Here is a 56,335-nt window from a genome sequence, read left to right as displayed (position 1 = left end):
AAATTTGATCGCAAGGTTGCGGGAAATGGGGGGAAGGTCAATTGGGTTGCGATGTAAAGAATCTTTGACGCCAAGTATGGCATGATTTACCCAATGTCATACAAACCGAACATGAGGGTGATCATGAGCTTTGAAGAACGCAATGCGGCGGTGGGGATTGTGATCAGCCTGATTGCATGGGGGCTGATGATCAGCGTGCTGTCGCAGCGGCAGGCGGCGGGAGTCTTCGATGGGGCCGATGGGCCAATGCTTTGGGCGCGGACGGTGTGCTGGCTGATTGCGGCCTGTATCGCCATCGGCATTGCGCTGACGGTTCTGGCGACGGTGCTGTATGCGGCGGTGACGGGCGAAAGAAGCCCGAGTTTTGAAAAGGACGAACGCGACAATCAGATCGGCCTGCGCGGTTTGCAGGTGACGCTGGTCGTCATGTCGATGGGCATCGTGGGTTCCATCGGGGCGCTGGCTTGGGGGGTGACGGTGGTAATGGCATTGAACCTGATCCTTGCGTCCTGCGCCTTGGGCGATATGGCGGGGACGCTGGTGAAACTGTTCCTGTATCGGCGGGGCATGGCATGGTGATGCGGCCCAAGATCACCAACCAGATCCGCCGCCTGCGGTTTGAGGCGGGCGAGATGACGCAAAAGGATTTGGCCGAAAAGGTGGGTGTGACGCGCCAGACGATCATGGCGATTGAGGGGGCGAAATACTTCCCCTCGCTGGAACTCGCCTTTCTGATCGCGCGGGCCTTTGGGCAGCCCTTGGATGCAGTGTTTCAATGTGAGGAGGGGACATGAAAGCGGCTGTAACGCGGGCCTATGGGCCGCCTTCGGTGATTGAATTGGTTGATGTGCCAGAGCCGGAGTTGTTGGCGGATGATCTTTTGGTGCGGGTGACGGCGAGTCCGGTGACGGCGGGCGACAGCCGGATGCGGGCGCTGAATGTGCCGCGCGGCTTTGGTCTGATCCTGCGGCTGATCCTGGGCTGGCGGCGGCCGCGCCGTGCGGTGATGGGGATGGAGTTTGCCGGTGTGGTCGAGGCGGCGGGGCCGGGCTTTGCGGTCGGGCAGCGGGTCTTTGGCATCACCGGGCTAAAGGGCGGATGCCATGCCGAAAAGTTGGCGATTGCGGCGAGCGGGCGGGTGCGGGCGATCCCTGAGGGGTTAAGCGACGCCGAGGCCGCGGGGTTTTTCTTTGGCGGGCTGACGGCCTTGGATTTTCTGACGCGGCAGGCCGGGTTGGAGGCAGGGCAGCGGCTGCTGATCAACGGGGCGACGGGGGCGGTGGGATCGGCCGCGGTGCAGATCGGGCGGCATCTGGGGGCCGAGGTGACGGCGCTGTGCGGGCCTGCGAATGTAGCATTGGCCTTGGAATTGGGCGCGCATCACGCGCAAGGCTATGACGCGCCACTGCCTGCGGGGCCGTTCGATGTGACCATGGATTGCGCGGGCACCCTGCCCTATGCGCGGGCCATGCCGCATCTGGCGGCGGGCGGGCAGTTGCTGGTGGTTGTGGTGGCCAGTCTGGCGCAGCAGTTGGGGCACAGCCTGCGGCCCCGGCGGAATGGGCATCGGTTGCATGTGCAGACGGCGGTGGACAGCGGGCCTGCGATGGATCGGCTGATCAAGCTTTATCGCGCGGGGGGCTATCGACCCTTGGTGGGGGCCGAATTTGCCTTTGCCGAGATCCGCGCGGCCCACGCCTTGGCGGACACGCGGCACAAGCGGGGGGCTGTGGTGGTGAAGATGTGACCCCCTCCCCCGCTGGGGAGAGGGGGTTTGCACCTAGAACCGCTGAGGTTCGGCGGGTTTGTTGCCCATGACGGATTCGATGGCGGCCAGCAGGTCGGGGGTCATCTTGGCGCGGTGATCCAAGGCGGCCAGATTGTCCTGCAACTGTTCCAGCCGCGACGCGCCCAGAATGACGGTCGAGACATGCGGCGTATTCAGGCACCAAAGAAGCGCCATGTGATGCAGCGGCAGGCCTGCTTCGGTGGCGAGCTTGCCTAGGGCTTGGGCCTTGGCGACCTTGGCCTGACCTTCGGCGGAATTGAACATGTCGCGCAGCCATTCGTAGCCTGCCAGATTCGCGCGGGCGTCGTTCGGGATGCCGTTGTTGTATTTGCCGGTCAGCAGGCCGCTGGCCAAGGGCGACCAGATCGTGGTGCCGAGCCCCCAGGTTTCATAGATCGGCAGATACTCGGATTCGACCTTCTGGCGTTCAAAGAGGTTGTACTGCGGCTGTTCCATCGTGGGTGGGGTCAGATGGTCGCGGGCGGCGATGGCGTGGGCGGTGGCAATCTGCGCCGCCGACCATTCGGACGTGCCCCAATAAACGACCTTGCCCTGCCGGACGAGCGTATCCATCGCGCGAACGGTTTCCTCGATCGGGGTGTCGATGTCGGGACGGTGGCAGAAGTAAAGATCAAGGTAATCGACCTGCAAACGGCGCAGGGCGGCATCACAGGCATCGCGGACGTGTTTCGCCGAAAGGCCACGCTGGGTGGGCTTTTCGCCGCCCCAGAAGACCTTGGAGGAGACGGCATAGCTGTCGCGGGTCCAACCGAGGGCTTTCAGGGCATGGCCCATGACGACCTCGGAATTGCCCTGCTCATACCCCTCGGCATTGTCAAAGAAGTTGACGCCGGCGTCATAGGCGGTGCCCAGCATGCGTTCGGCAAGGCCGGTGTCCACCTGTTTGCCAAAGGTCACCCAAGACCCGAAAGAGAATTCACTGACCTTCAGCCCGGCCCGGCCCAAACGGCGATATTGCATCGCACCCTCCTTGTATGAACGTTACACCATGTGGGGCGGCGCGGGGGAATGTCCAGAGGTGGAAACCGAAGCGCGGGGGCATCGAGCCCCCTTGCTTCGGCGGGGGCTGTCCGCCCCCACGGGCACGGGGTGCCCTCCCCCGAGGATATTTTTCAAGAGTAGATTTAGAGGCTGTTAAGCTTTCAGCGGTAAATTGCAGGGGCGGTACAGGCAGGGATGCCGATGACCGTAAGAGAAGATGGCCCCGTTCAGCATGGCTGAACGGGGTTCTTTTGTTGGCTCTCATCTTTTCTTCAAAAATATCCCGGGGGGAGGCGAAGCCCGGGGGGCAGATGCCCCCCTTCTTCCCGCAAACCCTAGCGACGCTTGCAGCGGCGCGGGCGGAACGGTGACGGCGGCGCGCGGGTTGTCGCGCCGCTTTGGCTTAACGTCCGGCGTAGATCTGGGCCACGCGGTCCACGGCCGCCTCGGGCGACATTTCTTCCGACTCGCCGGTGCGGCGCGAGGTGAGTTCGACGACGCCATTTGCCAGCCCGCGCGGGCCGACCGTGATGCGCCAGGGCAGGCCGATCAGGTCCATCGTGGCGAATTTGGCCCCTGCCCTTTCGTCGCGGTCGTCATACAACGCCTCAAGCCCTTTGGCGGCCAAAGCTTTGTAAAGCCCTTCGCAGGCGGCGTCGGCGGCGCTGTCGCCCCGTTTCAGGTTGACGATGCCCACCGGGAAGGGGGTGACGCCTTCGGGCCAGATAATCCCCTTTTCGTCATGCGACGCCTCGATGATGGCACCCAGCAGACGGCTGACGCCGATGCCGTGCGAGCCCATTTCGACGGGAACTTTCGAGCCGTCGGCGGTGACGACAGAGGCGCCCATGGCGTCGGAATATTTTGTGCCGAAATAGAAGATCTGGCCAACCTCGATCCCCCGCGCCGATTTGCGGTGGGCTTCGGGGATCTGGTCAAAGACCGCCTGATCATGGGTTTCATCGGTGCGCGCATAAAGCGTGGTGAATTCCTTGCAGACTTCGGCCACTTGCGCGCGGTTGTCATAGTCGATGTCGCGTTGGCCCAGACGGAGGGAGGTCACGCGGTCATCATAGAAGACTTCGGATTCGCCGGTGGAGGCGAGGACGAGGAATTCATGCGTATCTTCGCCGCCGATGGGGCCAGAATCGGCGCGCATCGGGATGGCGGTCAGGCCCATGCGTTCATAGGTGCGCAGGTAGCTGACCATATGGCGGTTGTAGGCGTGGATGGCGGCGTCGCGGTCGACGTCAAAGTTATAGCCATCCTTCATCAGGAATTCGCGGCCGCGCATGACGCCAAAGCGGGGACGCATCTCGTCGCGGAATTTCCACTGGATGTGGTAAAGGGTCAGGGGCAGGTCTTTGTAGCTGCTGACATGGGCGCGGAAAATGTCGGTGATCATTTCCTCGTTCGTCGGCCCAAACAGCATTTCGCGGTCGTGCCGGTCCTTGAAGCGGAGCATTTCCGGGCCATAGGCGTCGTAGCGCCCACTTTCGCGCCAGAGGTCCGCCGATTGCAGAGTGGGCATGAGGAGCGGGATATGGCCCGCGCGGATCTGTTCCTGATGGACGATCTCTTCAATCCGCTTCAGGACACGGTAGCCCAGGGGCAGCCAGGAATAGATGCCAGCGGCCTGTTGTTTGATCATGCCGGCGCGCAGCATGTAGCGGTGCGAGACGATCTGCGCCTCGGCGGGGTTTTCTTTGAGGACAGGCAGGAAATAGCGCGACAGACGCATGGGATGACCTTTGGATCAGGGTTTGAAGGTTCCTAACGCGCAAGGAATGGCCGGGCAAGTGCCGCGGGGCTTGCCGGGGGCGATTTGGCGGGCAATGGTGGGGCGGGATGGGGTATGGGGACGGTTCATGGGTGATCTGTTGATCTATGGGGGTCTGCTGGCCCTTGTCGGGGTCTTGGGCTGGTTTTTCTTTGGCCGGGGCAAACCGGGTGGGGGGGCAAGGACTGGCGAGGACGCGGCGCTGGAAACCCTGGTGGAAAAGGCCCGGGCGCAGGCGTTGCGGGGGGCTATTCTGGCGGTGACGGATCAGGATGCGGTGGATGGTTTGGACCTGACGCCCTTGGGGGAGGTCTGGGTGACGCGGGACGCCGGTTTTGATGCGACGAATGCTTTGGCCCGGGCGGCGGCGGCAAAGCATCGGGAGGCGCGGGTGGTGACGGGCGTGCGGCAGACAATGACGGCCAAGGGCATGGAGTGGCGAGGCTTGGCGCAGGCCGCTCGGCCGCGCGACTATCGGCTGATGCCGGCCAAGGCCCAAGGCGTTCTGCCCGTTCTGGTGGATGGATCCAACGTGGTGAATTGGGAACGAAATGCGGGATTGTCTGAGGTGGCGAACCTGAACATCCTGAAAGCGGTGGTGAATATCCTGCGGGGCGAAAGGCGCGAGGTTCAGGTGATCTGTGATGCCTCGATCGGCCATGTTTTGGCGGGACGTTTCATGAATTCTGGAATGCTTTGGGAGGCCCTGGGCAAGCCGAAAGGCGTGCAGGTGACCGTGATCGAGAAGGGGCAGATTGCGGATCAAGCCCTGATCGACAAGGCGCTGAAGACGGGGGCAGAGATCGTGACGAACGACCTTTACCGCGACCATCCGGCGGCGGCCTTTCTGCACTATCGGCGGGGTTGGTCGGGCTATGGTCGGGTGGGTTTGCTGGATCTGCGCAAGGGGGATTGACGATACTAGGACGTTCGCCCTAATTATAGGTCAAACGTCCTAGCGAGCCCTCTGATGCCTGTTGCCACCCCAGAAAAGATCGCCGAACTGGCCGACCGTCTGTTTTATGAACGGGGTTTCGCGACCACGTCTTTCGCGGATATTGCGGGGGCATTGGGGATTTCGCGGGGAAATTTCTATCATCATTTCAAGACGAAGGATGCGATCCTTGACGCGGTGATGGCGCGGCGGCTGGAACAGCGAAAACTGTGGCTGGCGGAATGGGCGGCCCTGGGGCCAAGGGCGGCGCTGCATCGTTTCATCGACATTCTGACGGTGAATGAGGCGAAGATCATGGCACATGGCTGCCCGGTGGGGGGCTTATGTCAGGAATTGGCGCGGCTGAACCATGCGGCGCAGCCGGGGGCGCAGGCGATTGCGGGGCTGTTCATCGACTGGCTGGCAGCACAACTGGTCTTGGCCGGGGGGCGTGAAGAACTGGCACGGCATCTGTTCGGGCGGGCGCAGGGGGTGGCGGCCTTGGCCAATATCACCGGCGATAAGGCCCTGATGCAGGCGGAAGTGAAGGCCTTGCACCTGTGGCTGGACGAGGTTTTGAATGGAGAATGAAATGCATCTGATCACCCTGCGCTTTGGCGCAGAGAAGGCGCGTGCCGCGGAATTCATGGCGGGGCACAATGCTTGGCTGCAACGGGGTTTTGACGAGGGGGCGTTTCTGGCCAGTGGCAGTTTGCCCGGCGGTGCGGGCGGGTTTGTTCTGGCGCGGGGCGCGGGGGTGGAGGCGCGTGTTGAGGCCGATCCCTTCGTGGCCGAAGGGATCGTCATCGCCGAAATTCAGGCCCTGCCCGCCACACGGATGGTGCCGGGGCTGGCGGCCTTGGTCGCCTAGGCGCGGCCAACGCCGTGACGGAGGACGGTGAGCCCAAAGACGAGCATCCCGCCCAACACGAGCAGGGAGCCAATGGCAACGACAGCCTCTTGCCCCTTGAGGATGGCCAAAGCGATGCCGATGGGCATGACGATTGCGCCCAGAACGGACAACAGCAGATGAATACGGGCCAAGCCGCCGACAGCCTGCGGCGTCAAGGCATAGTAAAAGCCGAAAAGCGCCAAGGAGACCCAGCCCACAAGATTGAGATGGGCATGGACGCCGCCAAGGGTATGGTCCTGCGAGGCGGCCATGAAAATACCAAGGCCCAGGCCGCAGAGCGCGGAAAGAACAGCGGCGAGAAGGAAGGATTTTGCAATAGGGGTCATTGAGGTGCCTTTTCGGTGCCAAAGGAATTGCGTGCCGAAAACTCTAGCGAAGCGTCGATGCCGCAAAAACCCCCGTTTCGGGAACATAAGCCAAGGGTTTATGACAGGTTGGCGACAATAACCGTTTGACCCAAGCCGCTTGAAACCGGGGCGGCTGTGGTCCATGTCAGGGGGGACACAAATTTGGGGTGCGGGAATGGTCTTGCCGGTTCGGACACAGGCAAAATACTGGGGCATTTCGACCCTGATTTTTCTAGCAGCGATGTGGCTGCTGGGCGATGTGCTGCTGCCCTTTATCGTGGCGGGGGGGATTGCCTATCTGCTGGACCCGATTGCCGACCGGCTGGAGCGGATGGGTTTCAGCCGGGTAATGGCCACCGTGACAATTTCGGTCGCGGCGCTGTTGGTGTTCACGCTGCTGGTGCTGGCGGTGATTCCGGTTCTGGTGCAGCAGTTGATCGCGCTGGTGAATGCGGCCCCGGAAATTGCGAAACAGTTGCAGGGCTTTCTGATGGCCCATTTCCCGTCGATCACAGACGAAACCTCGACCATCCGGCAGACTTTGGCGGATATTGGGGCGGCGGTGCAGGCGCATGGGGCGGAACTGGCAAATACGCTGATCGGGTCGGTGTTTGGCGTGATCAATGCGGTGGTGTTTCTGGTGGTGGTGCCGGTGGTGGCCTTCTACCTGCTGCTGGACTGGGACAAGATGGTGGCGCGGATTGATGCTTTGCTGCCCAGGGACCACGCCCCTGTGATCCGGCAGTTGGCCGGCGAGGCGAACCGGGTCATGGCGGCCTTTGTGCGGGGACAGTTGTCGGTCTGTTTGGTGCTGGGGGGCTATTATGCGATTGCGCTGGTGCTGGCGGGGCTGCAATTCGGGCTGATCGTGGGGGCGATTGCGGGGGCGATCACCTTCATTCCCTATATCGGGGCGCTGATCGGAGGGGCCTTGGCGATTGGTCTGGCCTTTTATCAGTTCTGGGGGGAATGGTTCAGCATCGGGATTGTGGTGGGGATCTTTGCCTTGGGGCAGTTTCTGGAAGGCAACATCATCACGCCGCGTCTGGTGGGCAATTCGGTGGGGCTGCATCCGGTGTGGCTGTTGTTCGCGCTGTCAGCCTTTGGGGCGGTCTTTGGTTTTGTCGGGCTGCTGGTGGCGGTGCCGGTGGCGGCGGTGGTGGGTGTGATCATCCGCTTTCTGATCGGGCAATATCAGGCCAGCCGTTTGTATACGGGCTATGCGGGAACGCAACCTGTGCCCGAGGGGATGATGGATGAAGGAAAGGACCGGGCGTGACAGCGCGGCAACTGACCTTTGATCTGGGGCACGATCCGGCGCTGGGGCGCGGGGCGTTCTTTGTCGGGCCGTCGAATGCGGTGGCCGTGGCGGCTCTGGACGGTTGGGAAGGCTGGCCGAACCGGCGAATGCTGTTGGTGGGGCCTGCGGGCAGTGGCAAGACGCATCTGGCGGCGATCTGGGCGGGGGATGTGGGGGCGCGGCGGATCGAGGGGTTCACGCTGCCGGTACAGGGCGATCTGACGGGGTTGGCGAGCGGGCCGGTGGTGGTGGAAAACGCCGAAGATCTGGCGGGCGAGCGGGGACGGGAATCGGGGCTGTTCCATCTGTGGAACCTGATGGGCGAAACGGGTCAGCCGCTGTTGATCACTGCCGCCCTGCCGCCACGGGATTGGGGGCTTGTGCTGCCCGATCTGGCAAGCCGGTTACTTTCGGCGCCGGTGACGCGGCTGGAGCCGCCGGATGACGGGCTTTTGTCGGCGGTGCTGGTGAAACTGTTCGCGGACCGGCAGTTGGCGGTGGACCCGACAGTGGTGGCCTGGCTGCTGCCCCGAATGGACCGTTCGATTGCGGCGGCGCGGGACATCGTGGGGCGGCTGGATCAGTTGTCCTTGCAGCGCCGGGCGCCGGTCAGCCGGGGAATGGCGGCCGAAATTCTGGACTTTTCTTCAGCACAAGCGGATTAATGTCACATGCCCGTTGCAAATTGCCTGCACACCGCCGCCATGACCCAGTCCGATTTCCTGCGCGCCACCTTCGCCCCGCCCGCCGACCTGCCTGAAAGCGATTTCACCGGGCCGAAACGCTTTTTCAACCGCGAGCTTTCGTGGCTGGCCTTCAACTGGCGGGTTTTGGATGAGGCGGGCAATCCGGCGGTGCCTTTGCTGGAGCGGCTGCGGTTCCTGTCGATTTCGGCGGCTAACCTGGATGAATTCTATATGGTGCGGGTGGCGGGGCTGCGGGCGCTGATCCGGGCGAACAATCCGATGCCTTCGGAAGACGGTCTGACGCCGGTCGAACAGTTGCGGTTAATCAACGAAGATGCGCGGCGGCTGATGCAGACGCAGCAGAATGTGTTCAACAAGCTGCGGCGGGAGATGGAAGAACAGGGGATCGTGGTTCTGACGCGGTCCAAGCTGACGGCGCGGGATCTGAAATTTCTGGAAGAGCATTTCCTGAACAAGGTTTTCCCGATCCTATCGCCGCTGGCCATCGACCCTGCCCACCCCTTCCCGTTCATTCCGAACACGGGGTTCTGTCTGGCCTTGCAGTTGGAACGGGCCAGCGACCATCGGCCCTTGCAGGCGCTGCTGCCCATTCCGCAGCAGATTGCGCGTTTCGTGCCGCTGCCGGGCAAGGCGGGGGAAAACCGGTTCCTGCCGTTGGAAGAGCTGCTGCTTTTGCATCTGAACATGCTGTTCCCCGGCTATACCGACCGGGGGCATTGCGCGTTCCGGGTGCTGCGGGACAGCGACCTGGAGGTGGAGGACGAGGCCGAAGATCTGGTGCGGGAATTTGAAACCGCGCTGAAACGGCGGCGTCGGGGCGAGGTGATCCGGCTGAAGATCAGCGCGGGCGCGCCCGAGGATTTGCAGGCGCTGATCATGGATGAATTGGCCGTGACAGCGGATGAGGTGGTGGAGGCGCGGGGGCTGCTGGGTGTGGCGGACCTGAAGGAACTGGTGCTTTCGACGCGGCCCGATCTGCTTTGGCCGAAATTCGCGCCGCGGGTGCCGGAACGGGTGGAGGATCACGACGGCGATATGTTCGCGGCGATCCGGCAAAAGGACATGCTGCTGCATCATCCGTACGAAACTTTTGACATGGTGATCCGCTTTATCGAACAGGCGGCACGCGATCCGAACGTCTTGGCAATCAAGCAGACGCTGTACCGGACAAGCTGGGACAGCCCGATTGTCAGCGCTTTGTGCGAGGCGGCGGAGGCGGGCAAGTCGGTGACGGCGTTGGTCGAACTGAAAGCGCGCTTTGACGAGGCTGCGAACATCCGTCAGTCGCGGCGGTTGGAACGGGCCGGGGCGCATGTCGTCTATGGTTTCATGCAGTATAAGACCCATGCCAAGATCAGCACCGTTGTTCGGCGTGAGGGCGACAATCTGGTGACCTATACGCATTACGGGACGGGCAACTATCACCCGATCACGGCGCGGATTTATACCGACCTTTCGTTCTTTACCTGCGATCCGGCGCTTGGGCGGGATGCGACCAAGGTGTTCAACTATCTGTCGGGCTATGTGCAGCCCGAGGGTCTGGAAAATCTGGCGATTTCGCCGATTACGCTGAAACCGCGTTTGCTGGAGCTGATCGCGGCGGAGGCGGAGCATGCCCGCGCCGGGCGTCCGGCAGAGATTTGGGCCAAGATGAACAGTCTGGTCGAAACCGATGTGATCGACGCGCTTTACGCGGCGTCACAGGCGGGCGTGAAGATCAATCTGGTGATGCGGGGGATTTGCGCCCTCCGGCCAGGGATCAAGGGGCTGTCGGACAACATCCGGGTGAAATCCATCGTCGGGCGTTTTCTGGAACACAGCCGGATCGTCTGTTTCGGCAATGGCGCGGGCCTGCCGTCAAAAAAGGCGCGGGTGTTCATGTCTTCGGCCGATTGGATGGGGCGGAACCTGACGCGGCGGGTGGAAACGCTGGTCGAACTGCATACGCCGACGGTGCGCAATCAGGTGATGAACCAGATCATGTCGGCCAATATGGCCGATACCGAACAAAGCTGGGTGCTGTTCCCGGATGGGCATTATCAGCGCGATCCGGTGCCGGAAGGGGTGGAGGGCTTTAACTGCCACCGCTTTTTCATGGAGAACCCGTCGCTTTCGGGGCGTGGCACGGCGGGGGCCAAGGATGTGCCAAGGCTGGTGCAACCCAAGGACGCGACACCGCCGCAAGCGGCAGAATAGGCTTGCGGGCGCCCCGGATCCTGTCCGGGGCGCCGTTTTTCAGAACACCTTTTGCTTGGCGCGGGACAGGGTAAAGCCGTGGCCCTCGGCGTTTTTGCAGGTGACGCCAGTCTTTTCCGCCGAACAGGTGACTTTGCCCAGTTTCACCGACTGGCCGTAGTCCAGCACCGGGGCGCGGGGGTTCATCACGGTATCACCCGCGCAAGCGGGATAGGCCGGGCCAGTGGCCCCGATCCAGAAGAAAGAACCATAGTCGAGGTCGCAATCGGCGGGAGGTGTCTTAAAACTGGGTGTCAGTTCGCGCATGTCGCAGCGCGCGCCACCATCCGGCCCTGCGATCATCAGGCAGAAGATGTTGCCCGAAGGGGCCTGAAAATCCAGCATATCCTGCGCGGCAGCCGGGGCCGCCAAAAGCCCCAAGGCCAGACATAACCATTTCGTCATTTCAATATCCTTTCACGGCAAGGGTTGCGCCCGTTCGACCAGCCGGGCCAGAAAACTTGCGCCGACGGGGGCGGCCTCATCATTGAAATCAAAGGCCGCATGGTGCAGCCCTGCCCCCGGCCCCGTGCCTAGGAACAGATAGGAACCGGGCCGAGCCTCAAGCATATAGCTGAAATCCTCGGCCCCCATTTCGCGGGGGGAATCGGTGTTCACCGCCCCTTCGCCAACGATATCGGCGGCAACCGAGGCCGCGAACAGGGTTTCGGCGGCATGGTTGATGGTGGGCGGATAGCCCCAGTCATAGTCAATCTCGGCCTCGACATTGAAGGCCGCGGCATGGCCCTGCACGATTTCGATGAAGCGCTTTTTCAGCAGATCGCGCACTTCGGGTTTGAAGGCTCGGATCGTGGCGCAGAACCAGCCATCGCCGGGAATAATGTTGCTGGCGGTGCCGGTGTGGATTTGAGTGATCGAAACGACCGCCTCTTCAATCGGGTTCATGTTGCGCGACAGGATGGTTTGCATGGCCTGCACCATCGCCACGATGGCCACCACGGGATCGGTGGTTTCATGCGGCGTGGCCCCGTGGCCGCCTTTGCCGGTGACCTTGACCGTCGCGGTATCGACCGAGGCCATGATGGCACCGGGATTGGTGTGGAACGTGCCAAAAGGCAGGTTCGGGACGTTGTGGATGGCATAGGCTTGGGTGATGTTAAAACGTTCCATCACCCCTTCTTTGACCATCACCTCGCCCCCGCCGCCGTCCTCTTCTGCCGGTTGGAAGATCAGCGCGACGCGGCCGGTAAAGCGCCGGGTTTCGGCCAGATATTGCGCGGCCCCCAGCAGCATGGCGGTATGGCCGTCATGGCCGCAGGCGTGCATCTTGCCCGCGTTCAGACTGGCATACTCTGCGCCGGTGATTTCGTCGATGGGCAGGGCATCAAAATCGGCGCGCAGGCCAATCGTTGGGCCGTCGCCCTGACCGTTGATGATGGCGACAATGCCCGTCTGGGCGATGCCTTCGTGAATTTCATCGACGCCCATCTCGCGCAGGCGCGCGGCGATGAAGGCGGCCGTTTCGGGGCAGTCAAAGGATAGTTCGGGATGCTGGTGCAGATAGCGCCGCCATGCCTTCATCTGGTCCGAAAGATCGGCGATGCGGTTCAGAACGGGCATGGTGGACTCCTTTGGTGCCGGATAAGGTTTGATCAAACCGCAAATAGAGGCCGCCCGCAATGCCCGAACGCCCCCTTCCCCGCCCTGAAAGCGACGCCTTGGTGCATGACCCCGAGGCAGGCATTGAGCGTTTGCTGGAAATCATGGCCCGGCTGCGGGCGCCGGATGGCTGCCCTTGGGACCGGGAGCAGGATTTTGGGACGATCGCGCCCTATACGATTGAAGAGGCCTATGAGGTGGCCGATGCGATTGAACAGGGGGATATGGCGGGGCTGAAGGGCGAGTTGGGGGATTTGCTGTTCCAATCGGTCTATCACGCGCAAATGGCGGCCGAGGCGGGGCATTTCGGCTTTGGCGATGTGGTGCGGGTGGTGTCCGACAAGATGGTCGTTCGGCATCCGCATGTTTTTGGCGAGGAAAGCGGGGATAAGACCGCCGAACAGCAGACCCGCGATTGGGAGGCGCAGAAGGCGCGGGAACGGGGGCGCGTGGGGGTTCTGGACGGGGTGGCGATGGGGCTGCCGGGGCTGACAAGGGCAGTGAAATTGCAGAATCGCGCGGCGCGGGTGGGGTTTGACTGGCCTTCGACCGATCAGGTGCTGGACAAGCTGGTAGAGGAGGCGGGGGAGCTGGTCGAGGCGCGGGATAAGTTGGGGCCGGAGGAATTGTTCGCGGAAATGGGCGATCTGTTGTTCGTGATGGCCAATCTGGCGCGGCATCTGAAGATTGATCCGGAAGCGGCCCTGCGCGCGACGAATGCGAAATTCACCCGGCGTTTTGAAAGGATCGAGGCTTTGCTGGTGGAACAGGGCAAGACCCCGGCGGAAAGCGATCTGGTGGAAATGGATGCGCTGTGGAACCGGGCCAAGGCCGAGGAAAAATCCGGCTGAATTATTCCGACACCTTTTGTCAGGCATTGACGGGATGGGCCGAATCCTGTCTATGCGGGCTCAACCGACAAAAGGAGTCAACAAATGAACCTTCGTCTTTCTGCACTGGCCTTGCTGTCCACCGCCCTGCCCGCCTTGGCGCAAGAGGTGAACATCTACAGCCACCGCCAGCCCGAATTGATCCAGCCGCTGCTGGACGCCTTTACCGCCGAAACCGGCATCAAGACGAATGTCGCCTTTGTGGACAAGGGCATGGCCGAGCGTCTGCAAGCCGAGGGCGACCGTTCGCCCGCCGATCTGGTGCTGACCGTGGACATTGCGCGGCTGACCCAAGTGGTTGAGGCGGGCGTGATCCAGCCGGTGCAATCCGATGTCTTGGAAGCGAATATTCCGGAAACCCTGCGCGATGCGGGCGACCAGTGGTTCGGGCTGACGGCCCGTGCGCGGATCGTCTATGCCAGCAAAGAGCGCGTCGCCGATGGCGAAGTGACGACCTATGAGGATCTGGCCGATCCGAAATGGAAGGGCCGCATTTGCGCCCGTTCGGGTCTGAACGATTACAACATCGCGCTGCTTTCGGCGATCATCGCGCATCACGGCGAAGAAGAGGCCAAGGCTTGGGCCGAGGGCGTGAAGGCCAATCTGGCGCGCAAGCCGGATGGCGGCGACCGGGATCAGATCAAGGCGATTGCGGCGGGGGAGTGTGATATCTCCATCGGCAACACCTATTATCTGGGCCAAATGCTGAACAACCCGGAAGAGGTTGAGGCGGCAGGCACGGTGCGTCCGGTGTTCCCGGTGTTCACCGATGGCGGCACGCACCTGAACATCTCGGGCGTGGCGATGACGAAATCGGCGCCGAACAAGGAATCGGCGCTGAAGCTGATGGAATGGCTGTCGTCGGATGCGGCGCAAAAAATCTATGCCGAGACGAACCACGAATATCCGGTGAAACCGGGTGTGGAACGTTCGGCCTTGGTGGCGGGCTGGGGTGAGTTCACGGCGGATGCCTTGGCCCTGACCGAAGTGGCCGGCCACCGGGCGGCGGCGCTGAAGATCATGGAAGAGATCAACTTCGACGGTTGATTTTGGCGAATGCGGTAGAAAGCCGGGCCTTTGTGCCCGGCTTTTTGCTGTGTGGACTTTCCCTGCCCTATCCGATTGCATGGCCCCAAAAGGAGAATCCCATGACCGCGCATCACAAGATCATCATCGACACCGACCCCGGCCAGGATGACGCCGTGGCGATCCTGCTGGCTTTGGCCAGCCCCGAAGAGATTGAGGTGCTGGGGGTGACGGTGGTGGCGGGCAATGTGCCCTTGGCGCTGACCGAAAAGAATGCACGGATCGTTTGCGAATTGGCGGGCAAGCCCGAGACCAAGGTTTTCGCAGGCTGTGGCAAGCCGATGGGGCGGCCTTTGGTGACGGCGGAATATGTGCATGGTGAGACGGGGCTGAACGGGCCGCAGTTGCAAGACCCGGTGATGGCTTTGCAGGAACAGCATGGCGTTGATTTCATCATCGAGACGTTGCGGCGGGAACCGGCGCATACAGTGACCCTGTGCCCCCTTGGGCCTTTGACGAACATCGCGACGGCCTTTGAAAAGGCGCCGGATGTGGTGGCACGGGTGCGGCAGATTGTGCTGATGGGTGGGGCCTATTTCGAGGTGGGCAATGTGACGCCCGCGGCCGAGTTCAACATCTATGTCGATCCGCAGGCGGCGGATATCGTGTTCAAATCGGGCGCGCCCTTGGTGGTGATGCCCTTGGACGTGACGCATAAGGCACTGACGACAAGGGCGCGGATCGAGGCGTTCCGGGGCATGGGGACAGAGCCGGGGCGGATGGTGGCGGAATGGACCGATTTCTTTGAACGGTTTGATATGCAGAAATATGGCAGCGAAGGCGCGCCTTTGCATGACCCCTGCGTGATCGCCTATCTGCTGCGGCCGGACCTGTTCAAGGGGCGGCATATCAATGTGGAGATTGAGACGCAGTCGGAACTGACGATGGGGATGACGGTGGCCGATTGGTGGGGCGTGACGGATCGTGCGCCCAATGCGTTGTTCATCGGGTCGCTGGATGCGGATGGGTTTTATGATCTGCTGGTGGAGCGGATCGGGCGGTTGTAGGGTCGTTGCCCCCTCCCCCTGTCAGGGGGGAGGGTCAGGGAGGGCGGTTCTAGGCTGCCCCGACCGCGCGCTTGGTCATGACTTTGACCATCTGCGCCCGGTATTCCGGCGTGCCGTGCAGATCGCCGATCATGCGTTGTTTGGGCGGGGCTAGGTCTTCGATGGCGGCCATGTGGAAACCCGCCGACAGCGCGGCCTCGGCTTCTTTCCAGCGGAAAACGCCCTCCTCGCCCGCACCCGTCACAGCCACCCGCACGCCGCCCGCGAATTTGGCGACGAAAACCCCGACAAGGGCAAAGCGGCTGGCCGGCTGGTCGAATTTCACATAGGCGGCGCGTTCAGGGATCGGAAAGCGGATTTCGGTGATGATCTCGCCCAACTGCAACGCGGTCGAGAACAGGCCCTGAAAATAATCATCCGCCGCAATCTGCCGCTTGTTGGTCACGACAACAGCATCCGAGGCCAGCACGGCACTGGGATAGCAGGCCGACGGGTCGTTGTTGGCCAGTGATCCGCCGATGGTGCCACGCGAACGCACCGCCGGATCGCCGATATGGCCCGCCAGATGTGCCAGCGCGGGGTAATAGGCTGCGGCCTCACGTGCCACGACGGCATGGGGGGTGGCGGCGCCAATATGAAGGCCGCCGTCGCCCTTGCAGACACCTTTCATCGCGTCGATGCCGGTCAGGCTGACCAGCACCTCGGGCGCGGCCAGCCTTTGCTTCATCGTGGGGATCAGGGTCTGGCCACCGGAAAGGGCCTGCGCGCCGTCATGTTCCAAGGCCGCCACGGCATCGGCGACTGTGGTGGGTTTCACGAATTGAAAGTTGTGCATCTTGGCCCCCTTCAGTTCAGCGCCGACCAGACGCGCGCGGGCGTCAGGGGCATGTTGATATGGGTCACATCCGTTCGGCCCGCGCCGTGGATGGCGTCGATCACCGCATTGACCAAGGCCGGGGGCGATCCGATGGCCCCCGCCTCGCCACAGCCTTTGACGCCCAAGGGGTTGTGGGTGCAGGGGGTGACGCAGGAATGATCGACCTTGAACATCGGCAGATCATCGGCGCGGGGCATGGCGTAGTCCATGAAGGACGCGCTGAGCAATTGACCTTCCGCATCATAGGCACAGTTTTCCAAGAGGGCCTGCCCGATGCCTTGGGCCAGCCCGCCATGAACCTGGCCTTCGACGATCATCGGGTTCACGACATTGCCGAAATCATCGGCGGCGGTGAAAGCCAGAACCGTGACCTTGCCGGTTTCGGGGTCAACCTCCACCTCGCAACCATAGGCCCCGGCGGGATAGGTAAAGTTCGAGGGGTCGTAGAAGGCGGTTTCTTCGAGGCCCGGTTCAAGGCTGTCCAAGGGATAGTTGTGCGGCACATAGGCGGCCAAGGTCACGCCGGACCAATCGACCGATTTGTCGGTGCCCGCGACGGTGAATTTTCCGTCTTTCAGAACGATGTCCTCGTCTGACGCTTCCAGCAGATGCCCCGCGATCTTTTTCGCCTTGTTGATCACCTTGTTCAGCGCCTTGACCATAGCCGAGCCGCCAACCGCCAGCGAACGGCTACCATAGGTGCCCATGCCCATCGGTGTGTTCGATGTATCGCCGTGGACGATTTCCACCTGCCCCGCGTCAATCCCGATCATCTCGGACACGACTTGGGCAAAGGTGGTCTCATGCCCCTGCCCGTGGCTGTGGCTGCCGGTGAAGATGGTGATCGACCCCGTCGCATTCACCCGCACCGTGGCGCTTTCGTAAAGCCCAGCGCGAGCGCCCAACTGGCCCACGAGGTTTGAGGGGGCAATCCCGCAAGCCTCAATATAACTCGCCACGCCAAAGCCGCGCCATTTGCCGCGGGCGGCACTTTCGGCACGGCGGGCGGCAAAGCCTGCGTGATCGGACAATTCCAGCAGCTTGTCCATCGTGGCATCGTAATTGCCGGTGTCGTAGACCACGGCGACGGGCGTCTGATAGGGGAATTGGTCGGGCTTGATAAAGTTCTTGCGCCGCAATTCCACCGGGCTGACGCCCAGTTGCCGCGCCGCCTTGTCCACCAGACGTTCCAGTTGGAACGTGGCCTCGGGCCGCCCTGCCCCGCGATAGGCATCGACCGGAACGGTGTTGGTAAAGACCGCTTTGACGTTCACATAGATCAGCGGGGTTTTGTAGTTTCCGGCCATCAGCGTGCCGTGCAGCCAGGTGGGAATGCATGGGGCAAAGGTGGAAAGATAGGCCCCCATGTTGGCATAGGTGTCGGTGCGCAGCGCCGTAAAATTGTGGTCAGCGTCGAGCGCCAGTTCGATTTTCGTCACATGGTCGCGGCCGTGGGCATCGGACATGAAGGCCTCGGATCGGGTGGATGTCCATTTCACCGGGCGTTTCAGCTGTTTGGCCGCAAAGGTGACAAAGGCCTCTTCGGCGTAGTGATAGATTTTCGATCCGAAACCGCCGCCCACATCGGGGGCCACTACCCGCAGTTTGGATTCCGGGATGCCAAGGACGAAGGCCCCCATCAAAAGGCGGATGACATGAGGGTTCTGGCTGGTGGTGTAAAGCGTGGAATTGCCCGAGTGATCCTCAAAATCCCCGACCGCCACACGGGGTTCCATCGGATTGGCGACAAGGCGGTTGTTGACCAGATCAAGGCTGACCACATGGGCCGCGCTGGCAAAGGCCGCGTCGACCGCCGCCTTGTTTTCCTCGACAAAGCCCCAATCATAGCAAAGGTTCGAGGTCAGATCGTCATGCACCTTGGGCGCGCCTTCGGCCAAGGCCGCCCGCATGTCGACCACGGCGGGCAGTTCGGTGATGTCGATGTCCAGCATTTCAGCGGCATCGCGGGCCTGATCCAGCGTTTCGGCCACCACGACAGCAATCGGATCACCCACATGCCGCACCTTGCCTTCGGCCAGAACCGGATGTTTCGGTTCCTGCATCGGCTTGCCATGCCGGTCGGTCACCTGCCAGCCGGTGGGAATGCCACCGACCCCCGCCAGATCGGCGGCGGTAAAGACCTTGATCACACCGGGCATCGCCTCGGCCGCCGCCGTATCGATGCTGTTCAGAATTCCATGCGCCATGTCGGACCGCACGAAATGCGCATAGGCCTGACCGCGAATGTTGATGTCATCGGTATAGCGGCCCTTGCCTGTCAGGAACCGCACATCCTCGCGCCGCTTGGTGCTGGCGCCGATACCACCGTCTTTTGGCATGATCCCCTCCCTATTCCGCTGCCACGGCGGCGGATGCCTGGCCCGAGGCCTGCATCACCGCGCGGACGATGTTGTGATAACCGGTGCAGCGGCAGATGTTGCCCTCCAGCCCGGCGCGGATTTCTGCTTCGGTCGGCGTGGGGTTGACCGCCAGCAGGGCGGCCGCGCTCATCACCATGCCCGGTGTGCAGAAACCGCATTGCAAGCCATGACAGTCCTGAAAGGCCTGTTGCAAACGACCCATGGTGCCATCGGCATTGGCCATGCCTTCGATGGTGGTCACATGCCCGCCCGCCACATCGGCGGCAAAGACGGTGCAGGATTTCACCGGAACACCATCAACATGCACGACGCAGGCCCCGCATTGCGAGGTGTCGCAGCCAACATGGGTGCCGGTCAGCCCCATGCCGTCGCGCAGGAACTGCACCAGCAGCGTGCGGCCTTCGGTTTCGCGCGAAACCGCCTTGCCGTTCACTGTCATCGAGACCTTGGTCATTCCATTCCTCCCTTGGAATTGCCTGGGCCGTCATCGCCGCCTTAGGAAATCAGTCGGCGGAACCAACCCTTCTTTGGCTTGTCTTGATTTTCATTATCCGCACCCGATGCCTGAGGCTCCTCTTCCTCGGCATCAGGGCCTTCTACAGCGTCTTGAAAACGCTGGAAGAATTCGTCGGCCAGTTTGCGGGCAAAGCTGTCGATGATCCGGCTGCCCAGTTGGGCGATCTTGCCCCCCACTTTGGCCTCGGCGGCATAGGTCAGCTTTGTGCCCTCGCCTTCGGGCACAAAGGACACGCTGGCCCCGCCCTTTGCAAAGCCCGCCACGCCGCCCTTGCCCTCGCCGCTGATGGTCAGCGAATGCGGGGCCAAAACGTCGGACAATGTGACAAGCCCGGTGAAGCGGGCCGAGACCGGGCCGACCTTTTGGGACACGACCGCCTCGAACCCCTCTGCCACACTGCCTGTCAGGCTTTCACAGCCCGGAATGCAGGCTTGCAGCACAGCGGGGTCGAGGATGGCTGCCCAGACGGTCGCCGGATCAGCCTTGATGATCCGTTCGTCATTCAGTTGCATGGGTTCCTCTCCCTGTCTGCAACTATGAACCTTCCGCGCGGTTTGGCTATGTGACCTTGGTATTACGACCTTCGGCCAAGGCGAGAAGCACCGAAAAACAAGTGCCCTGCCCCGGTGCCGATTGCAGTTCCAAGGGGTGGCCTAGGGCGGCGCAGGCGCGTTCGACGATAGCAAGGCCCAACCCCATGCCTTCGGCAGCCGAGGCGGGGGCATGCAAGCGGTGGAATTCCTTAAAGATGTTGTCCTGTTCGCTTTCGGGGATGCCGGGGCCGGTATCACGCACCTCGATCCGCAGCATACCGCCGCGCCTGCGGGCGCTGACCATGACACTGCCCTGATCGGTGTAGCGGATGGCATTGCCAATGAGGTTTTGCAGGATACGGCGCAGATAACCGGCATCGGAAAGCACAACCGCGGTGCTGTCGCCCAGCACGAATCGCAGGCCTTTGGCAGCAGCAAAGGCGGCAAATTCATCGCGCAGCGGGTCGATCACCCGGTTCAGGCGCACAGGGCCAACATTCACCGCCAAAGGCCCCGCCTCAAGCCGTGAGATGTCGAGCAGCGCGCCAAGCAGGCCATCGACCGATTCCAGCGCGTTCTGCGCCTTGTTCAGGGCCATGCGGGCAGGCGCGTCCAAGGGGCCGTCCATGGCGCTGGCCAGAAACAGCTTGGCGGCGGACAGGGGTTGCAGCAGGTCATGGCTGGCGGCGGCGACAAAGCGGGATCGGCTGGCATTGGCGCGTTCGGCGTGGGAAAGGGCATCCTCCAGCTCCAGCGTTCGCTCTGTCACCCGCGCCTCAAGCGTTTCATTGGCACGGGCCAAGGCGTCCTTGGCGGCGCGTTCGGCGCTGACGTCAGTGAAGGACAAGACGAAACCGCCATCCGGCATTTCCTGGCCAAATCCGGACAGGATGATCCCCTCACCGCGCCGCACCTCAAACTCCAGCGCGGGGCGGCCTTGGGGTTGGGCGGCCCATCCGCGCAAGGTGCCGCCGGGGAGGTTCACAGCAAAGCGTCCATCCTCGCGCAAGCGGGCCAGAAGGTTCGCAAATTCCAAGCCCAGCCGCAGCCAATGGGCCGGAACGCCCAACAATTCGCCCAACCTTGCGTTCCAGCCGATCAGACGGCCTGATCCATCAAAGATGCAGACACCTTGGGACAGATGTTCCAAGGTGGCACGGATCATGCCGGCCTGACTGTCAAGCAGACGTGTTCTTTCCTGCCGTTCCAGCCGGATCAGGTCGGTCACATCGGTTTGCAGGATGACCGTGCCACCGTCCGGCGTGCGGTGTTCGCTGATCTGCACCCAACGGTCGCCCGACATCTGCACATTAAAGATCACATGCCGGTCCTGATGCCTTTGCCGCCGCCGCACCGCCCAGCCTTGCGGCGTTTCGCCCTCGGGCAGAACCAGCGATGGGGAATGGCTGACCAGATCGACATAATCGTCAAAACGCAGCCCCGGCACCAAGGCTGGGCGCAGATCGGCCAGCGTGGCCCCGAAACGGCTGTTGCACATCACCAGCACTTCGTCCGGATCGAACAGGGCGAAACCCTCGGCCACGGCCTCAATCGCGTTGGCCAGATTGCGGCGGGCGCCTTCCGCCTCATCCATGGCTTGGGCCAGACGGGAGTTCGTCCGGTTCAGCATGGACATGGCCTGTTCCAGTTCCTGCGTGCGGCGGCTGACCTGATCTTCCAGCATGGCAGCACGTTGGAACTGGGCATAGGCGACGCCGCCATCATCGGTGACCTGCTCCACCCGGCGCATGAGCGCGCCGATGATGGTCAAAAGTTTGGCCGTTGTCCGTTCGGCACTGTCAGCAGGGTTGATCAAACCATCGGTGATGATCATCCTGCGGCCCCTTCGGGTGGGTAAAGGGCGACGCCAGTCATGGTCTGGTTCACATGCATGGCGTTCAATTGTTCGCCATAGGTGGAAAAGCCGCGCACGCCATGCTGGCGCAGGATATTGGATATGGCCCCGGTCATCTGCTTTTCCTGCGCCTCCATCCGCCGCAGGATGCAATCGGCGGCGAGGATCGCCCCCGGCGGGCCGTCGGTGCAAAGATCGGATAGGCCTTGGGCCAGATGGGTGACCATATTGTCGGGCTCGGCAAGGGTGAGGACCAACCCTTCGTCAATCGCGGAATAAAAGATGAGATCGCCATTGGGGGCAACCTGCTGGATGGCGCGCACATGATGCGCACCGCCGATGCGGACGACCAAGGGATGGGCGGCAAAGGTAAAAGGGGTCAGCTGGGCGGGATCCTTGCCCAGAAGGCGGGCATATTCCAAGGCGGCGGGTTCGGCATTCAATTGATGCACGCGGCGGGTGGCGGGGTCGGCGCCGGTGACGACCATGCGCCGTTCGGTGGGGCGCAGGTGATCAAGGCTGAATACGCGGGTGCGGCAGGCGGTGCGGACGAGGACAAGAACGGCGGCATCCTGATGCGCCTGACCGGCATGAAAGACAAAGGTCTGGCCAAAGCGGGTGCCATCGCCTGCCGAACCGCCAAACAGGGGCACGGGGCCAAGGCCCATTGCCAAAGCGGCGGCCAATTCGTCCTCACGCGTGGAAAGGCCGTCAACCATAAGAAAGGCGAATTCATTGGGGAAGTCGGGATAGGCGATTTGCAGGCCCTGACGGCCGCGGATAGTCTGGGCAATTAGCGACTGGCGGTCGATGTGATGCAGGTTTTCGATCAGCTGCACGCCCGCCGCGAAATGGCGTGCCGGCAGGCCGATGGCGACAATCCGGCCTTCGGCATAGCCTTGTGCCGCGATTTCCCCGGCTGTTGTGCAGCCGATGACGGGGTTGTTGGGGAAGGCATGCGAGAGTTGCGGCAAAAGGGTCGCCCAATCGGCCTCGGGCGAGACAAAGCAGAGGATGGCGGCAAAGGGGCCATGGCCAAGGCCATTCACTAGGCCGGAAAGCGCCGCCGGATCATCGGCAGCGACATCGACCTGCACCAAAAGCTGTGGATCGGGAAAGCCCCCGCTGGCATCCATCGCTGATCCTCCCCTTGAGGATGCAGCCTATGCGACAGCGGTGGGAAGGGGCAACCGCCTTAGCGGTTTTCCGGCATCAGATTGGCAAAGCTGGCCTCATTCGCGACCAGCACCGCCTGTGTCCGGCTTTGCACGCCGAGTTTGCGCATGATGGCCGTGACATGCGCCTTGACGGTGGTTTCGGCGATGGCGAGTTCATGGGCGATTTGCTTGTTCAAAAGCCCGGCGCAGATCAGTTCGAGGATCTTGGCCTGTTGGCGCGTCAGCAGGCCCAGCCGTTCCAGCGCCAGATCGCGGGGGCTGTTGCCGCTGGTGCCTTCGGCTTGTGGAACAAAGCCTTCGGGCAGGTAAACCCGCCCTTCGCGCAGGGCATCAAAGGCAGCGCGGAAGGCATCGCGTTTGGCGTGTTTCGGGACAAAGCCGGAAGCCCCGGCCTGCAAGACCGCCCCCACCACCCGATCATCGGTGAGGGAGGAGACGACGATCACCGGCACGCCCAGCGCACGGATGCGGATCAGACCTTCCAACCCCTGCACATCGGGCAGGTTCAGATCCAGCACCACCACATCGGGCAGGGCTTGATCCAGCCGTTCGAGGGCTTGTTCCAAGCGGTCGGCGGTGTCGATCTTTTGCAGACCGGCCACGGCGCGCAGGGTGAGCGCCAGCGCATCGCAGAACAGCGGATGGTCATCGACGATCAGGGCGGATTGCAGGTTCACAGGCATAGGGACGGTTTACACCGCCCAAACCGCCCCTGCAATCGGACCATGGTCGCGTCAGGTGATGACATCGGGCGTGGTGCGCCCGGTGAATTCGGCAATGCGGGCCAGACCATGCACGGCCCGGATGATCGGGCCAAGGGCGACCTGCGGATCCTGACCAAACTGGCGGGGGTCGCTTTCATAGCGTTCCAGATAGACGCGGAGCGTGGCCCCTTCGGTGCCGGTGCCCGACAGGCGCAGAACGATGCGGCTGCCATCCTTGAACAGGATGCGGACACCTTGGTTCTTTGAGACAGAGCCATCGACCGGGTCGGTGTAGGCGAAATCATCCGCAGCGCCGATCTCCATCCCCTCAACGCTTTGCCCCGGCAGGCTGGGCAGCAGGGCGCGCAGGGCGGCCATCATGGCATCGGCCTTGTCGGTGGCAATCGCCTCAAAATCATGGCGGCTGTAGAAGTTGCGGCCAAAGGCAGACCAATGGCTTTGCAGGATTTGGGCGACACTCTCCTTTCGCACGGCCAGAACGTTCAGCCACAGAAGGATGGCCCAAAGCCCGTCTTTCTCGCGAACGTGATCCGAGCCTGTGCCAAAGCTTTCTTCGCCGCAGATGGTGGCGCGGCCAGCGTCCAGCAAGTTGCCAAAGAATTTCCACCCCGTCGGCGTTTCATAAGAGCCGATTTTCAGCGCCGCCGCGACGCGATCCGACGCGCCAGAGGTGGGCATCGACCGGGCGATGCCCTTCAGCCCGGCCTTATAGCCGGGGGCGAGATGGGCGTTTGCGGCCAAGACGGCCAGACTGTCCGAGGGCGAGACATAGACGCCGCGCCCCACGACCATATTGCGGTCGCCATCGCCGTCGCTGGCAGCGCCAAAATCGGGGGCGTTTTCGCCCATCATGACCGACATCAGGTCATGCGCCCAAGTGGGGTTCGGGTCGGGGTGCATCCCGCCGAAATCGGGCAAGGGGGTGGCATTGACGACCGAACCCTTGGCCGCACCCAAGCGGTTTTCCAGAATTTCAACGGCATAGGGGCCAGTGACGGCGCACATGCTGTCCATCCGCATACGGAAACCGCCGACGAACATCGCCTTGATCGCCGGGAAATCGAACAGGGTTTCCATCAGTGCGGCATAGTCGCTGACGGGATCGACAACATCGACGGTCATGCCATCCAAGGTCACGCGCCCGATGCGGCCCAGATCAATATCGGCGGCATCGGAAATGCGGTATTCGGTGATTTTGGTCGTTGCCTGATACATCGCCTCGGTCGCGCCTTCGGGCGCGGGGCCGCCGTTCGACATGTTGAATTTGACGCCGAAATCTTCCTCGGGCCCGCCGGGGTTGTGGCTGGCCGACATGATGATGCCGCCATCGGTCTTGTTCAGACGGATCAGGTGGCTGGCGGCCGGCGTCGACAGGATGGCCCCCTGCCCCACGATCACCCGCGCCGCCCCATTCGCCGCCGCCATTTTCAGGATGATCTGCGCCGCACGGTCGTTGAAATAGCGCCCGTCGCCGCCCAGAACAAAGGTCTTGCCCTTGGCCCCCACCACATCGAAAATCGACTGGACAAAATTTTCCAGATAATGCGCACCCATAAAGACGGGCGTTTTCTTGCGCAGGCCCGAGGTGCCCGGCTTTTGCCCCGCGATGGGTTGTGTTGCGATGGTCTGATGGGTCATGACGCCTCTCCCGTAACGTCTGGCATGGGTGCCGGAGCAAAGATCAAAACGCAATGCGCCGGAATGATTGTGCCGCTGACAAAGGCGGCGGCTTGGGCGGATTCTGGCCGGGTTGTATCGAGCAGGATCTGCCAGCCCTGCACGGAAGGCGGCAGGGTCAGGGCCAAGGCTGGCCCCTGATTGAAGACCAGATGCAGGGCATCGGCACCGTTGCCGCCCTCGGCGGCCATGCGCAGCGTCAGTTGCAGGCAGCGAAAGGCGGGATCATGCCATTCATGCGGGGCAGGCAACTGCCCGTCGGCCCGCGCCCATTGCACATCCCTTTGCGCGTCGCTGTCGCGCACCAGCCCATGCAGAAAGCGCTTTTGCCGCAGCACCGGATGGGCGGCCCGCAAAGCAGCGAGGCGCGCAACAAAGCCGGTCTGCGCGGGATCACCCGCCCAATCGAGCCAGCCAACGGCATTGTCCTGTGCATAGGCGTTGTTGTTGCCGCCTTGGCTATTGCCCGCCTCATCCCCTGCCAGCAGCATGGGCGTGCCCTGCGAGACCATCAGCGTGGTCAAGAGGTTCCGCTTGCGCAGGGCGCGGGCGGCGCGGATGGCGGGGTCTTTTGACGGGCCTTCGACGCCCAGATTATCCGAATGGTTTTCGTTATGCCCATCGCGGTTGTTTTCGCCATTGTCCCAGTTGCGCTTGACGGAATAGCTGACCAGATCCTCCAGCGTGAAACCATCATGCGAGGTGATGAAATTGACCGAGGAATGCGCCCCACGGCCATAATGGTCAAAGCGTTCGGCAGAGCCGAGCAGGCGCTTCGCCAGATCGGGCATCATTCCGGGATCACCCTTCCAAAAGCGGCGCACGCCATCGCGGTAGCGGTCGTTCCATTCGGCGAAGGGATGGGGGAAGGCCCCCAGTTGATAACCGCCGGGGCCGATGTCCCAAGGTTCGGCGATCAGCTTGACGCCCGCCAGAACGGGGTCTTGGCGGATCGCATCGAAAAAGCCGCCTTGGGGATCAAATCCGTGCATTTCGCGGCCCAAAACACTGGCCAGATCGAAACGGAAACCATCGACATGGAAGGTTTCGACCCAATAGCGCAGGCTGTCCATCACCAGACGCAGCACGGCGGGATGGGTGAGGTTCAGCGTGTTGCCCGTCCCCGCATCATTCGCATAATGCCGCCCGCCCCCCACCAGTCGGTAATAGCTGGCATTGTCCAAGCCCCGGAAGGAAAGCGTCGGGCCGAATTCGTCGCCCTCGCCGGTGTGGTTGTAGACGACATCCAAAATGACCTCGATCCCCGCGCCATGCAGGCGGCGGACCATGGTCTGAAACTCCCACAGGGCACCTTTGGTCAGGTAGCGGGGTTCAGGGGCGAAAAAGCCGATGGTCTGATAGCCCCAATAATTGCGCAGATTTTTGGCAATCAGGAAGCGGTCATCGACAAAGGCCTGGACGGGCAAAAGTTCGACCGCCGTCACACCCAGCTTTACCAGATGGTCCAGCACCGCATCGCTGGCCATGCCAAGGAACGTGCCCCTTTGATCAGGCTCCACCCCGGGATGATGGGCGGTCATGCCTTTGACATGGGTTTCATAAATCAGCGTATCCGACCAAGCCCGGCGCGGCGGGCGGTCGTCTGTCCATTGAAAGGCCGGGTCGGCGACGACCGATTTCGGCACGGCAAAGGCCGAATCGCGGGTGTCAAAGGACAGGTCAGCGCGGGGGCTGCCGATCTTGTAGCCCATCAGGGCATCGGACCAACGCAAGCGGCCATGAAAGGACCGGGCATAGGGGTCGATCAGCAGTTTGTGGCTGTTAAAGCGATAGCCCTGTTCGGGATTGTAGGGGCCATGGGCGCGAAAGCCGTAAAGGCTGCCCGGCGTCAAGCCCCCCAGATGCATGTGCCAGATGTCGCCATCGCGTTCAGGAAAGGGAATGCGCGCCAGTTCGCGTTTGCCATCGCTGGAAAAGAGGCAAAGGTCAATCTGGGTGGCATGGGCGGAAAAGACGGCGAAATTGACGCCTTCGCCATCAAAATGCGCGCCCATCGGCCAAGGCCGACCCGATGTCACGGCGTGACCGGCCAGCCGGTCGGGAATGTCACTGCCGGAACCCATCAGCCTGCCAGACCCTCATACAAGGCCGCATAGCGCGCGGCGCTGGCCTCCCATCCCACGGGCTGGGCCATCGCGGCCTTTTGCAGCTTGGCCCAGGTCTTGCCATCGGCATAAAGCGCCAGCAGGCGGCGGAGGGCCTGGCCAAAGGCCACGGCATCGGTCGGATGAAAGGTCAGCCCCGTCGCCGTGCCCGAAGCCAGCGCCATCGGATTGGCGGTGATCACCGTGTCGGCCAGACCACCCACGGCGGCGACCACGGGGATCGTGCCATAGCGCAGCCCATACATCTGCGTCAGACCGCAGGGTTCAAACCGGCTGGGCACCAGCACCGCATCACCCCCGGCGAACAAACGGTGCGACAGGCCTTCGTCATAGCCGATCCGCACCGCGACGCGGCCCGGATAGCGCGCGGCCAGGCCGTGCATCGCCAGTTCCAGTTCCGGCGCGCCGGAACCCAGCACGATCAGGCCACCGCCGCCCTCGATGAATTCGGGGATCACCTCGGGCAAAAGGTCGATGCCCTTTTGATCGGTCAAGCGGCTGACGACAATCGCCAAGGGGCCATCGACCGACAGGCCGAATTCGGCGCAGATCGCTGCGCGGTTTGCGGCCTTGCCCTTCATCGCCTTGGCGCTGAAGGGCAGAGGCTCGGCCTCGGGCGACCACACGCCGGTATCGACGCCATTCAGGATGCCCGACACCAGCGCCGCCCGCGCCGCAATCACCCCTTCCAGCCCCATGCCGAACTCCGGTCGCATCAGTTCGTCGGCATAGGTCGGTGAAACCGTCGTGATCCGGTCCGACCAGACAAGGCCCGCCTTGAGGCTGGAGAGGCCCCCGTAATATTCCAGCGATCCAGCGTGAAACTCCCATTCCGGCAGACGCAGCGCACCGATCTGATCGGCCGCCGCCCAGCCCTGAAAGGCGATGTTGTGGACGGTGATCACCGAATTGCCGCCGCCCAGCAGTTGGCGATAGACGGGGGCAAAGCCTGCCTGCCAGTCATGCGCATGCAAAAGGTCGGGCTTCCAGTCATCCCAAAGCCCCGCCTGCCCGATCCGCGCGGCCACCCAGGACAGGGCCGCAAAGCGGATGTGGTTGTCGCCCCAATCCTTGCCATCCGGCCCGGCATAGGGCCCGCCCTCACGGTCGAACAGATGCGGCGCGTCCAGCGCCAGAAGGGTGAAACCCTCCACCTCGCCCCGCCGCACGACGCCGCGCCCACCGAACAGGTCATCCTCGGCGAAAACCTCGTCCCAGTGCCGCACCTGCGGCAAAAGTCGCCGATAGGCGGGGATCAGCACCCGCATATCCCAACCCAAGGGCGCCAAGGCCCCTGGCAAGGCCCCCACCACATCGGCCAGCCCCCCGGTTTTCACCAAAGGCACACATTCCGAGGCCACCGACAGAACCTTGCCCGGCATCCTTTGCCCTTTCATCTTGCCCTAAATACCTCGGGGGGTCCGGGGGGCGGCTGCCCCCCGGCTTTGTCAAAAGCCGCTCAGCCCAGTTTCTGGCCCCGCAGATCCAGCATCTCTTGGGTGATCAACACGATCCCGCTTTCCGTCCGCCGGAACCATTTCGCGTCTTCCTCGGGGTCTTGGCCCACCACCAGCCCCTCGGGAATGATCACCCCGCTGTCGATCACCACATTCTTCAATTCCGCTTTCCGGTTCACCACCACCCGCGGCAGGGCCACCACATAGTCCAGGCTGGAATAGGAATGCGTCCGCACCCCGGTGAACAGCAGCGAGTTGCGAATTTCCGAACCCGAGACGATCACATCGCCCGACACCAGCGACGATACCGCCATCCCCCGACGATCCGCCTCATCATGGATGAATTTGGCTGGGGGCACGATTTCGGAATAGGTCCAGATCGGCCAGGAATTGTCATAGATGTCCAGTTTCGGCGTGAAATCCGTCAGGTCGATGTTCGCCTGCCAGAAGGCGTCAATCGTTCCCACATCGCGCCAATAGGGTTCATCCTCCAACCCCGAGGTCACGCAGCTGTCGGCGAATTTATGCGCCATTGCCTTGCCGTTCTTGACCACGGACGGGATGATGTCATTGCCGAAATCATGCGAGGAATTGTCATCCTCCATATCCTTGATCAGCAGGTCGCGCAGCAGATCCCAGTTGAAGATGTAAATCCCCATGCTGGCCAAGGCGTGATCCGGGTCGCCCGGAATGCTGGGCGGATCCTTCGGCTTTTCCAAGAATTGCGTGATCCGCATGTCTTTATCGACATGCATCACGCCAAAGGCCACAGCCTCCATCCGGGGCACCGTCAGGCAGCCGATGGTCACGTCGGCGCCCGTCGCCACATGCTGTTGCAGCATGATTTCGTAATCCATCTTGTAGATATGGTCGCCCGCTAGGATCACGACATATTTGATGCCATAGCTGTCAACGATGTCGATGTTCTGCGCCACGGCGTCGGCTGTGCCCAGATACCATTTTTCCTCGCTCACCCTTTGGCTGGCGGGCAGGATGTCCAGATATTCGTTGCGCTCGGCCCGGAAAAAGCCCCAGCCGCGCTGCATGTGGCGGATCAGGCTATGCGCCTTGTATTGCGTGGCAATCGCCATCTTGCGGATGCCCGAGTTCAGGGCGTTGGACAGGGCAAAGTCGATGATCCGGGTCTTGCCGCCGAAATAGACCGCCGGTTTCGCGCGCCGGTCGGTCAGTTCCTTCAAACGGCTGCCACGCCCGCCGGCCAGCACAAAGGCCATGGCCTGCGACGACAGCCTTGTGTTCGGTCTTGCTTTCATTCCTCGTCCTCCCTTCAGGCCGGTATTCCGGCTCTGCACTCAACCCTGTTGAAGATAGATTGCGGTCAGTGGCGGCAGCGTGACAAGCGCCGATTGCGCCTGACCGTGCCAAGGCGTCGGTTCGCTGTCGATGGCACCGGCATTGCCCCGGTTGCCGCCGCCATAAAGGGCAGCATCGGTGTTCATCACCTCGCGCCAATGTCCCGCCGCAGGCAGACCCAGCCGATACTGACGTTCGACCGGGGTCATGTTGACCACCGCGACCACCATGCCCCCGCCGCCATGGCGGACCCAGGAATAGGTGCTAGCCTCGGCGTCATTGCTTTCGATCCATTGAAAACCCTCGGGCCGGGTGTCGTTCACATGCAGCGCGGGGGTTTCGCGGTAGACGCGGTTCAGATCGCGGACCAAGGCCTGCATCCCGCTGTGCTGGGGATGGTCCAGCAAATGCCAGTCAAGGCTTTGGTTGTGGTTCCATTCGGCGCCTTGGGCGAATTCCTGCCCCATGAAGAGCAGCTTTTTCCCCGGATGCGCCCACATGAACCCATAATAGGCCCGAAGGTTGGCAAATTTCTGATCGCCATCGCCGGGCATCTTGGCGAGCATGGAACCCTTGCCATGCACCACCTCGTCATGGCTGATCGGCAGGATGTAGTTTTCTGACCAAGCATAATGCAGGCCAAAGGTCATTTGGTGATGGTGATACTTCCGGTGGATCGGGTCGCGCTGCATATAGGACAGGGTGTCATTCATCCAGCCCATGTTCCATTTGAACCCGAACCCCAGCCCGCCATGATTGACGGGGCGTGAGACGCCCGGAAAGGCGGTGCTTTCCTCGGCCACCGTCATCACACCCGGCACCTGCCCATAAGCGGTGACGTTCATGTTGCGCAGAACGGCAATCGCCTCATAATTCTCGCGTCCGCCGTCGCGGTTGGGCACCCATTCGCCGTCTTTGCGGGAATAGTCGCGGTAGAGCATGGAGGCCACGGCATCCACCCGCAGCCCGTCGATATGGTATTCCTCGAGCCAATACAGGGCGTTGGAGACGAGGTAATTCTGCACCTCGGTCCGGCCATAGTTGTAGATTAGGGTATTCCAATCCTGATGGAATCCTTCGCGTGGGTCGGCATGTTCATAAAGCGGCGTGCCGTCGAACCGGCCCAACCCATGAGGATCGGTGGGGAAATGGCCCGGAACCCAATCCAAGAGGACACCAAGGCCCCGGCGGTGGGCCGCGTCAATCAGCGCGCGGAATTCCTGCGGCGTGCCGTGGCGGATGGTGGGGGCGAACATGCCAACGGGCTGATAGCCCCAACTTCCATCAAAGGGAAACTCCGACACCGGCAGGCATTCGATATGGGTAAATCCCATATCGGCCACGTAATCGACCAGTTGGGTGGCCAATTCGGTATAAGAGAGCATCCGATTGCCCTCGGCCCGCCGCCACGAGCCCAGTTGCACCTCATAGATGCTGATCGGCGCGTCGATCTTATGCTTGGCCGCACGCCCTGCCATCCAATCGCCGTCGTTCCAATCGCCCCGGATCACCCGCACGACCGAGGCGTTCGCGGGCGGATGTTCCGAACCAAAGCCCACCGGATCGGCCTTGAGCGGCAGGATCGCCCCGCCCGGCCCACGAATTTCGTATTTATAGCTGACGCCTTCGGTCAGGCCAGGGATGAAAATCTCCCAAACGCCCGTCGCACCGCGTTTGCGCATGGCGTGGCGGCGGCCGTCCCAAATGTTGAAATCGCCCACCACCGAAACCCGGTCGGCATTGGGGGCCCAGACGGCGAAATGCACACCGGGCACGCCTTCATGCGTCATCACATGCGCACCCAGAACCTGCCACAGACGGCGATGCGTGCCTTCGCCCAAAAGATATTCGTCCATTTCGCCCAAGACGGGGCCAAAGCGATAGGGATCTTCAAATTCCCATTCCGCGCCATGCCCCTGCGCGCGCAGGCGATAGGCGTCTTTCTTGGGCAGGATGGCCTGAAATATCCCCTCGCCCAAGGCTGCACATTCCACCGGCTTGGCCTTGCCCTGCATGGCCAACAGGCTTTCGGCCCCCGGCACAAAGGCCGTCAGAACAAAGACCCCACCCCGATCATGCAGGCCCAGCACGGCAAAGGGATTGCCGTGCCGCCCTTCGATCAGCGCCCGCGCCTCATCCGGGTGCAGTTGCGGCAGCGTCGGTTTCGCGGGTGCCTTGGCCATATTTCCCCTCCCCAGGAGTTACAGCTTATCTATCAGACTGTTATAGCACGCTTTTTGCCGACCAGATATCCGCCATATAGCCTTTGATCGTGCGATCCGACGAAAAGAACCCCGAACGCGCCGTGTTCATCGCCGCCATCTTGAGCCAGCCCTGACGGTCGGCATAGGCCCGGTCCACCTGCGCCTGTGCGGCGAGGTAGGCATCGAAATCATCAGCCACGAGGAAGTAGTCGTGATGCCAGACGCGATGCACCAGCCCATGATAGCGTTCGGGTTCATCGGGGCTGAACCGGCCTTCGGCAATCATCTGCAAGACATCTTGCAAGGCTTGGCTCGCCATGATCGCCTTTTTCGAATGCTCCGCATCCTCACGCCGTTTCGGCACTTGGTCCGCGGTCAGCCCGAACAGGAAGAAGTTTTCAGCCCCCACCTCTTGCAGGATTTCGACATTCGCCCCGTCCAGCGTGCCGATGGTCGGCGCGCCGTTCATCATGAACTTCATGTTGCCGGTGCCCGAAGCCTCTTTCCCCGCTGTCGATATCTGTTCCGACAGGTCCGCCGCCGGGATCAGCCGTTCGGCCATGCTGACATTGTAGTTCGCCGGATAGACCACCTTGAGCAGATCGCGGGTCAGCGGATCATTGTTGATCACCTGCCCCACGTCATTGATCAGATGGATGATTTCCTTGGCCACCGCATAGCCCGGCGCGGACTTGCCGCCAAAAATCTTGACGCGCGGCACCCAAGGCGCATTCGGGTTCTGCCTGATGGCGTGCCAGCGGGAGATGGTTTCCAGGATATTCAGCAGTTGGCGCTTGTATTCGTGGATGCGTTTCACCTGCACATCAAACAAGGCGTCAGCACTGACTGTGACGCCACAATGGTCCTTGATCCAGGTGGCCAAGGCGGCCTTGTTCGCCCGCTTTGCAGCGCCAAAGGCATCAAGGAACCCGGCATCAGCGGTGTGCGGCACCAGACCGTTCAGTTTGTCCAGATCAGCCTCCCAGCCTTCGCCGACCGTTTCGGTGATCAAGGTGGAAAGCGCTGGGTTGCACATTTTCAGCCAGCGGCGCGGGGTCACGCCATTGGTCTGGTTGATGATCCGGCCGGGGTGCAGGGCCTCTAGCTCCGGGAACAGGTTCTTTTTCACCAGATCGGAATGCAGGGCTGAAACGCCATTCACCTTATGCGCCATGATGAAGGCCAGTTCGCCCATCCGCACCTCGTGGTGCTTCACGATACCGACGTAATGCGGGCGGGCATGGTGTTCTTCCTTGTGCCAGGCGTCGATGCGTTCGACGATCTGCATGTGGCGCGGGAGGACGTTGCCAAAGGTAAAGGTCGCCCAACGTTCCAGCGCCTCGGGCAGCAGGGTGTGGTTGGTATAGCCAAGGCAAGCCTGCGCGATGGGCAGGGCCTCTTTAAAATCCATCCGGTGTTCATCGACCAAAAGGCGGATCAATTCAGGCCCGGCCAGCGCCGGGTGGGTGTCGTTCATCTGGATCGCCACATGCTTGGGCAAGGCCCGCAGGTCGGCATGGCTGGCCAGATAACGGCGCAAGATGTCTTGCAGCGCGGCGCTGGTCAGCAGGAATTCCTGCTTTAACCGCAGTTCCTTGCCCTGATAGGTCGTGTCTTCCGGGTAAAGCACGCGGGAAAGCGTCCGCGCCAAGGCCTCAGGCTCGGCCGCCGCCGCATATTCGCCCCGGTTGAAACGCGCCAGATCGAATTGCGTCGTGGGCAAAGCCCCCCACAGCCGCAGCGTATTGGCCCATTTGCCCTGCCAGCCGACCACCGGCGTGTCAAAGGCCTGCGCCTTGACCGTTTCACCGGGATGCCAGATCTCACGCCCGCCCTCGACCTTGACCTCGCCCTTGAAGCCGACGGTATAGGCCGCTTCGGGCCGAACAAATTCCCACGGATGGGTCTGATTCAGCCAATCCTCGGGTGTTTCCACCTGACGCCCGCTTTCAAAGCGCTGGCGGAACAGCCCATGTTCATAGCGGATGCCATAGCCATAGGCGGGGCAACCCAGCGTCGCCATGCTTTCCATGAAACAGGCCGCCAGACGGCCTAGGCCCCCATTGCCCAGCGCCGCATCGGGTTCATCCTCGACAATCGCACGGAAATCCTGGCCCAGTGCGGCCATAGCCCTGTCGGCCTGTTCGCGCAGGCCCAGATTGACGGTCGCATCCTCAAGGATCCGACCAATCAGGAACTCCATCGACAGGTAATAGACCCGCTTGTGATCCTGCCCATAGGTCGCCCGCGTGCTGGCAAACCAAGGTTCCACGATCCGGTCGCGGATCGCATAGGACAGCGCCATGCGCCAGTCATAGATGCTGGCATGGTCCGCGTCCTTGCCCAAGGTATAGGTCAGGTGGCGCAGGATATCGCTTTGCAGCAGATCGGGGGTCAGGCTGAAATCTTTCACGTCTTGCTTCCGTCCATGGTGGCAGCGCTGCCGTCACCTTTTACACTGCGCTTCCCATCGGTCAGGTCAAGGCCCGCTGTCAGTTTCACGCATCATCAAACCGGTTTCGATGTTAGCGCAGGACAGGGGCAAGATCACGCAATGAGTTATTCATAGAATCAATTGGTTATCTTTTTTCAAAGCGCTTTGATAAGAGGTGAGCAGTGTTTCACTGCGCGATTTTTTGCCCAAAGACTCAGCGGACTGCCCGCAGATTGCGCAGTCTGAGGGCGTTGGTCAGCACCATGACCGAAGAAAGCGCCATCGCGCCCGCGGCCAGCATGGGGGAAAGTTGCGGTCCACCAAAGGGCACCAAGGCCCCTGCCGCCACGGGAATCAGCAAGGCATTGTAGGCAAAGGCCCAGAACAGGTTCTGCTTGATGTTGCGCATCGTGGCGCGGGCGACGCGGATGGCGGTGGCGACGGCCAGGGGGTCGCCAGACATCAAAACAACCTCGGCGGCCTCAACCGCGACATCGGTGCCGCCGCCGATGGCGATGCCAACATCCGCAGCGGCAAGGGCGGGCGCATCGTTGATTCCATCGCCGACAAAGGCGGTGCCTTGGCCCAGTTCTTTCACCGCCGCAACCTTGCCTTCGGGCAAGACACCGCCCATCGCTGTAGCGATGCCCAGATCATCGGCCAAGCGCCGCACCACCGGCGCGGCGTCACCGCTGATCACGGCTGCGCCAACGCCCATTTCAGCCAAGGCTTGCACCACACGCCGCGCGGTGGGGCGCGTTCGGTCGGCCATGGCGATGATCCCGGCAGGCTGCGCGTCCCGATCGATATAGATCACCGTCTGGCCCGCCCCCTGCCATGCGGCGGCCTGCGCCAAGATCGCCGCGGGCCAATCGCCCAAGGGCTTGCCAACCCGTATTTTCTGTCCATCGACCAGCGCCTCGGCCCCCTGCCCCGGCTGCATCGTGAAACCCTGCGCCTTGGGCGGGGCAAGGCCGCGTTCCTGCGCCCCAGCCACCACCGCCGCCGCCAAGGGATGTTCTGACAAGGCCTCCACCCCGCTAGCCAGCCGCAAGAGGTCATCTTCGCTGATCCCCAGCGCTTGCAGGGCCACAACCTTGGGCTTGCCTTCGGTCAGCGTGCCAGTTTTGTCAAAACCCACCTTTTGAACGTCCGCCAGCGCCTGCAAGGCATCGCCCCGCCGGAACAGGATGCCCAGTTCCGCAGCGCGCCCCGTGCCCACCAGAATTGAAACGGGCGTTGCCAAGCCCATGGCGCAGGGGCAGGCGATGATCAGGACCGAAACGCCCGCCACCAAGGCCTGCGCCATGCCCGCACCTGCCACAAGCCATCCGGTAAAGGCCAATACCGCCAAAGCCATGACGACAGGCACGAACCAGAGCGTCACCCGATCCACCAGCGCCTGCACCGGCAGTTTCTGCCCCTGCGCCTGCTGCACCAGCGTCACGATTCGCGCCAGAACCGTATCGGCCCCCACCCGTTCCGCTCGATAGATCAGTGTGCCCGCGCCGTTCACGGTGCCCCCCGTCACCACCGCACCCGGCGCTTTTTCCACGGGCAAAGGCTCGCCCGTCAGCATCGCCTCATCCACACTGGAATGGCCTTCCTCGACCCTTCCATCCACGGCGATCCGTTCCCCTGGTCGCGCCATGACCCGCGTGCCCACCGTGACCATCGCCAAGGGCAGATCGGCCCAACCCCCGGCCCCTTCGACCCGCGCAATCTGTGGGGCAAGACCAGCCAGCCGCGCAATCGCAGCGCCCGCTTGGCCCCGCGCCTTGGCCTCCAGCCAACGCCCGGTCAAGACCAGCGTCACGATCACCGCCGCAGCCTCAAAATAGATGGCGCGGCTTTCGGGGGGGATAAGATTGGGCGCCAGAACGACGACCGCCGAATAGAGCCAAGCAGCACTTGCGCCCATCGCCACCAGCGCATTCATTTCCGGGGCCAGCCGGGCCAAGGCCCGAAAGCCCTTGACCAGCATGCCCCGCCCCGGCCCTAGCAGCACCAGCGCAGAAAGGATCAACTGCCCCCATTGCAAGGGCACCGCCCCCAGCAAACCATGCAGGTAATGGAGGAAGGCAGGCACCAGATGCCCGCCCATTTCCACCACGAAGATCGGCAACGTCAGCCCAGCCGCCCAAAGCGCCTGCCGCGCCAAAGGCCCCGCCTCATCCTCTGCCATCTCGCCCACGGCCGCAGGATGGGCGGCATAGCCCGCCTCGGTCACGACCTGCGCCAGATCCGCCCCTTGAACGCCCGGTGTCACGACCACCTGCGCCTGCCGCATCGACAGGTTCACATTCGCCGCCAGAACGCCCGGCTGCGCCTTGAGCACCCGCTCCACCCGCCCGACGCAAGAGGCGCAGGTCATGCCTTCGACGGCAAGGGTCAGGGTGGCGGGCTGTTCGGCAATCTGGTCCATACCGCTATCAGATTCCTGTGTCGCACCCTTGGCAACCCCTGACCAGAGCCTTACATTCCTGACATGCAACAGATGCATGACCGGAGCCTGCCATGACCCGCCTTTCCATTCCCGACATGTCCTGCGGCCACTGCCGTGCCTCGGTCACCGAGGCGCTGACCAAACTGCCCGGCGTCACCGCTTTGGCCCTAGACGGCGAGGCGCGCATTGCCGATGTGCAGGGCGATGCCCCGGCTGAGGCGCTGCTGGCCGCGCTGAACAAGATCGGCTTTCCCGCCAAAACGTTGCCCCTCTGACGCTTTCACGCGGAATTGTGACGGTTTTCGGCGAATCTTCCTTGAATGCGCCTAAAAACCGGCCTATCCGCCTGTTTTTATCGGCAAGACCCGGCACAGGGTCGATTTGAGGACGCGCAGTCATGGCACAAGCACAAGCCAAACCCACCGCCCAGCAAGGCGGCAGCACCCCTTCGCAACAGCAGCAACAGGGCGGTTCGGCCCCGACGCAGCAGCAAGGCCAGATCTTCCGCGACTGGGCCTCGATCTGAGCGCAGTCTCCACCATCCCGAACCTTGGCCCGGCCAGCGACAAGGCCTTTGCCAAGGCCGGGATCATGACCGCCGAAGAGCTGCGCGATATGGGCGCAGATGCCGCCTATCTGCGGCTTTTGCAATCGGGCGGCGCGCCGCATTTCATTGGCTACTATGCCCTTGTGATGGGCCTACAAGGCCGCCCTTGGAATGATTGCAAGGGCGAAGAGAAAAAGGCCCTGCGCCTGCGTTTTGACGCGCTCAAGGCCGAACTTGCCCCCGCCAATGCCATAGAATCCGCCCTGAACGAATTGGGCGTGATCCTGCCCCGCTAATCCATCTTTTCTTTAAAAATATCCCCGCCGGAGGCATCACCCCGCGCAGCGGGCCAGCATAGGCTTATGGCCGCAGGCCATGCCGCCAGATCACCGGTCAACAGGGCGCAGGCCTTCGGCAAATCGGGCAGCGTTCTTGGCATAGTTTTCTGCCGACAACAGCAGCTTGGAACGCGCCGCGGCGTCCAATTCGCGGATCACCTTGGCGGGACTGCCCACCACCAGCGAACCGGACGGAATCTCTTTGCCTTCGGTCACCAGCGCCCCCGCGCCAATCAGGCAGCCGTCGCCAATTCTGGCCCCGTTCAGGATGATCGCGCCCATGCCCACCAGCACGCCATGGCCAATCGTGCAACCATGCACGATGGCTCCGTGGCCGATGGTGCAATCATCGCCGATGGTCAGGGGATAGTCCCAATCCGAATGCAGAACGGCGTTGTCCTGCACGTTCGTCCGCGCGCCGATGCTGATGGGTTCGTTGTCGCCCCGAACGACCGCCCCGAACCAGACCGAGGCCTGATCGCCCAGCGTCACGCGCCCCACCAAACGGGCCGTATCCGCGACCCAAGCACCCTGCCCCAAGATGGGCGTCTGGCTGTCCAAGGCATAGATCATCGCGCTGCAAACTCTGCGTTCAGGCCGCGCACGAATTCGGAGAGTTCGGGCTGACGGTCGCGCCGCATCCGTTCGGCTTGCAGGATTGTGACCAGTTCGGCAAAGGCCTGATCCAAGTCGCCGTTGACCAGAACGTAATCATATTCCGCCCAATGGCTGATCTCGCTTTGGCTTTTTGCCATGCGTCCGGCGATCACATCGTCACTGTCCTGCGCCCGACCGCGCAGGCGGCGTTCCAGTTCCGCAATCGAGGGCGGCAGGACAAAGACCGACACGACATCCCGCCCCAAGGCTGAATTGCGGATTTGCTGGCCGCCCTGCCAGTCGATGTCGAACAAAGTGTCCCGCCCTTCGCGCATCGCCTGTTCGACGGGGGCGCGGGGGCTGCCGTAGAAATTGCCGAAAACCTCGGCATGTTCCAGCATGTCGCCCGCGGCGACCATCGCCTGAAACTCCTCGCGGCCCCGGAAATAATACTCCCGCCCGTCCTGCTCGCCCGGCCGTGGCGGGCGGGTGGTGGCCGACACCGAAAAGCGCAAAGTCGTGTCCCATTCCATCAGCTTGCGCGCCAGCGTGGATTTTCCCGCGCCGGACGGAGAGGAAAGGATTAACAAAAGCCCGCGTCGCATGGTCATTCCACGTTTTGAACCTGTTCGCGCATCTGATCCAACACCGTTTTCAGGTCAAGCCCGATCCGGGTCAGCGCCAGCGACTGGGCCTTGGAACACAGCGTATTCGCCTCGCGCAGAAATTCCTGCATCAGAAAATCCAGCTTGCGGCCCACCGGGGCCTTGTCCTCCAGCAGGGCGCGGGCGGCGGCGATGTGGGCGGTCAGGCGGTCGAGTTCCTCGGTCACATCGGTTTTCACCGCCAAAAGGGCCAGCTCCTGCGCCAACCTTGTTTCATCCGGCACCTCGATCTGCACCAGAAGCCGCGCCAGAGTGTCGCGCAGGCTTTGGGCGGCTTGGTCCTTGCGGGCCTCGGCCTCTGCCGTCGCAGCTTGGGTCAGCTGGGCGATCTGGTCCAGTTGTGCCGCGATTACCGCCTTGAGGGCCGCACCTTCCGCCCGGCGCATCGCAGTGAAATCCCCCAGAAGCCCCGCGAAATCGGCCAGAAGGGCGGCGCGCAGCGGGGTGGTGTCTTCGTCCACGCTGCCCGCGTCCAGCACGCCGCGCAGGGTCAGGATGTCGCTGGGCTTGGCCGGGGACAGCGTCAGGCCTGCGCTGCGGGCCGCTGTTTCCACCTGCGCCAAGGCCACCAGCGCGGCCGAAAGCATCGCGGGGTTCACCGCATAGGCCTGTGCGGCGGCCCCATCCTCACGCGCGACTTTCAGGTTCAGGCTGACATTGCCGCGGCTGATCGCCTTGGCCAATTCGCCGCGCAGGGCGAGTTCCAACCCCTCAATCCCGTCGGGAAGGCGCAGCCGCAGGTCGAGCCCTTTACCGTTAACGGAACGCATGTCCCAAGCCCAGGACTGGCCCTGAAATTGCCCCCGCCTTGCAGAAAACCCGGTCATCGACTGCATCTTGCCCCCTTTTCGCGCCCTGATTGTTCCAAATTCCCCCGGTCGCGCCGTTTACCATTTCTTTAGAATTTGCGCCACCAATGGCGGAAAGGGTGTATTTTACGCTTATCGAGGGCCGGGTTGGCCAAGGGTGCGAGGGTGTATGATGTTGATCGTGTTTCCAGGTTCTGATCGTTTCCAAGCGCCAGCCCCGGCCCCGATACTGGCCGCCCCCCTGCAAGAGCTGCGGGGCTATTGGGAGGCGCTGCGCGAGGATGGTCGCGCGCCGTTTCGCAGCCAGATTAACCCGCGCGGGATGGAGGGGGCCTTGGCTGGGGCCTTTATCGTGGAAAGAGTGGCGCCCAGTGTCGCACGGTTCCGCATTGCGGGGGCGTTGATCGGCGATCTGGTCGGTTGCGATCCGCGGGGAATGCCCATGTCGGTGTTGTTTGATCCGCGCGGGCGGGCGCAGATGGGTGCGGATGTGGAACAGGTGTTCACCGGGCCCGCCCTGCTGGAGCTGCGGCTAGAGGCAGAACGGGGCCTTGGCCGATCGGCGCTGGCGGCACAGGCCTTGCTGTTGCCGTTGCGGAATGACATGGGTGAGACGGATCTGGCCATTGGCTGTCTGGCACTGTCAGGCGAACCGGGGCGTCGGGCGCGGCGGTTTTTTGCCGCAAGCAGCACGGTGACGCCCCTTCTGGCGGGCGGGGGTGAGGTGCGGGGCAAAGCGGGGCGGCATGTGGCCGAACCTTTGCCCTTGGTCGAAGGTTTTGCAGAACCTGCGACGGTCTTTTCGCCGCCATCAGCCGAACGCAGCTATTTGCGGCTGGTGCGCGACTAAGGCGCGTTCAGGAAATTCAGGACCGACCGCGCGGCACGCAGGCCCGGCGGCTCGCCGCCACGGCCCAGACGTTCCATCGTCAGTTCCATCGCCTGCGCTTGCTGCATTCGGGCGGATTCGTCGGTCAAAAGGTGATCCAGCGCCGGGGCAATCTTGTCGGGCCGACAGTCGGGGCCGATAAACTCCGGCACAACACGGGTTTCGCTGACCAGATTGACCAAAGTCACCGTGTCGATCAACGCGAGACGGCGCATCAGCCAAAGGCTGAACCAATGCATGTCATAGGCGATGACCATCGGGCAACCGTTCGCCGCCAGTTCCAGCGACACGGTGCCCGAGGCGGCAAGCGCGACATCGGCCACGGCAAAGGCACCGCGTTTGGCCTCGGTATCGGTGACGATCTGCGGCGAAACGGGCCAGTTGGCGGTCAATTCCTGCACCAAGGGGGCAATCACGGGCAGGCTGGGCAGCACGACCCGCAGGTCAGGATGCCGCTGCTTCAGCCGCGCAAGCGTTGCGCCAAAGACCGGCGCAAGGCGTGTCACTTCGCTGCGGCGCGATCCGGGTAGGACAAGGACCAGCGGCCCTTCCCCTTCAAAAGCCGCCGTATCCCCGCCCTCGGCCAAGGGTTCTGCGACCACCGGATGGCCAACGAAATCGCAAGTCATGCCTTCGGCCTGCATATAGGGCGGCTCGAACGGCAGCAGGGCCAGCACATGGTCAATCACCCGCGCCATTTTCGCCGCCCGCTTGGGCCGCCAAGCCCAAACCGAGGGCGCGACATAGTGGATGGTGGGCAGCCCTTCGCGGGCGTTTTTGACCAGCGCCGCCACGCGCAGGCTGAAATCGGGGCTGTCGATGGTAATCAGGGCATCGGCGGCCCCGTCCAGCACGGCATCGGCGCATTGGCGGATGCGGCGCTTCAGATGAAAATACTTGGGCAGAATCTCGGCAATGCCCATCACCGACAATTCCTGCATTGGGAACAGGCTGACCATGCCTTGCGCCTGCATCAGTGGCCCGCCGACACCAAAGAAGGTCACTTCGGGGTTCAGTTGTTTCAGCCCGGCCATCAGCGCCGCCCCAAGCCGGTCGCCCGAGGGTTCCCCCGCCAGCAGGAACAGTCTTAGCGCGCCCACAGGAAAAGGCCCTTTTCGGCGGCCAAGGCCTGCATCGCTGGCAGGTCAAGGCAGATCACATCCCCCGCTGGCCAGACAACGCCGCCCAGCCCGGCGGCGGCCACGGCTTGCACCGTGTTTGGTCCAAGCGTCGGCAGATCGATCCGCCGATCCTGCCCCGGTTTCGTGGCCTTGAAGAACAGGCCTTTGGTGCCCATCGGACGCAAAGCCGCCGGAATGGCGGCCACGCCCGCCAGCATCGCATCGGTGCCGGTCAGGGTTTCGACGGCCAGACACAGCCCCTGCTGCACCACGGCCCCCTGCCCCACATCGACCGAACCCAGCGCCGCCACGATCACCGCCGCCCGATCCGCATCGGCGGAGTCGCGTTCGCCCGGTTCGCCCGCCAGAACCCCGGCCTTGGGCAACAGATCAGGGGCGACATCCTCCAACCCCACCACCGGCAAATCCGCCTCTTCGAACAGGCCGATCACGGCCCGCAAAGTGGCATCATCCCCCGCCTGCATCGCCGCCATCAGACGTGGCACCAAAGTCGCCGTATCGGGGTCGAACAAGGCCGGGTCCAGACGCGGCCGCGTGACCGCCCCCGCAAACAGCACCCGATCCACCTCCGCATCATGCAGCGCCCGGAAAAAGGGCACCAGACGCTCCACCCGGAAGGTCATGTCCGGCGTCAGGCCTGCTGGCGCAAAACCCTCCATTGCGGCCACCAAGGGCTGGGCCTCCAAGGCCGCCAGAACCGCCTGAGGCAACGCCCCCCGCCCGGCAATGATCGCCAAACGCCCGCTCATTTCGGGGTCAGAAAGCTGCGGTCGCTGGCGGAAAGGACAAAGTCGATCACTTCCCGCACATGCGCACTGTCGGTTTCGTCACCCAGCCGCCGCGCCCGATCAAGGAAGGTCCCCTCGCCCTGCGCCAGCATCTGATAACCCGCCCGCAGCGCCGTGATTTCCGACCGTTCGACCCCGCGCCGTTTCAGGCCGACAAGGTTCAGCCCATCCAGTTCGCCGCGCGGCCCCTGCACCAGACCATAGGGGATCACGTCATTCGTCACCATTGTGACCGCCCCGATGATCGCCCCATGCCCAACCCGCACCCATTGGTGAATGCCCGAAAGCCCACCGACAATCACATCATCCCCCAGCCAGCAATGGCCCGCCACCGCCACCTGATTGGCCAGAATCACTCGGTTGCCCAGCGTCGCATCATGCCCCACATGCGAACCCGTCATCAGCAGGCAGTCATCCCCTACCCGCGTCACCCCGCCCCCGCCTTCGGTGCCGGCGTTCAGCGTCGCCCCTTCGCGGATCTTGCAGCGGGCACCGACGATCAGCCGGGTCTTTTCACCCTTGAACTTGAGGTCTTGGGGAACCTCGCCCACACAGGCGAAAGGAAAGATCACCGTCCCTTCGCCCACATCGGTCCAGCCGGTCACGACGGCATGGCTTTTCACCACAACGCCGGGGGCCAGCGTCACATCCGGCCCGATCACCGAAAACGGTCCGATCTGGCAGCCTTCGCCGATCTTCGCCCCCGGATCGACAAGGGCGCTGGGATGAATATCGGCCATCAATGCGCCTGCGACATGTCGATCATCGCCGCGAAATCGCATTCGCAGGCCAGCTCCCCATCCACCGTCGCCACACCAGAAAACTTCCAAACCCGGCCACCGCCGCGCTTCACTGTCACTTTCAGTTCCAGCACGTCACCCGGCCCCACCTTGCGGCGGAATTTGCAGTTGTCGACCGTCATGAAATAGACCAGCGGGTTCTTGTCCACCAAATCCATCGACAGGGCCACCAGCACGCCAGAGGTCTGGGCCAAAGCTTCGACGATCTGCACGCCGGGAAAGACCGGAACCGCCGGGAAATGGCCTTGGAACTGCGGCTCGTTCACCGTCACGTTCTTGATGCCCACGCAGCCATCGTTCAGGACGATGTCACGCACCTTGTCGACAAGCAGGAAGGGATAACGATGGGGAATGGCCCGCTTGATCAGGTTGATGTCGGCCTCGGACGTGTCCGCCCATTTCGCCGGTTGCTTGTCGTCTTGCATGGATGTCCCCTTGGCCGGTCGCTGATGCGCGACGTTCCGACTGACTAGCAACTTGGGCCGGGCCGGGCAAGCGCCCCGCCCTCACAGCCTGTTACGGCGAGGGCGCACCGCTGCCGTCGCCCAAAGCGGCATCAATGGCCAAAATGGCTGCATCCGTCACGTCATTCCGATCAAAGGACAAGATCACCGTATTCTTGTCCAGAATGACATCGCCACCCTTTTGCGCCAACAAATCCGCCAAAACAGGCACCGCAGCCTCCAAGATCTTTTGTCGTTCCACTTCGCGTGCCTCGGTCAGGCTGCGCCCCTTGGCATCCTGTTCACCGCGCAGCTTTTCGACCTTGGCGTCGAAAGCCTCGGCCAGCGTCCGAAAGTCCTCCGCTGGCAGACTGCTCCGCCGCGCTGTCAGGGCCTTTTCCTCGGCCTCCAATTCGGCGTCGATCCGCCGGTTTTCGGTTTGCAGGGCTTTTGTCTCATTTTCCAGGCGCAGAGCGGCCGCTTTGCCGATCGCCGTTTCCCGCAGCAACCGGTCCATATCCACCGTCAGGACCGCCCCAGAAGTCGCCTGTGCAAAGGCCCCTGCCACTGGGGCAAGGGCCAAAAACAGCGCCATGATCGCCGTCCGCATAATCAGAACTGGGTCTGCACGGTCAGGTCAAAGCTGCGTTCTTTGTCATAGTCTTCCTTCACCAGCGCCTTGGAAAAATTCATCCGCAACGGGCCAATCGGCGTGTCCCAAAGCAACGAGAAGCCAATCGCCGAGCGCAGGTTCATCCCGTCATCAACCGCACCACCAGTGCCGTTCACATTGTCCAGCGACCAGACCGATCCCACGTCAAAGAAGACGCCACCACCCAGACCGTATTCTTCGGGCAGGCCCAGCGGGAAATCGGCCTCAAAACGCGCCACGGCGTAAAGGTTGCCACCCAAGGCGTCTTCGTTGTCGGCCCCCAGATCGCGCGGCCCGATGCCGTTCGGATCAAAGCCGCGGATCTTGCCGTTGCCAAAGAAGCGCTCGGTCACTCGGCTGTTGCCATTCAGCATGTTGACAGCCCCGCCCTCGAAAATGGCTCGAACGGTGACTTCCTCGTTCCAGATCTTGGTTTCCGCAAGCGCCGAGGCCTCGGTCTTGAGATACTGGAAATCGCCGGCCCCGACGATATCAGTGCCAAAGCGCAGCACCACGCCGCCATTCGGGTTCAGCCCGGTGATCCGCGTGTCGTAGGAATAGGTCGCCCCCAGCGAGAACAGCGTTGGCGCGCCTGTCCGTTCCTCAGCCCGCAAAATGCGCGACGAACCGTTCGAGGTCTCATCCTCGGGTGTCGCCAGATCATCGGCGGTGCCACGGTCAACGTCATAAATCTTGGCCTGGCTCAGCCCCGCGCGCAGTTCCAAACGGCCATTTTGGCTGATGGGGAAATCAAGCGCCGGAGTAATCCCAATCCGCCGGGTCGCGTAAAAAGCGTTGTCATAGTCCGAGGTGTTGTAGTTTGCGCTGAACTTAAATTTCAGATCACGACCAAGGAAGGCAGGTTCAACAAAATTGATGCCCGAGTTGATGCTGTCTGATCCTGACGAAACGCTGATCCCCAGATACTGGCCGCGACCCAGAAAGTTGCTTTCCTGAAAGCCCACCGTGATGGCCGCGCCTTGCGAAGCGCCATAGCTGACACCGAAGGACAGCGAACCTGTCGGCTGCTCTTCCACGTCCACGTTCACCACCACCTGATCCGGTGAACTGCCAGGCTCAGATTCAACCTGCGCATCGGCAAAATAGCCCAGCGCGCGGATGCGTTCCGCCGACTGGCGCAATTCGCGCGGGTTGAGCGGGTCGCCTTCGACCGTGCGGAACTGGCGGCGCACCACCTGGTCCAGCGTCGTCGTGTTGCCTTCGATGTCGATGCGTTCGACGAAAACCTTTTGGCCCCGCACCAGCGTGAATTGCACATCGACCACCCGCCCCTGGGCATCCCGCGTGATGCGCGGTTCCACCGCCACAAAGGTCAGGCCCTTTTGCAGCGCCAGCGATTCCAGCCGCGCGACGTTGTTTTCGATGATCGCGGGCGAGAAAATGACGCCCGGACGCGCCCGCAGTGCTGCTTGGAATTCGGCTGCATCGACGCCTTCCACCTCGGACACGGCCGAGACATTGCCCAGCTTATATTGCTGGCCTTCCTTCACCGTGAAGTTCACGAAAGTCCCGTCGCGCTCGCGCGTCACCTCACCCGACGCATCGGTAACTTGCACGTCAATATAGCCGCGCGACATGTAGAAGTCGGACAGCAATTGCTTGTCCAGATCCAGCCGTTCGGGAATGAAGGTGTCGGACTTGATCAGACGGCGCAGCAGGCCAGCCTGTTTGGTTTCCAGCACCTGCCGCAGACGGCGGTCGCTGAAGGCGCGGTTGCCGGTAAAGGACAGGCGTTCGATTTCCGCCACTTCGCCTTCGGTCACTTCGAACACCAGATCGACGCGGTTGTCGGAACGGCGGATGATCTTGGGTTCGACCGTCGCGGCCATACGACCGGCATTGCGATAGGCTTCGGTGATGGCCGCAGCGTCCGATTCCGCCTGCGAGGGCGAAAAAACACGGCGCGAGGCCGAGCCGACCAGTTCGGCCAGCTTTTCATCATCCAGACGCTTGTTGCCTTCGAAATTGATAACGTTGACCATCGGGTATTCCTGCACCCGGATGATCAGCGTATTGCCCGACGGCACCAGTTCCACGGTTTCAAACAGGCCGGAACCTGCGATCCGCTGATAGGCATCGTTCAGCGCGCCGGACGAGATGCCAACGCCCGCCCCGATTCCGGCATAGCGCAGAATCGTTTCGACATCGACGCGCTCATTGCCTTCAACCGAGACGCCGGAAAAGCTGTAGGTCTGGGCAAAGGCTGGTGTGAAGAACCCCGTGGAAGTGGTTGCACAAGCGGCAGAAATCGCGATAGCCGAGGCCCGAAGCAATGTTCCGCCGAAACCCCGAAGCGCCGGTTTTTCCAGATTTTTCAGATGCATGGTCGGCCGCCCCGGATTCTTGAATTGGTGGTTCTGACTAGCCGTTATACCATGGCTTGTCAAAAGGCCTGATCAGCTTTTCAGGCCCCATCCACAGGCTTTTAACCGATGGGCGAGGATCAGCATTGTTGGACTGGCACGCCAAGGGCTTGCAGGCCATTGGCAACCCAGCTCATCGCGCGCAGATCGTTGAAATTGGCGACAAGGAAAAGCGTCAGGATCAGGCAAAGGCTGACATAGATCAGCACGTTTTCCACCACCTGCGGGTGCGGACGCCGCGCCACCGCTTCATAGGCAAAGGCCGCCAGATGGCCCCCGTCCAGAATGCGCAAAGGCATCAGGTTCAGCAGGCCGACAGCCGTCGACAACAGCGCCAGGAAATTGATGAACGTGTCCAATCCATGCGAGGCCGCAGCGCCCGAGGTCTGGGCGATGCCCAGCATCCCCTTCATCGAACAGGTGCCGATGGAACCCGTGACGATATGCCACAGGCCCGAAAGGCTGCCGGTCAGCGTGGTCCAGACTTGCTGTCCCCCCAAGGTGATCGCCTCGATTGGGCCCGCCGAACGCAGTTCAGGGGTAAAGAACAGCCCACCGGACAGGCCCAGAAGCAGGCGGCGCTCAAAGTTACCATCTTCCCCCTGTGTATCTGTCCATTTCGGAGACATGATCAAATTAAGCCTCTGATCGCTGCGCAAGATGGTCAGTTCCAAAGGCTTTCCACCGGATGCGTCCACATTCGCTCGAATGTCAGCAAATGCAAAAATCGGCTTTCCGTCGATCGCAATCACCCGATCACCAGATTCGATCCCAGCTTCGCTCGCCGCGCTCTGTGGGTTCACAAACTCCACATAAGGCAAGGTGAGGTTCGGCGTTTCCACGACCTGCTTTTGCCCCGTCCGTTCAATTTCCAAGCTCAGCGAGGGCTCTTGCCGCAAACCTTCCTGCACTTTGGCCAACGCCTCCAGATCCGGCGTCGGCTGGCCGTTGATCGATAGGATCACATCGCCCGGCTTCAGCACCAGATCGACACCGGGAATAGGTTTCAACTCACCCACCACCGCGCGTTCGGTCGCCACACCAAACCACAGGCTCATGCCCGCAAAGACCAGCAGCGCAAAGATAAAGTTGAACCCCGGCCCGGCCGCCACCGTCGCCGCCCGCGCCCAAAGCGGTGCGCCGTGCATCGTATGGCGGCGTTCGACCTGCGACAGCCCCTCCATCGCCTCGCCATCCTTCAACGAGGCGGCATTCGCATCGCCCAGAAACTTGACATAGCCGCCCAGCGGAATCGCCGCGACCTGCCATTTCGTGCCGCGCTTATCGACCCGCGAAAACAGCACCGGTCCAAAGCCGATGGAAAAGGTTTCGGCATGGATGCCCGACCAGCGACCAATGATATAGTGGCCATATTCATGCACAAAGACGATGATCGACAAGGCGATCACAAAGGCCACGACGGTAAAGGGAATTCCGCCACCGAAATCGGGCAGGCTTTCGAACAGGTTCACGTCCGTTTTTCCCTTTGCAACTTATCCGCCATTTCTGCCGCCCGGACCCGCGCCAAAGCGTCGGTTTCCAGAACCTCGGCCAAGGAAACAGGGGCTGCGCTCAGTGTCAACTGACCGGCCATGCACGACAGCGTGTCCTCGACAATTCCGGCCATTTCAAGGAAGCCGCAGGAACCAGCGATGAAATGATCCAGCGCCACCTCTTTTGCCGCATTGAACACCGTTCCGGCCTTGCCGCGCACCGCCATCACCTCGCGCGCCAACCGCAGCGCCGGGTAACGCGCGTCTTCGGGCGCACGAAAACTCAACCGTGCGATTTCGGCGAAATTCAACCGGGCCACCGGCAATTCCTGCCGCTCCGGCCAGTTCAGCGCATAGCCAATGGCATGGCGCATGTCATGCGCCCCCAGATGCGCCATAATGGCCCCATCGCTATACCCCACCATCGAATGGATCAGGCTTTCGGGGTGAATGATCACCTCGATCTGTTCCGGTGCGACGCCAAAATACTCTCGCGTTTCGATCACCTCCAGCGCCTTGTTGAACATCGACGCGCTGTCGATGGTGATCCGTGGCCCCATCGACCAGTTCGGATGGGCCAAAGCCTCGGCCACGCTGGCCGTGGCCAGCCTTTCCAAAGGCCAGTCGCGCAGCGCCCCGCCCGAGGCGGTCAGGATGATGCGTTCTACGGTCGCAATATCTTCGCCCACCAGCGCCTGAAAGATGGCCGAATGTTCGCTGTCCACGGGCAGAACCCGCGCCCCGTGCCGCGCGGCGGTTTGCATCAGCAACTCGCCCGCCGTCACAAGGCTTTCCTTGTTGGCCAGCGCCAGCGTCGCCCCCTGTTCCAGCGCGATCATGCCGGGGGCCAGCCCCGCCGCCCCCACAATCGCCGACATGACCCAATCGGCGGGCCGCTCTGCCGCCTCGCGCAACGCCGCCTCGCCGGCGGCCACCTGCACACCGCTGCCTTCCAGCAACCGCCGCAGGTCGGTCAGACAGTCTTCATGCGCCGTCACGGCCACCTCGGCCCGCAGGGCCCGCGCCATTTCGGCCAAGCGCGTCACATTCCGCCCCCCGGTCAGAGCCACCGTTTGATAGGCCAGATGCCCCCCGCCGCGCAGCAGCAAATCAAAGGTGCTTTCCCCGATCGAACCCGTCGCGCCGAAAACCGATACCCGCCGCATCGGATCAGGGCTGAATACGCGGGCCGAACAACTCGGGTTCGGACGGAACGCTGTCTTCCAGCGGGATTTCAAAGCGGATCAGACCCTGATCCAAGTCCGGCTCGGCCAAGGGCAGCGGCAAGGCCGGAAAGAAATGCAGCAGCAAAAACAGCGCCAAGGCCGCCCCGGTCAGCGCATCAAACCGATCCATCACCCCGCCGTGGCCGGGGATCAAATTGGAACTGTCCTTCACGCCCGCCTGCCGCTTTAGCCAGCTTTCGCCGATATCCCCCATTTGACCAGCCAAAGCCAGCAACGCCGAAACCCAGACCAGCCCCCAAGGTGCCCCGCCCCAAGTCACAAAACCAAGACCCACCAGCCCGGCCCCAATCCAGCCAGCAACAGTGCCCGACCAGGTTTTCTTTGGGCTTATCGCCGGCCAGAACTTCGGCCCGCCCAACAAACGCCCGGCAAAATAGCCCAAGACATCCGAGGCGATGACCACCCCGATCAGCCACAGCAGGGCAGGCGTCCCCTGCTTATGCTGCAACAGACAAAGCTGCATCGCGGCCAGCATGATCGCCAGAATCGCCAGCGTGGCAGGCACCCGCTGCCGACGGTCAGTTCCCAGAAAGCCCACAGCGATCACGCCGATCAGGGCCACGTCAATCGGCGCAGAAAAACCAACAGCCCCGAACAAGCAAATGGCAGCCATCAGCGCCAGCCCCGGCGCCTGCACCAATTCGCCGTCAGGCGCCGTCATCCGATCCAGCTCCCAAGCCATCAACCCAACCAGCCCAGCCACCATCAAGATGAACCATAGCCCACCCGTCCAGATGTCCACGGCAGCAATAGCCACCAGCACCACAGCCGAAACCAGCCGCCGCCCCAGATCGGACCAGCGCCCCTTCGCCACTTGTTCGGTCATGCCCCCATCACCCCGCCAAACCGTCTTTCGCGTCCGCCGAACTGCCCCACAATCCGCGCCAGCTCATCGCGGGTGAAATCGGGCCAAAGGATCGGCGTGAATTCATATTCGGCATAGGCCGATTGCCAAGGCAGAAAGTTCGAGGTCCGCGTCTCGCCGCTGGTCCTTATGACGAGATCCGGATCCGGCAGACCCGCCGTGTCCAGCCGCGCTTCCAGCGCCGCCTGATCCACCTGATCAGCCGCAATCAGACCCGCCGCCACATCCTGCGCCAGCCGTTTGGCGGCCCGCGCCAATTCATCCCGCCCGCCATAGTTGATCGCCACCGTCAGGTTCAGACGGCTCAACCCCGAAGTGCGCTGTTCAATCCCCGCCATCAGCCGCTGCAACTTCGGGTCCAGCCGCGAACGGTCGCCGATAAAGCGCATCCGCACCCCTTCGGCTGCCAGCCGGTCCGCCTCACGCTCAATGTAGCGGGCAAAGATCGACATCAGGCCCAGCACTTCTTCGGTCGAACGCTTCCAGTTTTCCGTCGAAAACGCATAGATCGTCAGCCAGCGGATCCCCAGATCCGGTGCGCAGCGCACGATTTCCTTGACCCGTTCCGCCCCTTTGCGATGCCCCACCAGACGCGGCCAGCCCTTGTTGACCGCCCAGCGCCCATTGCCATCCATGATGATGGCCACATGGTCAACACTGCGCTCTGGCCTGTCGCCTGTCTGATCCTGCCTGCCCAAGAAAGCCCGCCTCATTGTTGCCCGACCAATCCGGGCCTTTCGTCTATCGCATGAATTCGCAAAATAACCGCAGAAAATCTTGCGCCCCCGACCTTGGGCCGAGGGCCGCCGATTTCAGGTTCTAGACCTGCATGATTTCGGCCTGTTTCGATTCCAAAGCCTTGTCGACCGCCGCAATCGCCTTGTCGGTCAGTTCCTGCACCTCTTCCGACCACATCTTCTGATCGTCCTCGCCCATGCCCTTGGCCTTTTTAATCTGATCCATCCCATCGCGGCGGACGTTGCGGATCGCGACCTTGGCGCTTTCGGCATATTGTGCCGCCACCTTGGAAAGTTCGCGACGGCGTTCTTCGTTCAATTCAGGGATCGGCAGGCGGATCAGCGGCCCATCGGTCACCGGGTTGATCCCGATGCCGCTTTCGCGGATCGCCTTTTCAACCTTGCCGATCATGCCCTTGTCCCAGACATTGATCACGACCATCCGCGGCTCGGGCACATTCACCGTTCCCAGCTGGTTGACCGGCGTCATCTGGCCATAGGCGTCCACCTGTATGGCATCCAGCAACGAGGCCGACGCGCGCCCCGTGCGCAGGCTGCTGAACTCCACCTTCAACGCATTCATCGCCCCGTCCATCCGCCGTTGCAGCGCGTCGGTGTCAATTTCGATGTCTTCATGGGCCATGATTATGCCGCCCCTTTTGCTGTTGTCCGTTTGGGGCCCGAGGACCCGTTCGCGCCTCTATAGCAGGCCCGGCGATTTCCGCAAACGTGGCCTTAAGGCACCTTCGCATGAACCTTTGTATTACCCCTCTCCCAAGACGCAGAAGAATCTGAGGCGCTTCTTCTATTGTAGACGAAGTGAGCCGTTGGCTATGGAAGCGGGTCCTTGCGCCACAAGCTACGTGTTCCGCCGATAATGACACAAAGGCGGTCGTGGTGTGCCCATCTCCGTTGCTGTCATGTTTTCGTACCACCCCGCACCTATGGCAATGAATGTAACCTCAGCCCACATCCATTCATTGGCTGGCACAAAGCCCAGTTGTGCGACTTTTTGCCTTCGCAAAAGCTCCGCGCTGTGCGCATCATTCAGCACATAACGATCATCATCACCGCATTCTCGTTCGGCGCCGACTTTGCGGATCATCGGGCCAAAGACGAAAGCAAGCGTTTGATGGCTGCGCTGGATATCTTGAATATGTGGGATTTGCGCACAGTTGCCTGTAACCACCTGAAAACCCGGGAAAATATGAAGCGGGTCTGTCCCATATGCCGTAAGGTCACCGGCGACCATGGCCGAGGCCACGAAACGCAAATAATCGAGATAACCCGCACCTTTAGCACCGCCCTTGAATTTGTCGAATGCTTCAATTGGCTCAAGCAGAAAGCACCCGTGATCGCCGTCAGCTACAAAAGCATCAACGGCAGAGGTTATAGCCACTATCTCGGGCGAGGTCGTCTTGTAGCGACTTGGAATGTCTGGCAGGCGGATGGTGCAAAGTTCTTCCGAAAGAACAACGTAGGCACCCTCTTGATTTGCAGCGCCATCCAGCAAAGCCGTGGTTGTCAAGGCGTCGATGTCCGCTTCCGCGAACCCCGCTTCCACCGCCGCAGCACGGCTGTCTGCGCCAAACGTGCAACCTTGCCCTCCCATAAACTCCAACAATTCGGCCTGGTCAGCAGCAACGGGACTGGTTGTCAAAACCAGTAGTGGAATCAGAGCAAAGCCGATTTTCATCCGTGAACCCGTGTATAAGTCCCCTGCCCCGCCAGAATGCCCCGGAAGCCGCCGGGTTCATCCAAGCTGAACACAATAATCGGCAGCGAATTGTCCCGTGCCAAGGCAATCGCGCTGGCATCCATCACGCCCAGGTTCCTTTGCAGAACCTCGTCATAGCTCACCAGATCATAGCGTTTCGCATCGGCGTGTTTCTTGGGATCCTTGTCATAGACCCCATCCACCTTGGTCCCTTTAAAGATCGCCTGACAGGTCATTTCATTGGCCCGCAGCGTTGCTGCCGTATCGGTGGTGAAATAGGGGTTTCCCGTCCCTGCCGCAAAGATGCAAACCCGCTTTTTCTCCAGATGTCGCACAGCCCGGCGGCGGATATAGGGTTCGCAGACCTGATCCATCGGGATCGCCGAAATCACCCGAGTAAAGACCCCGATCTGTTCCAGCGCCGATTGCATAGCCAAGGCGTTCATCACCGTCGCCAGCATCCCCATATAGTCTGCCGTCGTCCGTTCCATCCCCTGGGCAGACCCCGCCAACCCGCGAAAGATGTTCCCCCCGCCAATCACCATGCAGATTTCCACGCCCAGATCGCGCACTGACTTTACCTCTTGCGCGATGCGCTGAACGGTCGGCGGATGCAGGCCATAGCCTTGGTCGCCCATCAGCGCCTCGCCCGAGATTTTCAGCATGACACGGCTGTAGGTTGTGGCGGGGGCTTGGCTCATGGGGATTTCCTTTTTGGCGCTCTGGCGGCTTGGCGCAAAATGTCGGAAAACCGGGGCAGGATCAACCGGGAACCCAGTGATGCGTCAAGATCATGTCCTGATCGCCGGGCCAACCGCCAGCGGCAAATCGGCGCTGGCGATGGATATGGCGCGGGATGGCGGGATCATCGTCAATGCCGATGCCTTGCAGGTCTATGATTGCTGGCAGATCTTGTCGGCCCGGCCGACGGATGCAGAGATGGCTTCCCATCCCCACGCCCTTTACGGCCATGTGGCGCGCGGTCAGCCCTATTCCGTCGGCCATTGGCTGCGGCAGGTGACCGACCTGCTGGCCAGCGGCGAAAGGCTGATCATCGTCGGCGGCACCGGGCTATATCTGTCGGCCCTGACCGAAGGTCTGGCCGATATCCCCCCCATCCCGCCCGAGGTCCGCGCCGAGGCTGACACCTTGGATGCCGCCACCATGTTGACAGCACTGGACGCCGAAACAGCCAGCCGGATTGACCAGCAGAACCCCGCGCGTATCAAACGGGCGTGGGAGGTTTGGCGCGCAACCGGGCGGCCCCTGTCGTCTTGGCAGGACGAAACACCCCCCCCCGTCCTGCCCCTTTCCGCGACCGCCCGCGCCGTGGTGCTGACATCCGACCGCGATTGGCTGGCCGCGCGAATCGATTCGCGCTTTCTGGCGATGCTTCAGGGTGGGGCCTTGGACGAAGCCCGCGCCAATCTGCCCTTTTGGGAAGCCGCAGCCCCCTGGGCCCAGGCCATCGGCGCGCCGGAACTGGTCGCCCATCTGCGCGGCGAAATGACGCTGGAAGAAGCCACATCTTGTGCCCAAGCCGCCAGCCGACAATATGCCAAGCGTCAGCGCACATGGTTTCGCAGCCGGATGAAGGCTTGGGAGCGGCTGCACCTAACCTGACCCTGTGGCCAATCTGCGCCGGTCCACGACCCCATATTCCAGATAGTGCTTGTCTTCCAATCGGATGCCCGGCACCCTTCCCACAAAATAATAATCAGGCGTGCCGGTCTAAAACGAACAGGTACGGAGCAGAGACGATGGCCATGATCGAACCAGTAGCCCCCTCACGGCTGCGGCTGGTGGCTATTCCAAGGATGGCCGCTGGCGGACGCTGGCGGACCGAAGCGATGCGCGCGGTGAATGAACCGCTTCTCCTTTGGTTCACCAAGGGTCAGGGCCGCATCACCATTGCGGGCAACACGCGCGGCTATACGGCCAACAACGCGATCTTCATCCCGCCCGGCGTCATGCACGGTTTTGAGGCCGGGCCTTCCGTCTTTGGTACCGCCGTCTATTTCGGGCGTGATACCGATGTGACCCTGCCCCATCAGGCGCACCACCTGCGCATCCGGGAAACCTTTCCCCAGCAGGAACTGAACGTCATGCTGGACACCATTCAGCGCGAATTGGACAGTTCCGCCCCCGGCCATGACCGCGCCGCGCGCCATCATCTTGGCCTGCTGGGCGTCTGGCTGGAGCGCCAGATCGCCAAACAACCGCCCGAGGCTCCGGCGAAAACCGACGCCTCAAAACGCCTTGTCGCCCGCTATACGGCGCTGTTGGAACGCGAGTTCCGTTCCGGAATGGGCGTGGCCGACTTTGCCGAAGCCTTGGGTGTGACGGCCACGCATCTGACGCGCTGCTGCAATCAGGCCTGCGGCAAATCGGCCCATGCCATCCTGCAAGACCGCCGGATTTTTGAGGCGCGCAAGCTTTTGTCCGAAACCCGCGTGCCGGTTTCCCGCATCGCGCAGGAACTGGGCTTTACCTCAGCCGCCTATTTCACGCGGGCCTTCCAACATGTGACAGGCGCCTCACCCACCGGGTTCCGCCGGGCGGGCTGACCACCGCAAAGCGTGCAGGCATCGGCCCGTAAATCGAGGCCGATGTCGCAATTTTGTTCCAAACCGTCGAAACGCGACGTTGACGCTTGGGCAAAAACCATGCCGAATGGGCATAAGCTCAGGGCCGCTGCTTGGCCTTGGCGGCTGTCACAAAAATTGCGTCACAGTCCCGGACAACGGGCGACCGCACGCACCAAGCATGCCACGTCAGGGAGACGACAATGACCAAGATTTTCTCACGCGAAGGCCGGATTCACCCCGCCGCCCGCCTATATGCCCAAGAACTGCAAGCCGGCCATCTGAGCCGCCGGGAATTTCTAA

54 protein-coding genes (1 of these 54 running past the window's edge) are annotated in these 56,335 nt (G+C 62.3%); 19 read left to right on the top strand and 35 right to left on the bottom strand.

The window, feature by feature from the left end; genetic code table 11:
* Positions 1 to 123 precede the first annotated feature (123 nt).
* Genes IE095_RS11590 through IE095_RS11580 form a run of 3 tightly spaced genes read left to right on the top strand, consistent with a single transcriptional unit; the run spans position 124 to position 1,747 of the window.
* The gene (locus tag IE095_RS11590; RefSeq protein WP_229804733.1) at positions 124 to 579 is read left to right on the top strand and encodes a hypothetical protein; all 456 of its coding nucleotides are present in this window, start codon (positions 124 to 126) and stop codon (positions 577 to 579) included.
* Positions 573 to 794, top strand: a complete 222-nt coding sequence (locus tag IE095_RS11585; protein WP_189411816.1) for a helix-turn-helix transcriptional regulator — start codon at positions 573 to 575, stop codon at positions 792 to 794. Before IE095_RS11590 ends, IE095_RS11585 begins: the two co-directional genes overlap by 7 nt.
* A complete protein-coding gene (locus IE095_RS11580; RefSeq protein ID WP_189411815.1) occupies positions 791 to 1,747 on the top strand; it encodes an NAD(P)-dependent alcohol dehydrogenase in 957 nt (318 codons plus the stop codon). Before IE095_RS11585 ends, IE095_RS11580 begins: the two co-directional genes overlap by 4 nt.
* Before the next feature lie 33 nt (positions 1,748 to 1,780).
* Here the strand turns inward: IE095_RS11580 and IE095_RS11575 are convergent, their stop codons facing one another.
* Together IE095_RS11575 and proS are read right to left on the bottom strand one after the other, a co-directional pair.
* Positions 1,781 to 2,770, bottom strand: coding sequence for a potassium channel beta subunit family protein (locus tag IE095_RS11575; protein WP_189411814.1), 990 nt, complete (start codon positions 2,768 to 2,770; stop codon positions 1,781 to 1,783).
* Between the two features lie 424 nt (positions 2,771 to 3,194).
* Entirely contained in the window at positions 3,195 to 4,532 is a 1,338-nt protein-coding gene (gene proS / locus IE095_RS11570) for a proline--tRNA ligase (protein WP_189411813.1), read from the bottom strand.
* Between the two features lie 127 nt (positions 4,533 to 4,659).
* On the opposite strand from proS, the gene IE095_RS11565 reads away from it, so the two are divergent.
* From IE095_RS11565 to IE095_RS11555, 3 genes are read left to right on the top strand one after another with little or no spacing between them, the layout of a single operon-like run.
* On the top strand, positions 4,660 to 5,487 hold the full coding sequence (locus IE095_RS11565) for a hypothetical protein (RefSeq protein ID WP_189411812.1): 828 nt from the start codon (positions 4,660 to 4,662) through the stop codon (positions 5,485 to 5,487).
* A 54-nt stretch (positions 5,488 to 5,541) separates the two neighbouring features.
* Positions 5,542 to 6,096 (top strand): TetR/AcrR family transcriptional regulator, encoded by a 555-nt coding sequence (locus IE095_RS11560; protein WP_189411811.1) that lies wholly within the window; start codon positions 5,542 to 5,544, stop codon positions 6,094 to 6,096.
* A 1-nt stretch (position 6,097) separates the two neighbouring features.
* Positions 6,098 to 6,376, top strand: coding sequence for a YciI family protein (locus tag IE095_RS11555; protein WP_189411810.1), 279 nt, complete (start codon positions 6,098 to 6,100; stop codon positions 6,374 to 6,376).
* On the opposite strand, the gene IE095_RS11550 is transcribed toward IE095_RS11555, so the two are convergent.
* Positions 6,373 to 6,744 carry a hypothetical protein gene (locus IE095_RS11550; RefSeq protein WP_189411809.1) on the bottom strand — a complete coding sequence of 124 codons (372 nt, stop codon included), beginning with the start codon at positions 6,742 to 6,744 and terminating at the stop codon, positions 6,373 to 6,375. The genes IE095_RS11555 and IE095_RS11550 overlap by 4 nt on opposite strands.
* Before the next feature lie 196 nt (positions 6,745 to 6,940).
* Here IE095_RS11550 and IE095_RS11545 point away from each other — a divergent pair, with 196 nt between their 5' ends.
* Genes IE095_RS11545 through IE095_RS11535 form a run of 3 tightly spaced genes read left to right on the top strand, consistent with a single transcriptional unit; the run spans position 6,941 to position 10,968 of the window.
* Positions 6,941 to 8,044, top strand: coding sequence for an AI-2E family transporter (locus IE095_RS11545; RefSeq protein WP_189411808.1), 1,104 nt, complete (start codon positions 6,941 to 6,943; stop codon positions 8,042 to 8,044).
* Complete coding sequence (locus IE095_RS11540) at positions 8,041 to 8,730, top strand: P-loop NTPase family protein (protein ID WP_189411807.1); 690 nt, start codon at positions 8,041 to 8,043, stop codon at positions 8,728 to 8,730. The genes IE095_RS11545 and IE095_RS11540 overlap by 4 nt, the downstream gene beginning before the upstream one ends.
* A 39-nt stretch (positions 8,731 to 8,769) precedes the next feature.
* Positions 8,770 to 10,968 carry an RNA degradosome polyphosphate kinase gene (locus tag IE095_RS11535; RefSeq protein WP_189411884.1) on the top strand — a complete coding sequence of 733 codons (2,199 nt, stop codon included), beginning with the start codon at positions 8,770 to 8,772 and terminating at the stop codon, positions 10,966 to 10,968.
* A gap of 39 nt (positions 10,969 to 11,007) precedes the next feature.
* Here IE095_RS11535 and IE095_RS11530 read toward each other — a convergent pair whose 3' ends face one another.
* Together IE095_RS11530 and IE095_RS11525 are read right to left on the bottom strand one after the other, a co-directional pair.
* A complete protein-coding gene (locus IE095_RS11530; protein WP_189411806.1) occupies positions 11,008 to 11,412 on the bottom strand; it encodes a DUF6636 domain-containing protein in 405 nt (134 codons plus the stop codon).
* A 12-nt stretch (positions 11,413 to 11,424) separates the two neighbouring features.
* Positions 11,425 to 12,588, bottom strand: coding sequence for a M20 aminoacylase family protein (locus IE095_RS11525; protein WP_189411805.1), 1,164 nt, complete (start codon positions 12,586 to 12,588; stop codon positions 11,425 to 11,427).
* Between the two features lie 59 nt (positions 12,589 to 12,647).
* Here IE095_RS11525 and mazG point away from each other — a divergent pair, with 59 nt between their 5' ends.
* The 3 genes from mazG (at position 12,648) to IE095_RS11510 (ending at position 15,610) form a co-directional block, all read left to right on the top strand.
* On the top strand, positions 12,648 to 13,478 hold the full coding sequence (mazG, locus tag IE095_RS11520; protein ID WP_189411804.1) for a nucleoside triphosphate pyrophosphohydrolase: 831 nt from the start codon (positions 12,648 to 12,650) through the stop codon (positions 13,476 to 13,478).
* 84 nt (positions 13,479 to 13,562) lie between these two features.
* The gene (locus IE095_RS11515) at positions 13,563 to 14,564 is read left to right on the top strand and encodes a Fe(3+) ABC transporter substrate-binding protein (protein ID WP_189411803.1); all 1,002 of its coding nucleotides are present in this window, start codon (positions 13,563 to 13,565) and stop codon (positions 14,562 to 14,564) included.
* Positions 14,565 to 14,665: 101 nt separating this feature from the next.
* The gene (locus tag IE095_RS11510) at positions 14,666 to 15,610 is read left to right on the top strand and encodes a nucleoside hydrolase (protein ID WP_189411802.1); all 945 of its coding nucleotides are present in this window, start codon (positions 14,666 to 14,668) and stop codon (positions 15,608 to 15,610) included.
* Between the two features lie 49 nt (positions 15,611 to 15,659).
* Here IE095_RS11510 and IE095_RS11505 read toward each other — a convergent pair whose 3' ends face one another.
* The 14 genes from IE095_RS11505 to IE095_RS11440 form a co-directional block, all read right to left on the bottom strand.
* Positions 15,660 to 16,445, bottom strand: coding sequence for an FAD binding domain-containing protein (locus IE095_RS11505; protein ID WP_189411801.1), 786 nt, complete (start codon positions 16,443 to 16,445; stop codon positions 15,660 to 15,662).
* Positions 16,446 to 16,456: 11 nt separating this feature from the next.
* On the bottom strand, positions 16,457 to 18,826 hold the full coding sequence (locus IE095_RS11500; RefSeq protein ID WP_189411800.1) for a xanthine dehydrogenase family protein molybdopterin-binding subunit: 2,370 nt from the start codon (positions 18,824 to 18,826) through the stop codon (positions 16,457 to 16,459).
* Positions 18,827 to 18,836: 10 nt separating this feature from the next.
* Positions 18,837 to 19,322: a (2Fe-2S)-binding protein gene (locus IE095_RS11495; protein WP_189411799.1), complete on the bottom strand. Its 486-nt coding sequence runs from the start codon at positions 19,320 to 19,322 to the stop codon at positions 18,837 to 18,839.
* A gap of 41 nt (positions 19,323 to 19,363) precedes the next feature.
* Positions 19,364 to 19,897: an SRPBCC family protein gene (locus IE095_RS11490; RefSeq protein WP_189411798.1), complete on the bottom strand. Its 534-nt coding sequence runs from the start codon at positions 19,895 to 19,897 to the stop codon at positions 19,364 to 19,366.
* A 46-nt stretch (positions 19,898 to 19,943) separates the two neighbouring features.
* A complete protein-coding gene (locus IE095_RS11485) occupies positions 19,944 to 21,752 on the bottom strand; it encodes a sensor histidine kinase (RefSeq protein ID WP_229804732.1) in 1,809 nt (602 codons plus the stop codon).
* The gene (locus IE095_RS11480; protein WP_189411797.1) at positions 21,749 to 22,909 is read right to left on the bottom strand and encodes an FIST N-terminal domain-containing protein; all 1,161 of its coding nucleotides are present in this window, start codon (positions 22,907 to 22,909) and stop codon (positions 21,749 to 21,751) included. The genes IE095_RS11485 and IE095_RS11480 overlap by 4 nt, the downstream gene beginning before the upstream one ends.
* Positions 22,910 to 22,968: 59 nt before the next feature.
* A complete protein-coding gene (locus tag IE095_RS11475) occupies positions 22,969 to 23,634 on the bottom strand; it encodes a response regulator (protein ID WP_189411796.1) in 666 nt (221 codons plus the stop codon).
* A gap of 51 nt (positions 23,635 to 23,685) precedes the next feature.
* Positions 23,686 to 25,314: an alpha-D-glucose phosphate-specific phosphoglucomutase gene (locus IE095_RS11470; protein WP_189411795.1), complete on the bottom strand. Its 1,629-nt coding sequence runs from the start codon at positions 25,312 to 25,314 to the stop codon at positions 23,686 to 23,688.
* Positions 25,311 to 27,437 (bottom strand): glycogen debranching protein GlgX, encoded by a 2,127-nt coding sequence (glgX, locus tag IE095_RS11465; RefSeq protein ID WP_189411794.1) that lies wholly within the window; start codon positions 27,435 to 27,437, stop codon positions 25,311 to 25,313. Before glgX ends, IE095_RS11470 begins: the two co-directional genes overlap by 4 nt.
* Positions 27,437 to 28,861, bottom strand: a complete 1,425-nt coding sequence (gene glgA / locus IE095_RS11460; RefSeq protein ID WP_373295412.1) for a glycogen synthase GlgA — start codon at positions 28,859 to 28,861, stop codon at positions 27,437 to 27,439. The genes glgX and glgA overlap by 1 nt, the downstream gene beginning before the upstream one ends.
* A 77-nt stretch (positions 28,862 to 28,938) precedes the next feature.
* Positions 28,939 to 30,210 (bottom strand): glucose-1-phosphate adenylyltransferase, encoded by a 1,272-nt coding sequence (gene glgC, locus IE095_RS11455; protein ID WP_189411792.1) that lies wholly within the window; start codon positions 30,208 to 30,210, stop codon positions 28,939 to 28,941.
* A gap of 39 nt (positions 30,211 to 30,249) precedes the next feature.
* Positions 30,250 to 32,433: a 1,4-alpha-glucan branching protein GlgB gene (glgB, locus tag IE095_RS11450; RefSeq protein WP_189411791.1), complete on the bottom strand. Its 2,184-nt coding sequence runs from the start codon at positions 32,431 to 32,433 to the stop codon at positions 30,250 to 30,252.
* Positions 32,434 to 32,473: 40 nt separating this feature from the next.
* Positions 32,474 to 34,867, bottom strand: coding sequence for a glycogen/starch/alpha-glucan phosphorylase (locus IE095_RS11445; protein WP_189411790.1), 2,394 nt, complete (start codon positions 34,865 to 34,867; stop codon positions 32,474 to 32,476).
* 235 nt (positions 34,868 to 35,102) lie between these two features.
* The gene (locus IE095_RS11440) at positions 35,103 to 37,313 is read right to left on the bottom strand and encodes a heavy metal translocating P-type ATPase (protein ID WP_189411789.1); all 2,211 of its coding nucleotides are present in this window, start codon (positions 37,311 to 37,313) and stop codon (positions 35,103 to 35,105) included.
* Positions 37,314 to 37,405: 92 nt separating this feature from the next.
* Between IE095_RS11440 and IE095_RS11435 the strand changes: the two genes are divergently transcribed.
* The 3 genes from IE095_RS11435 to IE095_RS11430 all read left to right on the top strand — a co-directional run bounded on the left by IE095_RS11435 (position 37,406) and on the right by IE095_RS11430 (position 38,177).
* The gene (locus IE095_RS11435; protein WP_189411788.1) at positions 37,406 to 37,609 is read left to right on the top strand and encodes a heavy-metal-associated domain-containing protein; all 204 of its coding nucleotides are present in this window, start codon (positions 37,406 to 37,408) and stop codon (positions 37,607 to 37,609) included.
* 122 nt (positions 37,610 to 37,731) lie between these two features.
* On the top strand, positions 37,732 to 37,860 hold the full coding sequence (locus tag IE095_RS18605) for a hypothetical protein (RefSeq protein ID WP_268247722.1): 129 nt from the start codon (positions 37,732 to 37,734) through the stop codon (positions 37,858 to 37,860).
* Positions 37,857 to 38,177, top strand: coding sequence for a TfoX/Sxy family protein (locus IE095_RS11430; RefSeq protein WP_189411882.1), 321 nt, complete (start codon positions 37,857 to 37,859; stop codon positions 38,175 to 38,177). The genes IE095_RS18605 and IE095_RS11430 overlap by 4 nt, the downstream gene beginning before the upstream one ends.
* Positions 38,178 to 38,267: 90 nt before the next feature.
* On the opposite strand, the gene IE095_RS11425 is transcribed toward IE095_RS11430, so the two are convergent.
* From IE095_RS11425 to IE095_RS11415, 3 genes are read right to left on the bottom strand one after another with little or no spacing between them, the layout of a single operon-like run.
* On the bottom strand, positions 38,268 to 38,792 hold the full coding sequence (locus IE095_RS11425; protein WP_189411787.1) for a gamma carbonic anhydrase family protein: 525 nt from the start codon (positions 38,790 to 38,792) through the stop codon (positions 38,268 to 38,270).
* Positions 38,789 to 39,421 carry a guanylate kinase gene (gmk, locus tag IE095_RS11420; RefSeq protein ID WP_373295414.1) on the bottom strand — a complete coding sequence of 211 codons (633 nt, stop codon included), beginning with the start codon at positions 39,419 to 39,421 and terminating at the stop codon, positions 38,789 to 38,791. The genes IE095_RS11425 and gmk overlap by 4 nt, the downstream gene beginning before the upstream one ends.
* Positions 39,422 to 39,423: 2 nt before the next feature.
* The gene (locus IE095_RS11415) at positions 39,424 to 40,317 is read right to left on the bottom strand and encodes a YicC/YloC family endoribonuclease (RefSeq protein WP_229804731.1); all 894 of its coding nucleotides are present in this window, start codon (positions 40,315 to 40,317) and stop codon (positions 39,424 to 39,426) included.
* A gap of 142 nt (positions 40,318 to 40,459) precedes the next feature.
* Here IE095_RS11415 and IE095_RS11410 point away from each other — a divergent pair, with 142 nt between their 5' ends.
* A complete protein-coding gene (locus tag IE095_RS11410) occupies positions 40,460 to 41,140 on the top strand; it encodes a PAS domain-containing protein (RefSeq protein WP_189411785.1) in 681 nt (226 codons plus the stop codon).
* On the opposite strand, the gene lpxB is transcribed toward IE095_RS11410, so the two are convergent.
* The 13 genes from lpxB to pyrH form a co-directional block, all read right to left on the bottom strand.
* Complete coding sequence (gene lpxB / locus IE095_RS11405; protein WP_189411784.1) at positions 41,137 to 42,279, bottom strand: lipid-A-disaccharide synthase; 1,143 nt, start codon at positions 42,277 to 42,279, stop codon at positions 41,137 to 41,139. The two genes, IE095_RS11410 and lpxB, sit on opposite strands and share 4 nt — an antisense overlap.
* On the bottom strand, positions 42,267 to 43,070 hold the full coding sequence (locus tag IE095_RS11400) for an LpxI family protein (RefSeq protein ID WP_189411783.1): 804 nt from the start codon (positions 43,068 to 43,070) through the stop codon (positions 42,267 to 42,269). Before IE095_RS11400 ends, lpxB begins: the two co-directional genes overlap by 13 nt.
* The gene (lpxA, locus tag IE095_RS11395; RefSeq protein ID WP_189411782.1) at positions 43,067 to 43,849 is read right to left on the bottom strand and encodes an acyl-ACP--UDP-N-acetylglucosamine O-acyltransferase; all 783 of its coding nucleotides are present in this window, start codon (positions 43,847 to 43,849) and stop codon (positions 43,067 to 43,069) included. The genes IE095_RS11400 and lpxA overlap by 4 nt, the downstream gene beginning before the upstream one ends.
* On the bottom strand, positions 43,849 to 44,334 hold the full coding sequence (gene fabZ / locus IE095_RS11390; protein ID WP_189411781.1) for a 3-hydroxyacyl-ACP dehydratase FabZ: 486 nt from the start codon (positions 44,332 to 44,334) through the stop codon (positions 43,849 to 43,851). Before fabZ ends, lpxA begins: the two co-directional genes overlap by 1 nt.
* Before the next feature lie 91 nt (positions 44,335 to 44,425).
* Positions 44,426 to 44,962 carry an OmpH/Skp family outer membrane protein gene (locus tag IE095_RS11385; RefSeq protein ID WP_189411780.1) on the bottom strand — a complete coding sequence of 179 codons (537 nt, stop codon included), beginning with the start codon at positions 44,960 to 44,962 and terminating at the stop codon, positions 44,426 to 44,428.
* A gap of 2 nt (positions 44,963 to 44,964) precedes the next feature.
* Entirely contained in the window at positions 44,965 to 47,349 is a 2,385-nt protein-coding gene (bamA, locus tag IE095_RS11380; RefSeq protein ID WP_189411779.1) for an outer membrane protein assembly factor BamA, read from the bottom strand.
* A gap of 119 nt (positions 47,350 to 47,468) precedes the next feature.
* A complete protein-coding gene (gene rseP, locus IE095_RS11375) occupies positions 47,469 to 48,860 on the bottom strand; it encodes an RIP metalloprotease RseP (RefSeq protein WP_189411778.1) in 1,392 nt (463 codons plus the stop codon).
* Positions 48,857 to 50,047: a 1-deoxy-D-xylulose-5-phosphate reductoisomerase gene (gene dxr, locus IE095_RS11370; RefSeq protein ID WP_189411777.1), complete on the bottom strand. Its 1,191-nt coding sequence runs from the start codon at positions 50,045 to 50,047 to the stop codon at positions 48,857 to 48,859. The genes rseP and dxr overlap by 4 nt, the downstream gene beginning before the upstream one ends.
* Positions 50,048 to 50,051: 4 nt before the next feature.
* Entirely contained in the window at positions 50,052 to 50,954 is a 903-nt protein-coding gene (locus IE095_RS11365; RefSeq protein WP_189411776.1) for a phosphatidate cytidylyltransferase, read from the bottom strand.
* The gene (gene uppS / locus IE095_RS11360; RefSeq protein WP_189411775.1) at positions 50,951 to 51,706 is read right to left on the bottom strand and encodes a polyprenyl diphosphate synthase; all 756 of its coding nucleotides are present in this window, start codon (positions 51,704 to 51,706) and stop codon (positions 50,951 to 50,953) included. The genes IE095_RS11365 and uppS overlap by 4 nt, the downstream gene beginning before the upstream one ends.
* Positions 51,707 to 51,812: 106 nt before the next feature.
* A complete protein-coding gene (gene frr, locus IE095_RS11355) occupies positions 51,813 to 52,373 on the bottom strand; it encodes a ribosome recycling factor (RefSeq protein WP_189411774.1) in 561 nt (186 codons plus the stop codon).
* A gap of 216 nt (positions 52,374 to 52,589) precedes the next feature.
* The gene (locus IE095_RS11350; RefSeq protein ID WP_189411773.1) at positions 52,590 to 53,426 is read right to left on the bottom strand and encodes a hypothetical protein; all 837 of its coding nucleotides are present in this window, start codon (positions 53,424 to 53,426) and stop codon (positions 52,590 to 52,592) included.
* On the bottom strand, positions 53,423 to 54,148 hold the full coding sequence (gene pyrH / locus IE095_RS11345; protein ID WP_189411772.1) for a UMP kinase: 726 nt from the start codon (positions 54,146 to 54,148) through the stop codon (positions 53,423 to 53,425). The genes IE095_RS11350 and pyrH overlap by 4 nt, the downstream gene beginning before the upstream one ends.
* A gap of 79 nt (positions 54,149 to 54,227) precedes the next feature.
* Between pyrH and miaA the strand changes: the two genes are divergently transcribed.
* From miaA to IE095_RS11330, 3 genes are all read left to right on the top strand, one after another.
* Entirely contained in the window at positions 54,228 to 55,070 is an 843-nt protein-coding gene (gene miaA, locus IE095_RS11340) for a tRNA (adenosine(37)-N6)-dimethylallyltransferase MiaA (protein ID WP_229804730.1), read from the top strand.
* A gap of 137 nt (positions 55,071 to 55,207) precedes the next feature.
* Entirely contained in the window at positions 55,208 to 56,014 is an 807-nt protein-coding gene (locus tag IE095_RS11335) for an AraC family transcriptional regulator (protein ID WP_229804729.1), read from the top strand.
* Between the two features lie 221 nt (positions 56,015 to 56,235).
* Positions 56,236 to 56,335 carry the beginning of an ABC transporter substrate-binding protein gene (locus tag IE095_RS11330; RefSeq protein ID WP_189411770.1) on the top strand. 1,535 nt of this gene lie beyond the right edge of the window, so the window shows 100 of its 1,635 coding nt (coding positions 1-100); the start codon lies at positions 56,236 to 56,238; its stop codon lies off the right edge, out of view.

Source organism: Neogemmobacter tilapiae, assembly GCF_014652215.1.
GTDB classification, from domain to species: domain Bacteria; phylum Pseudomonadota; class Alphaproteobacteria; order Rhodobacterales; family Rhodobacteraceae; genus Neogemmobacter; species Neogemmobacter tilapiae.
Note: the sequence above shows the minus strand (reverse complement) of the source record. Positions and strands in the feature narration are given on the sequence as shown.

Coding starts and splice junctions, on each gene's coding strand:
- IE095_RS11590 (WP_229804733.1), top strand. CDS start 124: ATGAGCTTTGAAGAACGCAATGCGGCGGTGGGGATTGTGATCAGCCTG.
- IE095_RS11585 (WP_189411816.1), top strand. CDS start 573: ATGGTGATGCGGCCCAAGATCACCAACCAGATCCGCCGCCTGCGGTTT.
- IE095_RS11580 (WP_189411815.1), top strand. CDS start 791: ATGAAAGCGGCTGTAACGCGGGCCTATGGGCCGCCTTCGGTGATTGAA.
- IE095_RS11575 (WP_189411814.1), bottom strand. CDS start 2,770: ATGCAATATCGCCGTTTGGGCCGGGCCGGGCTGAAGGTCAGTGAATTC.
- proS (WP_189411813.1), bottom strand. CDS start 4,532: ATGCGTCTGTCGCGCTATTTCCTGCCTGTCCTCAAAGAAAACCCCGCC.
- IE095_RS11565 (WP_189411812.1), top strand. CDS start 4,660: ATGGGTGATCTGTTGATCTATGGGGGTCTGCTGGCCCTTGTCGGGGTC.
- IE095_RS11560 (WP_189411811.1), top strand. CDS start 5,542: ATGCCTGTTGCCACCCCAGAAAAGATCGCCGAACTGGCCGACCGTCTG.
- IE095_RS11555 (WP_189411810.1), top strand. CDS start 6,098: ATGCATCTGATCACCCTGCGCTTTGGCGCAGAGAAGGCGCGTGCCGCG.
- IE095_RS11550 (WP_189411809.1), bottom strand. CDS start 6,744: ATGACCCCTATTGCAAAATCCTTCCTTCTCGCCGCTGTTCTTTCCGCG.
- IE095_RS11545 (WP_189411808.1), top strand. CDS start 6,941: ATGGTCTTGCCGGTTCGGACACAGGCAAAATACTGGGGCATTTCGACC.
- IE095_RS11535 (WP_189411884.1), top strand. CDS start 8,770: ATGACCCAGTCCGATTTCCTGCGCGCCACCTTCGCCCCGCCCGCCGAC.
- IE095_RS11530 (WP_189411806.1), bottom strand. CDS start 11,412: ATGACGAAATGGTTATGTCTGGCCTTGGGGCTTTTGGCGGCCCCGGCT.
- IE095_RS11525 (WP_189411805.1), bottom strand. CDS start 12,588: ATGCCCGTTCTGAACCGCATCGCCGATCTTTCGGACCAGATGAAGGCA.
- mazG (WP_189411804.1), top strand. CDS start 12,648: ATGCCCGAACGCCCCCTTCCCCGCCCTGAAAGCGACGCCTTGGTGCAT.
- IE095_RS11515 (WP_189411803.1), top strand. CDS start 13,563: ATGAACCTTCGTCTTTCTGCACTGGCCTTGCTGTCCACCGCCCTGCCC.
- IE095_RS11510 (WP_189411802.1), top strand. CDS start 14,666: ATGACCGCGCATCACAAGATCATCATCGACACCGACCCCGGCCAGGAT.
- IE095_RS11505 (WP_189411801.1), bottom strand. CDS start 16,445: ATGCACAACTTTCAATTCGTGAAACCCACCACAGTCGCCGATGCCGTG.
- IE095_RS11500 (WP_189411800.1), bottom strand. CDS start 18,826: ATGCCAAAAGACGGTGGTATCGGCGCCAGCACCAAGCGGCGCGAGGAT.
- IE095_RS11495 (WP_189411799.1), bottom strand. CDS start 19,322: ATGACCAAGGTCTCGATGACAGTGAACGGCAAGGCGGTTTCGCGCGAA.
- IE095_RS11490 (WP_189411798.1), bottom strand. CDS start 19,897: ATGCAACTGAATGACGAACGGATCATCAAGGCTGATCCGGCGACCGTC.
- IE095_RS11485 (WP_229804732.1), bottom strand. CDS start 21,752: ATGATCATCACCGATGGTTTGATCAACCCTGCTGACAGTGCCGAACGG.
- IE095_RS11480 (WP_189411797.1), bottom strand. CDS start 22,909: ATGGATGCCAGCGGGGGCTTTCCCGATCCACAGCTTTTGGTGCAGGTC.
- IE095_RS11475 (WP_189411796.1), bottom strand. CDS start 23,634: ATGCCTGTGAACCTGCAATCCGCCCTGATCGTCGATGACCATCCGCTG.
- IE095_RS11470 (WP_189411795.1), bottom strand. CDS start 25,314: ATGACCCATCAGACCATCGCAACACAACCCATCGCGGGGCAAAAGCCG.
- glgX (WP_189411794.1), bottom strand. CDS start 27,437: ATGGGTTCCGGCAGTGACATTCCCGACCGGCTGGCCGGTCACGCCGTG.
- glgA (WP_373295412.1), bottom strand. CDS start 28,861: ATGCCGGGCAAGGTTCTGTCGGTGGCCTCGGAATGTGTGCCTTTGGTG.
- glgC (WP_189411792.1), bottom strand. CDS start 30,210: ATGAAAGCAAGACCGAACACAAGGCTGTCGTCGCAGGCCATGGCCTTT.
- glgB (WP_189411791.1), bottom strand. CDS start 32,433: ATGGCCAAGGCACCCGCGAAACCGACGCTGCCGCAACTGCACCCGGAT.
- IE095_RS11440 (WP_189411789.1), bottom strand. CDS start 37,313: ATGGACCAGATTGCCGAACAGCCCGCCACCCTGACCCTTGCCGTCGAA.
- IE095_RS11435 (WP_189411788.1), top strand. CDS start 37,406: ATGACCCGCCTTTCCATTCCCGACATGTCCTGCGGCCACTGCCGTGCC.
- IE095_RS18605 (WP_268247722.1), top strand. CDS start 37,732: ATGGCACAAGCACAAGCCAAACCCACCGCCCAGCAAGGCGGCAGCACC.
- IE095_RS11425 (WP_189411787.1), bottom strand. CDS start 38,792: ATGATCTATGCCTTGGACAGCCAGACGCCCATCTTGGGGCAGGGTGCT.
- gmk (WP_373295414.1), bottom strand. CDS start 39,421: ATGCGACGCGGGCTTTTGTTAATCCTTTCCTCTCCGTCCGGCGCGGGA.
- IE095_RS11415 (WP_229804731.1), bottom strand. CDS start 40,317: ATGCAGTCGATGACCGGGTTTTCTGCAAGGCGGGGGCAATTTCAGGGC.
- IE095_RS11410 (WP_189411785.1), top strand. CDS start 40,460: ATGATGTTGATCGTGTTTCCAGGTTCTGATCGTTTCCAAGCGCCAGCC.
- IE095_RS11400 (WP_189411783.1), bottom strand. CDS start 43,070: ATGAGCGGGCGTTTGGCGATCATTGCCGGGCGGGGGGCGTTGCCTCAG.
- lpxA (WP_189411782.1), bottom strand. CDS start 43,849: ATGGCCGATATTCATCCCAGCGCCCTTGTCGATCCGGGGGCGAAGATC.
- fabZ (WP_189411781.1), bottom strand. CDS start 44,334: ATGCAAGACGACAAGCAACCGGCGAAATGGGCGGACACGTCCGAGGCC.
- IE095_RS11385 (WP_189411780.1), bottom strand. CDS start 44,962: ATGCGGACGGCGATCATGGCGCTGTTTTTGGCCCTTGCCCCAGTGGCA.
- bamA (WP_189411779.1), bottom strand. CDS start 47,349: ATGCATCTGAAAAATCTGGAAAAACCGGCGCTTCGGGGTTTCGGCGGA.
- dxr (WP_189411777.1), bottom strand. CDS start 50,047: ATGCGGCGGGTATCGGTTTTCGGCGCGACGGGTTCGATCGGGGAAAGC.
- IE095_RS11365 (WP_189411776.1), bottom strand. CDS start 50,954: ATGACCGAACAAGTGGCGAAGGGGCGCTGGTCCGATCTGGGGCGGCGG.
- uppS (WP_189411775.1), bottom strand. CDS start 51,706: ATGAGGCGGGCTTTCTTGGGCAGGCAGGATCAGACAGGCGACAGGCCA.
- frr (WP_189411774.1), bottom strand. CDS start 52,373: ATGGCCCATGAAGACATCGAAATTGACACCGACGCGCTGCAACGGCGG.
- IE095_RS11350 (WP_189411773.1), bottom strand. CDS start 53,426: ATGAAAATCGGCTTTGCTCTGATTCCACTACTGGTTTTGACAACCAGT.
- pyrH (WP_189411772.1), bottom strand. CDS start 54,148: ATGAGCCAAGCCCCCGCCACAACCTACAGCCGTGTCATGCTGAAAATC.
- miaA (WP_229804730.1), top strand. CDS start 54,228: ATGCGTCAAGATCATGTCCTGATCGCCGGGCCAACCGCCAGCGGCAAA.
- IE095_RS11335 (WP_229804729.1), top strand. CDS start 55,208: ATGGCCATGATCGAACCAGTAGCCCCCTCACGGCTGCGGCTGGTGGCT.